Origin of the sequence: Parashewanella spongiae, from assembly GCF_004358345.1 — a bacterium.
GTDB classification, from domain to species: Bacteria; Pseudomonadota; Gammaproteobacteria; order Enterobacterales; family Shewanellaceae; genus Parashewanella; species Parashewanella spongiae.
The window spans coordinates 3,287,279-3,344,949 of the sequence record NZ_CP037952.1; the positions used below are offsets into that span (position 1 = coordinate 3,287,279).

Sequence of the window (57,671 nt, forward strand, 5' to 3'; positions counted from 1 at the left end):
ACTATTCTGACTAGATTTGATTTTTCCATGATTGCGTAATCAATGGATATTGAAGGTGATGATTCAAAAGAGCTTGGGTGCAAGCGAATAAAGTCTAAATCAACAGTTGAATGTAAAAGCGCATTTTCACAAGATTTTAATAAAGAAGGCTGGTAAAGCTTTAACTGATTAACCATGGTATTTGTTTTAAACATGAACATACCGCTGTTCCAGTGATAATCACCGGAGTCAAGATACTTCTGAGCCGTTAATGAATCTGGCTTTTCTACAAACTTCTCGACTTTATATGTCTTAGTATTACTTTCTTGTTGTAATTTGATATAACCATAACCAGTATGAGCACTTGTCGGTACTATACCGAAGGTTAAAATATTACCATCAACAACAGATTTTTTAGCATCCATAACTGCTTGATTGAATTTGTTTTCATCAAGGATTTCATGATCGGCAGCCAATAATAAAAGTATTGAGTCTTTTTGAGCATATAATGAAGCAATTGCAACTGCTGGAGCAGTATCTCTAGCTGCTGGTTCTAAAATTATCTGGCAATTTGCCATATTCATTTCATCAAGCTGATCAGCCACAGTAAAACGATGTTCTTCATTACAAATAATGATTGGGGCACTAACGTCACTCAAGCTTTTAACACGTAACAGTGTGTTTTGCAGCATGCTTCGCTGGTTCGTTAATTTTAGAAACTGTTTTGGGCGAAGTTTACGAGACAATGGCCACAATCTAGAGCCACTTCCTCCAGCCAAAATAACTGGAACAATATTCATTATCAATATCCTTATAAATAACAAATCACTTAATAAAATACATCTCACCTCAGTGCATAAACAGTTATGCAACCATGGCAACTAGAGTTTAAACAAAAACCTTATTAACCTATACAAACAAATAGTTAAGCGTTAAGTGCCGATCATCCTTAACTGGCCAAAACGCGATCTCAGAACTAATAAAGCCCAATATTCAAATAATTCAAAAGTGGGTACTGTACAATAAGCGCACAATTTAACTTGATCAGCTATATATCGTCAACAAGAACATACTTTATATTTTATAAAATATATTACTTTTATCTTGCGACCCAATAATTCCTTTTCACTAATAAAAAATATCTGTACGAAATCAAGTTTAAATTGTAAATAATCCACCTTCTAGATAAGGTGGGTTTGTAGCTAAAATAAAGCCCTGCCCAATGTTAATTTAATGTTATTATGCATTTTTCCTATTTTATTTCAAGATCTTGCATATCTATTCAATTAATTCCTTTTAAGTCAGAGAAATATTCTCTCTGACAGACATGATTTCTCCATAGATTATTCTTCCTCCAATATGGGAATTTTCTGAACAATTTTATAGCTGTTTTCCCTTTTATAGCCCATCAATTTTGAAATTTACATTTTCGGTGGAACTTGTACTACTGGGTGAACATGAGCTACTTGAGCACTAAGCTCGATTAGTTCACTAGGGCAATCGCACGAATCAGTGATATATACAACTCCATGTAGTAATTACGTCATTCCCACGAAAGTTGGAATTTAGCGCCTTATATTTGAGTACCCAAAGTCACTGAATTCCCGTTTTCACTGGAATGACGAGCTATAACTTCTACAGTTTTTGCTCGATAAACATTTATGCGTTTACCCTGCTTACTTCACAACCTTGCTGTATACATTAAACATGTACATAGCTGTCGGCCTCTTTACCCACAATATTTGTCAAAATCATAAACCTATATTTGGTGTCCATACTTTATAATATTGACAGCGCCAAAACACATGTGATTCTTGTTTATACATACTCATGTTTAATCTCTTTATGACTTCGTTAAAAATCAAAGAAGGCTTTAACATTAGGTGCATTTAAGGCAAAACCCTTAGGGTGATTAGCACCTGCTGAAATATGTATTTTAGGGCGCTGAAAATTTAAATCTAACTACAACAGATGAACATGAACTTTTAATTACTATTTTACTGTTTACGACAAAAATATTCGTTATGTACATAGATGAACACAGCAAATTTACTACTGAAAACATGCTGAGGTGCATTTGATCCGAAGGGTCGGATAAGCGACACCTGTTGCCAAGTGCCGCTCTCCTCAGAACCCACGTGCAACTTTCACTGCACTGGGCTCAAGCCTCCACTAAGGCATACTATGTAACCCGGTAACTACAAATAGTTACCTTTGCAATACACACTTGAAGCTTTAATATCTGCAACATTATGGATTCCATATTATTACAGTAAGGAGAGGCACTAACCTCATATGAAGTCATCATTTGCGTTTCTCCATTAACAAAGTTCTTCAAATTTTCTTGCAACGGGAGACCAGCTGGAAGTGGGCTCACTTTCGCGACCAGATATAAATCTGTATCTGCATCATTACAACGCAGCATTTGCTTTCTCCAGCCTCCTTTACCTGCATAACTATCGGCCACCCTCACAGATGGCTTTCCCAGAAGGAACTATACAGGCTTACCGTGTTCCGTATGTTGTGCAATATCAGGGTAGATGCCAACTCTAGTGCGGAGAGCTCTGTTGATCACGAAAGAGTACTGCCCAACCTCTTTCCAACTCTCGTTGCCTTTTGGCCACAGCGTAACAACCACTTCCGCTGCTTCACGTATAACGCACCTTTCATGGGTTCACATATGTTCATCATACTGATTCCCTAGCGCTTATCCGACTTGTGGTTATCAGGAGGAACGTCCTCTCACGATTCGTTTCCCGTCTAATAAATAGACTTTGCTACATTGTCAGGCTCGCTACTTTATTCAGAGCCTTAGGGTCATCTGGTGATACAGACGGTTCACGCTATAGTGGTGAACAGCACTTCATACGACTTCACGTCGCACGAGCATCAAGTATTAAGTTAATTCAGATGCTAAAAATCAAGCAAATGAATGAAATATAATTGTGAATATTAGAATTTCTTATAATAAAGGCTGTAAAATAAGCAAGTTGTTTTTGGCCTTGCCATTTGCTTTTTGAAGAATTGGCACCAGTGTGTGGCAAGCATTAAGATTGATTGCTTTTTATTTAATCTGCTTTACTAAAATGAACAACACAATACTTTAATATAAAAGTTTGTGGATAAAAACCAAGCAACTGTTCTTGTTTGAACTAGATTTTCTTGCACAAATTAATAACTGTTGTTAAAGTCCAACCCAGTTGATTTTCAAATAAATTAACGCGCTAATTTCGAATTTCGGTATGTAGCGCAGCCCGGTAGCGCACTGTCATGGGGTGTCAGGGGTCGGAGGTTCGAATCCTCTCATACCGACCAATTATCTAGTTGAAATGCAAAATGAAATTGCTTTTTACCGTACAGGTTAAAAATCTCACTCGCAAAACTCCCGCTAAATACTCGCAAAACCCACCTCTAAAATGAGTGTAAAATATTGAGCTAAGTGTTTTTGAACTTGGTGCATTTTACCTTGTAGTTTCAGTACCAAACACAGGTTATCAAGTTGTTGCAGTACCAAGGTTTAGCTTAAAAACCACGATAGCGCTCTAAATTCCTGTAATACACTTCAAAACCAGTAACTATAGTAACCGAGAAAAGTACAAGCTTTATTTAACTGATTTATAAAGGTTTTATTGTATATCAAAAAGTAACCGTTTTAGTAACCACTAAGTGACCGAGTTACACATAAAGTAGTTAATTTTAAAAATATATAATTGTTTATAAATCAATGAGGTCACATATTGGCTCACACAGGGTTACTAAAACATGTAACCGATAAATCTATTATAAATCAGATAATTAGTGTTCTATTTTGATGCTGGTTACTAAAGTTACTGGATATTTTACTGCGTAATTGTTTCGGGAATAGGTGAGGTGAACTACAGTGTGATTTTTTTCTTGCTGTTTAAGTTCTTAATGCCCGTGAAAATTAGTGACTATGATAGAGCGTTAGTCCATTTCTGGTTTAATCCTAAAATCATCAGTTGAACGCTAAGTATATGAGTAACTGCTTGAGCAATATGATGATTTTATCATCATAGCTTTCACCCAATGAGTGAAGTGCTCTACGCTCACAAGCTTGCTAAAATGACTGCTATCTGCGTTGTAACTTTTGCAAGTAGAATAACTATTTGCTGCAAGCTACGCCTTACTATCAGCCTATCAGCCTATCAGCCATTTTTTCTACGCTTGAGAACACAGTCAACTGATGTTTTTAGGTTAATTGGAGTAGCACATATGTGTTTTTGCACAAAGAGAATGGTCAAGGTACTATCTTACTGACTCAAGTTTCGGAGTTCATTTTTAGCTAAAATCATGGGTACTTTCCAGTAGAAATAGCCTCTTGGCGTAATGTAAAAGTATCCATTTGCATGACTTGATTAAAAAACGAGGTCACTTCTTCGTTGATTTTATTCAGTATGATTTCGCTTTCTGTTGTTGATAACGAAGAAATACTAGAAACTGCATCGCTGATCAAAGCCTTAAATAAGCCCCATAATTTACAAGCAAAATCTAAATTTTGTAGACTGTCGCAAAGTAGGTTCCTTGAGTCACAGACTTTGCTGTTTTCATCATTTTGCTTCGCATGCAGAAGCAAGCAAAATCTCAACCCTGTTAGATGAATTGAAGCAATATAAGCACTGTAATGACGACTTTGCTCACTCAAAAAGCCAAGATGTTGTTTGGCTTCCTTGAAGTACACTTCAATTCCCCAACGCAAAGCGTAAATTTCAAGAATTTTTTCATCGCTTAGCGAAGCGTCCGTACTTAAAAATAATGCCCAATCGTGTTTACCTGCTTTTTTCTTATCAGGATTAACACCTCGACAAAAGACGAGTTTAACCTTAATTCAATTCGGCTCAAGCTTTGCCGTTTCTGCTAGATTCAACTCAACGACAATGGACTTTGTTTGATAAGGCAACCCTGCTAGTTTTTGCCATCGGCCTTTTACTTGGGTTTTGAATAGTTCGGCGGCACTGCACTCTGATTTATCCGCTAAGCGGTACTTCATTTTGTTTTTTTTCATTCGGAGAATAGCCGTCAAATCATGCTCAAGCGTCATGCTGATAATAGGCTTGGTGGCAAACCAAGAGTCTGCAAGAAAATAATCAGTTTCAATACCTACTCCCAGCGCACATTTAACCATACCTGCAACCATAGCAGGCTTAGTTTGAGCCACAGATTGCTTGTAACGTTTAGCGACTATTGAGCGCTCATCTTTAAATTTACGGGTTAGAGGTTGTGCTTTGGTTTGACTGATGAAGAGTTCATTATCCAGTGGGACAAATTGACTATCAGAAGCGTAGCCAAAACTCAGTACTTGCTGTCCCATAACACAACGCCCTGTCAAATGGTCGAAGTGACTGGATACGCCGGGCATTTTCTTACCACGACGTTGCTTTACTGAATCATCGACAACAAAAGCTCTGACTTTACTCTTGCCTTCCTGTTTTATGAGTTTTTTAGCGGTGTAAAGTTGCAGTTTTCTCCAATTCAAGTCTTCTCGGTTGAGTAAATCATAAAGCACATCTTTCTTAGCAGAAGAAAAGCTGAGTAGTGACTCTTTAGCAAACATAGATATGGTATCAACCTTCAACCAAACCCAAAGCATTAGTAAGTAAACGACTTCGGTTGCTTCAATACCCGAACGTTTACTGAAGCCACAAGATGTCAACATTGAAACAAAACCAAGCTGTTTCCATGATGTGCTGAACGAATTATCAATTTGAATGCCTGAACGCTGTAAAAAATTAGAAGTAAGTGATGGTAGAGAAAGTGATTTCATGTCAATATTTGTCTGAGAGTTGGTGTGTTTTAGTTTTTGTCTAAGCAACAAGATTATAACACATCAACTCTCATCTTTTCTTTATATATCAGTAAAATACGCTCACTTCATTATTGAATTTGAACTCCGAAACTTGAGTTATGAAATACATCTCCGAGATGATTTCTGATTGCACCAAAAAATCAGTTTTTGTTTTCTTTTTGGAATAAAAACGACATGGTATTTACAATCCCATCTAGTATGAGACAAACTCTTATAATCTCGCATAGGTACAACCTTCTAGCTTTTGGTCGAGCTAAAAAATATCTATACCGTCGTAAAGGTGGAACCTATGCGAGTCTCTCCAGCAGAGCTGGGGGTTTACCTCAGATTAATTATTTCGAAACCGTCTGGGACGGAGCATCCTCAAATTCAGCAAGAAATAATCTTAATCTCTTGCTGAATTTAACAATTTTAATTTTGATTGGATGTACTTACTTTATAACCCGTTGGAGAATCCATATCAGCCTCTAGAACAAAGAATTGTTCTTTTGATTGCTCATCGAGTATCAATTCAAAATTTGAAAGCACTATATCGCTACTATTTTGCTTTGCTACAACAAAAACCTGATATGTATTATTGAGCAAGTAAATAGAGGTAGATTCAGTATACTGAACTGTTGATTTGTTTAACGCTGTTTCAACAGTTTCATCGCTCCTCACAAAGAAAAACTGCACGCTAGTAAAGTCTTCACTGTCTACAAGGTTAACCATTCTGATTGAATGGTCATAAATACTTGCTCGATTACTGTTTTCAACAACTAATGAATTAATCGTTATTTCAATCTCATCGACAATACCATCGCCATCTTCGTCAACATCACCGTCGCCATCATGATCAACATCATCTTCTTTCAAATAGAAAAATACTGTTTTATTTGAATTTTCAGGCAAGGTTAACAAATGACTACGTAAAATAGCCACGTCTGAATTAGCAACTGTCAGATTTATTCCGTAGTCTCCTTTTGGTAGAGTTAAGCTATCACTGTATTCACCAATTTGAACAGAGCTAATATCTGGTATTTCGGCATTGTTTCCAACAAACAAATCAAAAACTGACTTATAACTTTCTAACAACTCATGTTCAGTTATCCCATTATATACCTGAAATTTTGCTTCAGCATTAAAGTCTATATATTCAGTTGTATTAGAGCTAGTTACTAGATCTAATATATATGGTGACGAACCCGAACCAAAGTTTTTACGAATTACCATCACATACTGAGATGGATATGAGTAATTTATATCTTCTGATTGAAATAATACTTCATCACTTCCGGATTTTGTTATATAAAAAATATAATCATCTTGATCGAACTTTTTATTTTCTGATAACTCTTTATTAGAATAACCACCAAAAAGTTCTGCTTCATTAAACGTTTCATCCGACTTTGATATATAAATATCGGTTCCCTCAGAATCAGGATGTAAATTTAACACTCGTAAATTAAAAAGATCATCGTCTACATCATCCTCATCATCAATCACCTCTATGTCATAAATTTCAACTTCAGGTTGTTCAATGTCCTCACTTAAAACAATTAACTGTATAGCATCTTTCTTTACGTAAACTATACCCTCACTTATTATTTCTAAATCATCACGCTTTTTACTGTCTTCATCTTGCCAAGCTAGTTCATAGTAATAATTACCATCAGAAACTTCCTTGTCTGATGTAGCCTTCCCATATTCAACACTGCTATATGTTGTTTCGAAATCATCTTCGTCATCGTCACCAATATTTTCATCTATTGTTAAGAAAACTTCAGGTGCATTGACTGATGCATTATAAAACTTAACATATCCATTACCATCTGAATCAGAACCACACCCAGACAATCCTAAAATAGAAATAAAAACTATAATTTTTGATTTTTTTACACACGAAAAGATACTGTTATCCAGATTCATATTCCAATCCATATAATATTTTTAGATCCTGCTTAAAAATAAACAGTAGACAATTAAATACATACTGAATAGTACGTTTATATATTTTTCACACTATGTAGAGTAGCGCCTTGGTTATAAGTTCAAAAAATATTATATATTTATAAATCATATCTACTCATTGACAATTTAACAATTAACCAACTTAATTGTTAAATACGAATAACTCAGAGAAATATACTCTGAAGAATATGTAAAAAACTATAAACCACTGCCACCCCTATATTTAATAGAGCAATTACACTTTAATCTGCTCGATATTCTTTTTCGGCCTGATTGATTTCACCTATAAGCTGATTGAGATTTAAACTGACCACTTGTTGTACAGGTAATATGATTGACAAGTCCTCTGTAGATTCAAATAGTCTTTTTCTCTCTTTAGATAACTCACTTTGAACTTGGAAATTGGTCTTAATCGATGTTGGCCTATATAAACCTAACCATTTAATCACTTTTAAACGATTATCCATGGCGGCTAGTAAATTGCCTTTTGCCCCTCGAATTAGCCCTTCTAATTCATTCAGCTCACTAAGGTCAAATGCCATTGTTTTTAGCAGTAACTTCCCTAAAGGAAGATGATTTGATAAGTCAGCAGTTAAATATTTCAGCGCCTTTTGATACCCAGCTATTGACTTTGAAATAACACAAGAAACGCTTTTTAACTCAGAAAAATTATTAAATTGACTAGAAAAAAATAGTAGCTCATCCGTTTCAACTAATGGATTAACTTTTAACCACTCTTTGGAACTTTGGATATCTATTGCCTTTTGAGTTTGATCTGGAATTTCTTTAATGGCCTTCTCAAATACCCTCATCATTTCATCACTAAATTTATTACACTTCCTTCCTAAGTAACAAGCTCTTCGAATTATTTGTCTTGATGAATACATACCTGCACTGGTTACGTCAGTCCAAATCTGGGCTCTTTCTAGATCGGTAGTCGCTTGCTTGAGAGCACTATTTCTGTGCTTTTCTCCATTTTGAGTATCGCCTTTTCTATATAATAAAATAGCCTTATTCAATTCAACTTCCCAAGCGCTAAGAGCGTTTTCCTTACTTGATGCACTTGCACTTAGTAGAGACACTCCCGATTGTTCTGAAGTTAGCTCAGATGAACATGGCTCCGTTTCACGCTCCACTTCGTGGCAATTCTCAAGTTCAGTGAGTTTACCGTCACTCATAGCGCGCTGCTTTTCTAGCAATGCAAATCTTTCTTCTTGCTTCTTATCATGAGCCTTAATTTCACTCTCAATTTTTTGTTTTTTATTTGTAGCCTCTTTAACCACTTTTTTAGCCGTCAATGTAGAGTTTTCTATCGTTTTTTGCTGCTCCTCATTTACATTTATACCGCCTTGAGAGAAATCGCCAACTAACTCTAATAAAATAACTGCCGAGTTATAATGCTCTGGACTCCCTAAATAATCATGGTTTATAGCCGTTTGAAGTGTTCCTAAAAACAAGACAATTAGTTTTATTAAATTTTCTTGCGCTTCATTTTTATCATCAACATCAATGCACTTTTTCAAGTGTGGTAGCAAACTTACTACTGAACAACAAATTTCAAATTCTTGTGAATAAAGCCCTCTCTCAAGACAATTAACAAGAGCCATAATAATATTCTCAATGAGTTCAGGGCTGTGTTTTTCAGTCTTAAAAATTGATGTTGATAACATGGTGAAGTAAGTATGAACTAAAAGACGCCAAGACTCTGTGTTAGCTTGAGTTAACTCTGATTGACTTTCGATAGATAAAATATGAACCGAACTTGACACTAAGTGTAAAAGTGTCCTGAAACATTCAAGCCTACTTTTACAATCTATTGAGTAATACATATATTTCAATATTGAAGTTGAAATAATCTCACACGCATGTAACCTTTTCGTTTCATCTGAGCCTGTTTCTCCATTCACTTCTCGTAAAATGGTGTCAGCGATTAAATAGTTGTAGTTAGCTATGTTTTCATACCGATCAAGACCTACCTTAGTTATTGCTCTCTTTTCACCGTATTGTGGTTGACTTTTACTTGAGTTTCTCAAGGAGTATGAAAAACATAACTTCCCCATATATGGAATTTGATCAGCTTCCCCTTTACGTAAAAAACCTTGCTTTTCAAATAAAAATAACTCTCCGCACATTTCCGCTGCATCAGGACAAACACCTTCTACAAAAAGCATAACTTCTTGTTGATGCCTGCATAATTCTTCATCCTTTATAGAACCACCGAATTTCTCCTGAAATAACTCTTCAATTTTTTTATCTTCAAGTTTTGTGAGAGCGCCTCGTGTTAAAGACTTCTTTTGATATTCACGTGCTGCTGCCGAAATGTGTTGTGATTTTTTACTTTTCATTCCGCCTAATGAAATTCCATCTAACGTATAAAAAGCCTCTCGTACTTTCATTTGAATTTCGATTACTGTCGCGTTATTTCTAGATAAACTAGAAAACCTTAACAAAATATTCCGTTTTGTAATTAAGTGTTCAACCAAACTCTCAAATGAACAAGCGCTGCTTCTAACCCTTTTACTCCCTCTATGCTCATCTTTAGGTTGAATAACGTCAGATGCATTATTTAAAGGCAAGGCTTTAGCTCTGGAACATGACTCATGAAAAAGATTGATGAGCATGGTGAACTCCCAAGGATCGATAAGATGGTTATTACCATTTGATTCAATAAATTTCTGTATATCTTGTAATAGTGAAGGTTCACGGTACCCACTACTCAATAGTGAGATAAATCGACTTACATTTGACACGAAATAAATTGCAACCGACACAGGACTTCCCTTGGGTTTAAAACTGCAACCAATTCCCTTAGTTAAACGGTTAGTAGAATTTTGAGGACAGATGAATTTTATGTTTAAAAAAGGCTTATCATTCAAACAATATAAGATATTTGTTTTGCATTTCTCATTCTCTGATTTCAGCTTGCACGCCGATAATTTGGTTAATTGATTACTTTTTTTCTGCTCATACTTTATACACTGGAAGGCAACATATTCAGCAACTTCGAGTTTTTTTGGTGTCTCGACATACACGCACAATGAATCAGCATTACCTATGTCTATATCTTTAAGATACTTTATTCCATTATCAACACAGATCTGTGCCATAAGCATTTCTGCTATTTCACCGCCATATTGTGGAGAATTGGGGCTATTGATATTTTTTAAGGCAAGAAAACGAAAGAGATTATTTATTATACTGGATTTAAACACTACAGTTGAAATATCAACCTTTTTGGATAAGGTTAAATTTAATTCGCAAACAGATTTATCAAAGTTGGCCGTTTCATTCACACTATTGACAACAGAAGTTGATGGTTGAACATCATTAAGCAACTGTTGATTTTCTGCATCCAGCGATGAAAAACTGAAATGAGTACAATCAATGGAAGCTGAATCTGAAGCTGAAAGAGTCGAGTTACTGTGAAAACATTTCAGACAACAATAGATCTTTTTTGCTGCCATGGCGCCAATTTTCACTACATACCTTTCATCCCACTCAGTATCACTATTAACTGATACCGTAACAAGGTATTGCGAACTTTCTGGCTCGTCAAACAACTTGCAGACCGACATATCATGACTTGTAACAGCTTCCAATATTTCACAACCATAAAGTCAAATAAAACATATTAATTATCAAGTTGATAAGGTAAAGAAAAATATTAGTAACTAAATAAAAATTAATTTGGGATATACATTTTAATGCTCTGCATTTGTTATATAGAATCATTTAAACTCAAATCTACTCATAAAACCTAAATCTCATATTTAAACTCTGTGTATATTATACCAATTACAGTAATTTATTTCTCACTCTGTAAGAGATAAAGGTTTTCAGTACAAGGCGCATGTTCGAAGTACTATATTCCCTACGGCCGCCATACAAAGCTGGCGTTCAACGCACTTCGTGCTTTTGTCGGGGATAATTCAAGAACGTGCTACGCAGTAATGGAAACTTTTAGCCTTGCCCTTCGGGAGCTTGTATGCGCACACTTTGGTTTATAAAGAATACTCCACAAAATTATCTCAACGTAGATAACTATGTTTTCACCAATTTCGTTTGCACTTTGTGCGCATACATAGCTCTGAGTTGAGCATTTAATTACTGTAATTGGTATTAATTACAAATTCGGTAATCAACAGCAGACTTTTGGTTTGTAATGCAAATAGTTTTTCTTTTTTCAAAATTATCTATTGCAATTATCCTAATCATCTAGTTATTATGTCTGCATGAAAAGATTAATTACGCGCCTCACCAACATAAATAACTACTTTGCTCAACAAAGCTTGGTAGCGAGTTCGAGTGCGTATTATTGGTGGTTTAACTATGGCTATTTTAGTCAGGAGTCGGTTCGCCGATAGTTAAACTATCATGGCAGTCCCGGCGAAAGCCAGACTGCCACAGGGATTCCAGAACCCCGATTGGCAGTCAGCCAGTCGGGGTTTTTTATTGGCAATTATTTGTTGTAACAAGTAAGGAGCTGTAAGTGGAATCACTCAGCAAAAGTATTTTTTATCAACTCTCACGCCGCTCAAATGGGCGATTTAGTTGCGGTGGGCTAATTTCGTATTGGCCTGCTGCGAGCTGACTCAACCCCAACATTTAACAAAACATAAGAGAGAAATAAAAATGAAAAATGCTATCAGCCCAGTAAATGAGCCAGCTGAAATTAGTTGTTCTGCCGCAAACGATATTGTCACGCGCAGAATATTTAGCCCTAGCGATTTAAAAAAGCAGTTTAATTTAGATTCTGAACTTAAATTTCAAATTCAAACTCAACGCAATCAAATTAAAAATATTCTTAACGGTAACGATGACCGATTACTAATTGTTGTTGGTCCTTGCTCAATTCACGACGAAAAAGCAGCCATTGAATACGGAACCTTTTTAGCCGATTTTAGTAAAACCGTTTCTGATAAAATGCTGCTTGTAATGCGTGCCTATGTTGAAAAACCAAGAACAAACATAGGTTGGAAAGGTTTTGCTTACGATCCTGATCGTGATGGTATTGGCAATATTGAACAAGGAGTTCTCCGCTCTCGCCAACTCATGATAAAACTAGCAAAGCTTGGATTACCTTTGTCGACAGAAGCTTTAAACCCACTGGTAATAACTTATCTAGATGACTTAATAAGTTGGACAGCAATTGGAGCTCGCACTTCGGAATCGCAAATACATCGTGAAATGGTGAGCAACCTCAACATGCCGGTCGGAATTAAAAATAACACCAACGGTTCAATTGATACTGCAGTTAATGCCATGATTTCATCTAAACATAGCCACCACACGCTAGGTATAGACGATGATGGTCATATTGCGATGATAAACACCCCATGTAATCCACATACTCATCTGGTTTTACGTGGCGGAAAAAACGCATCCGGTGTGTCACTCACAAATTTTGATGCTTTAAGTATTTCTGAATCATCAAAATCATTGGAACAATCGGGAATGAATACGAAAGTAATGATTGACTGCAGCCACGATAATGCGCAAAAACAACACCATAGACAAATTGAAATAGCCAAAAATGTCGTCACACAACGATGTAATGGAAACATGAATGTCATGGGACTTATGCTTGAAAGCTTTCTAAAAGAAGGCAATCAAAGTATGAATGGAGAGTTGATTTATGGAAAATCAATTACCGATCCTTGTATTAGCTGGAACCAAACAAAAGGTCTATTGGCAGAGTTATCCCAACAAATGAACTGAAGTTTCATTATATAATAAGTCGTAACACAAATGTTTACCAGATTGCCTACAAAGCTTAGCTAAATTTGGCTGAGCTTAATGGGTAATCAGGAATACTTAATCAATTCGTAACTATTCATCATGACGCTTTGAATTGTACAAAAAGACCACACTTGAATCACTAAGTGGAGCGATCATTTGACCGATCTATTCAGTATGCCATCCTAGCTTCAACTTAACTCATCTACTGGTTTATTTTGAAAGTAAGTGGCATCGACATCGAAGCAACCATCGCTAGCGTAAAGCAACAGTTGGAAACGGATAAAACCGTTACGCCTGCATTAAAGCTGGCGATTAAGCCTTATTAATGGTTATCGTTTTACTTGCCAATCGCTTAGGTTTGAACAGTAAAAACAGTAGTAAGCCACCATCAACCGACCCTGACAATAATAAAGACAAAAAGCCTCGTAATAATAACAAGGCTGGCGGGCAAAAAGGTCATACCGGCACGACGTTAAGACAGGTCAAAAATCCTGATAGTATTGAACCCATCAAAATCGATAAACGTTTATGTAGAGTAGGCTACTGGCTTCGCTATCGCTTATCCAGCAGCCCCTCTTCGATTCCGTGCATGAGGTTTTCCCTCACACGGCTCTGTTGTTACACTTCTCTCAGCCCCTTCACTTTGCTTATCATCTTGTCGTGGGTAAATACTCAAGACCAGCTTGGCGTAATTTTTCGTAAGCACCTCGTGATAGATACTTGCTTCGACGTTGACTTAAGCGACGATGCCAGCGATAGAACCGGTTTACTACAAATCCATTTATTCTGAAAAATACACCTCTGGGATAACCTATCCCAGCAAAATAGTGTTTCCATCCCCTCAGAACTTGATTAACCTTATTTATCAGTACGCCAAGTGTATTTGAGGTTCGGTGTTTCACTATGTCTCTGATTTTATTTTTCAGCTTTGTTTGGCTCTTCTTAGACGCCTGTATCTTGATGTAACTGGTGCCTTTGATGAGGCCTGTGATCCGTTGAAAGTTAAAACCGAGGAAATCAAACTCATTCATCAGCTTTCCCATATCCACACAGTGGGTTTTACTTTGATTTAGCTTCAGACCTTCATCACTTAATTGCTGTGTTATCCAGTCCAGTTGCTCTTGTGTGTAGGTTTGCTTATGAAGTACAACAAAATCATCTGCATAGGTAACGATTTTACACGGTGTTTTTTCGTGTATTTTCAAACAGAAATCGTTGAGATAGATGTTAGCCAGTGGTGGAGAGATAACTCCGCCTTGCGGAGTGCCACATCGGCTTGCTTCTATTCGCCATTTCCCGTTGACCGTCTCTATGCTGATGGGCGCTTTGATAAAGCTTTTCAGTAAACTCAGAAAGCTGCTGTCGCTTATTCGCCTTTCTACTTTTGCCATCAACTTAGCGTGCGGGATGGTATCGAAATAGGCGCTCAAGTCAGCATCGAGTACGTGCTGATAGCCTTGTTTTAGGCTCATTTCAATGACTTTTACCGCTTGCTGGGCGCTTCGACATGGACGGTAGCCATAACTGTGTTCATGTAAATGAGGTTCGTAGACGGGTTGCATCACTATTGTCATCGCCATTTGCACAATTCTGTCACTGATTATCGGGATCCCAAGTTTCCGCGTTTTGCCGTTGTCTTTGAGTATTTCTACTCGTTTGACTGGGCTAGGTCGATAGTTTTTCTGTTGTAATTGAGTTTGAATTTCTTTTAACAGCGCAACGACTTTCTTTTGCTGCTCTAGATAACTGAATGTGATGCCATCAATTCCTGCTCCGCCTTTATTGGCTTTGCATCGTCGATAGGCTTCTTCGAGTATATCTAGGCGACTGAGTTTATCGTACAAGCTGTAAAATCGAAGCTCCGAGTTAAGCTTTGAGCGTAAGTAAAGTTTTCGCTGTAATATTCTGATATTTACTGGAGTGTTAGCCATATGGCAATTTCACCTCAAAAGTTACGTTAAAAAACGGGTGTAACACTGAGCCCCTTCCCTGATGTGAAGTTATGTTGTCTTCACGGTTAACGGTACTATGGGCTCATCCGACTGCCTGAGCGCCCTATCTGAAATTTCGGTTTACCTTATATTCGGATAGTGGAAGTCACTACCTTCCAACACTCAGGCTCTCCCACGTTCACTTTATTTCCTTCAATACATGCCACTTCATATTACGCCGGAAGATCAAACAGATGCATTTACCAGTTGCTTCTCTGTTTGTGTCAGGGTTCGTCAACTAGGAAAGACTCCCCATCTTCATTTTTTGATTTACGACGCTTAACTGAATTCGCTTGATGCTGCGGCCTACATTGCATCTCAACCTTTATTCAAGGCCTTTGTCACAGGGCTTCATGTCATAGCGGTTACCCATTATGCATGCCCGTCAGATTTCGGGATGAACTGGTAATTATCCCGTCAGGTACGTTTCAACCTGATGGACTTATTATAAATAATAACGTTGCTGTCTCTGGTTTATGGCCATGTAATCGCTTGGCTGCGTATACGTTGAGACAAATCCCGCAACAGAATAAAGCGCTTCGTGGCGCTCCCTAGTACCTCGACACAAAAGTTATGATTGATTGATATTTGCATAAGCTTTCGTGAATTTCTCACGTGCACCGTCGACATTAAACATCCAGTTTATACTTGCCTGCTCATCGTTTCTCCGCATCTCCCAAGCCGAAAGCTCTTTGTGCAGCATTTCCCAGCTTTCTATGCGACGATCTAAGCATTGTTGATTCATATTACCGATTTCTCTTTCAACCATATTGAGCCAACTGGCATGCTTAGGCGTGAAATGAAATTCAAGTTTGTTCAAAATCCTTAGCGCCTCTTCTGGCTTAAATGCTTTGTATAACGAGCCTGCCGTATGTGTCGTGTAATTATCCATTACCACATGAATTTTATGTGCATCCGGATAGTGTTCATCGACAAGTTCTTTCATGCACTGAGCGAAATCGACTGCGGTCTTACTCTGTGTTGCCTTAGCCTTTCTCCAGCCTCGATGGCGGTCAAAAAACATGAAAATATTAGCCACGCTAACCCGCTTATATTCATAATCGATTCTGGGTGATTGCCCTGATTTTACTGGGGATGGAGGGGCAACATCTGAAACCAATTGCTTCATCGCTTCGTCAAAATTAACCACTGGCTCAGCTGAGTTTTTAGGGCGAGCATAAACATCTAAAACATGTTCCATTTGTGCGATGTAATTTGCATTCATATTGCCAACACACCACATTTTTTTCTGCCAAGGTTTTAAGTCGTTTTCTTTAAAGCGTCTTCGCACGGTTTCTGTCGAAACTTCATCGAGTTCAGTTAATGCGATAAGTTTTTCCGTGATTAAACTCAATGTCCATCGACAAAGTCCTTCTGGTGGTTTGCTACAGGCTAAGGCAATAAGCAAGGCTTCTTGGTTACCATCCAAGCACCGAGGCATGCCGCTTCGGGCTCCTTCATTCAGAGCAGCTTCAAGACCTTCCTCAACAAACTGTTTCTTTGTTCTATAAATGGTTGCTGTACCAACATTAAACGCTAAAGATATTTCTTTATCTTGACTCATTCTATTGTTCGACATGAGCAAGGTGTTGGCTCGTTTCAATTTTCTAGCCGATGTTTTCCCCTTTGCAATCAAGTAGACTAGGAACGATTTTTCTTCGTTTGAAAGCTCTACTAAATATTTGATGTTCATGGCATTATGGAGGTAGTTAACAATTACCATAATTGATCACAAAATGAGAAACATGTCGATCCCTGAGCCAGAAAAAGCCCCATTTACAGAGAAACAAGGTCAGTATTTAACGTTCATAAAAATGTACACAAAGGTAAATAAAGTCCCGCCTGCACACACAGATTTTCAAGAATATTTTGACGTTCCCCCACCGACCGTCAATCAAATGATAAAGGCGCTAGAAAATAAAGGCTTAATTAGAAAAAAACCTAAAACGCCACGCAGTATTTACGTGCTTGCTCTGGATGAATTAATACCAACTTTAAAGTGAGTTCAATCGATCATCTTCACTGTGTTTGGGTACTAGAAAATTTCAGGTTGCTTCCGAAGCGAAGAGGGAGCGGAAATTTTCTGTGTGGTTCGCAGTCACATATCAAGCTGTCGCAAACAAAGTATCAGCGCATCAACTGCCCTACAACTACTGTTTACTGGGCATCTTCCCGATATTTTTGTTCAACAGGCTGAATAGTTACATCAATTCTTTATTTATTCAGTACTGCTTAGTAATACCAATTACAGTAATTAATCTCTCACTCAGCAAGAGATAAAGGTTTTCAGTACAAGGCACATGTTCGAAGTACTATCGGGATAATTCAAGAACGTGCAACGCAGTAATGGAAACCTTTAGCCTTGCCCTTCTGGAGCTTGTATGTACTCAAATTACTTCACAAAATTATCTCAACGTAGCAATGTAATAACGACAGTTTTGTATGTCGGTAATAACTATGTTTTCACCAATTTCGTTTGTACTTTGTGCGCATATATAGCTCTGAGTTGAGCATTTAGTTACTGTAATTGGTATAAAACCAATCACCAGTATGCTTCATCAGGGTAAACGCATGAATGTTTTTCAAGCGAAAAAACCGTAAACTTTATAAGCCGTCATTCCCGTGAAAACGGGAACCCAGTGACTTTGGCTATTGGAATATTAGGCGCTAGATTCCCTCTTTTATGGGGATAACGAAATTACCGCATTGAATTGTTTGTATTTCACTCACTTGTGCGATTACCCTGTATGCTTCATGAAAAATATATAATTTGCCACCAAAGCAATTCTTAGAATAAAATCCTTCAAACACTCAATAGGCAAGGATTATCTATGGCGATTACTCCCTCTGTTTCACCTGTTTTGTTATTACAAACAAATGAAAGCGATTTTGGAAGTTATCCAATGCCCTCTACTCCAAGTTCTGAACAAACTAACTTAGATGACGAAGAATATACTGTAAATTGTATTATCGCTGAAATAATTAAAACTTTAGGTTTCTCTGTTTCAGAAAAAAAATCAAAACTAATTTCAAAAATTGTCAAGACTGACAATTTTCATACATGCTTAGGGGCTATTAATCAACTTAACCACAGAATAGGAAAGTGGAACCCCATCAAATTTCACATGACCGAAAAAAGTAGAAAAAATGATACAGTTACCCATGTGCTTATAATGACTAATGGAACAGATCAAATCTCTGAAATTAAGGAAATAACTACAACAATAAGCTCTCAGTCTAGATCAATACACCCTGAAGCCGTTACCTGTTCGGGAGCCAGTTTACAACAAGATACTAGAAATGCTGCGCAAACCTTCCCTATTCCACATTCCCTAATGCCAATAAAAACTAAACCGAATGTATATTCTCAAGCGACTCCCCGCCTTGAACCAATTGAAGATAAAAAAAGAGTTACTCAAACATCAAAGTTTAAAAGAGGTACTGCTCAAATTCAACTAACCAGCAGAGCTTTTCCCCAAACTCAACATATAAATATAGTTGCAGAGAAATGCAAATTGAATAATCAAAAAGTTAAACTCTTACCACGGAAACAAGTTTCATTTAATCCGTTCTGTTTCCAGTCGTCCAACCAACATCTAGAACGAATACAAGGGTCAAAAACATTACCAAGGCCTGTCCCACCTACAAAAAAATACGAATCAAAGCCGTTAGCTAAAGTATTACCTCAGCCTCAAAAGTTCCCATCTAACCGTGGATTTAAACCTTTCGGCCATTTAACTGTTAGGCCTGAATTTTTAAGTAAAAGAAGTGCTGTAAGTATGAAAAATCAACCTAACAGAAGCCAACAAATGACTAAAAGTAGTGAAAGTATTCTCCCACCACTCGTCAGCCAAAGGTTGATACTTCACTCAAAAAAATAAGTTAAATCAAACGACTGTTATTTTCTTTTTAAACATTTTCAATGGTACTTGAGAAATTAACATGCCAAGTAGCATAAAACCGCACCCCATCATTTCTCTTTCAGACAGCATTTGATTTAATATCCACATACCGCCTATTGCAGCAAAAACAGCTTCTAAACTTAAGATTATTGCAGCATGGGAAGGGTGAGCTTTCTTTTGGGCTACGATTTGTATTGTATACGCAATCCCCACTGAAACGACTCCACCATAGAGAAGTGAACCACCAGCAGCGATAACATTAGCCATCGTTGTGGTTTCAATGACAAAAGATGTCATTAGGCTCAATATGCCACAAATCACAAACTGTATAAACGCCAATACTAATGGTGAATGTTTCACAGAGTAATGATCGATTACTAGAATGTGACAAGCCCAAAAAACCGCGCCGGCCAATTGCAAGCTATCCCCGTAACCAATGGATAAGTCATCTGAAACGCTAAGAAAATACAAGCCAACAACCGCTAATAAACAACCAAGCCATGTGTTTAAACCTGTACTGTGTTTCAGTGCCAGCCCAAAAATTGGCACGATTACAATATATAGACCTGTAATGAATCCTGCATTTGCAGCAGTAGTGTATAAAAGACCAACTTGCTGAAATGTCGCTGCAATAAAGAGAATGACTCCCATTGCAACAGCCCCTGTCATTAGAGATCGCTTGTCACCAATGACGAGTTTGTTTTTCTTTTTATAAAAATATAACAGTGGCAATAAACTGATCGCTCCCACAATAAAACGATAACCATTAAAAGCAAAAGGTTCTAAATGCTCCATCCCTAAGACTTGAGCAATAAAACCAAAACCCCATAACGCGGCAGTGAGAAGTAATAACAAATTCGCGATCAAGACTAGTCTCCACAATAAAACAAAAAGTTGATGTTACATTTCTGTATACAATTTTCAAGCAGTAAAATAGCGACTAATAAATATGTATAACTGACATTGCGCACACGGAATAGCTATGTGGTTAAGGTTGAATAAGAAATCACTTTTATTTATGTTTTACTTAAAATTAACCGATATGAACATTTTTACAACGCAAAAATAAGTAACCATTCATTTTAGATTTTTAATAGATGTGCTCAATGTCAGGTATAATAGTGATATAATACCAATTACAGTAATTAATCTCTCACTCAGCAAGAGCTAAAGGGTTTCAGTACAAGACACAAGCTCGAAGTACTATATTCCCTACGGCCGCCATACAAAGCTGGCGTTCAACGCACTTAGTGCTTTTGTCGGGATAATTCAAGTGCTTGTAACGCAGTAATGGAACCCTTTAGCCTTGTCCTTCGGGAGCTTGTATGTGCTCAATAAAGAATACTTATCAAAATTGTCTTGACGTAGCAATGTAATAACGACAGCAGTGTATGTCGGTAACAACTATGCCTTCATCAATTTCGATTGCACTTTGAGCACATACATAGCTCTGAGCTGAGCATTTAATTACTGTAATTGGTATAACCAACAAAAAGAAGAATTACGAACATGCTTGGAACTTTGCGTAAAATGGCAGCAACGATTGATGACAATAACGTCGTTCACTACCAAATGAGGGTTGGGGAGCAAACCCTAGACCTAAACCCATTAATCGGGCACACATTAACACTTTCCCATACTGGAAAAATACTTTGCTCTAATTGCGGTAAAAAAACAAAAAAAAGCTACTCTCAAGGGCATTGTTTTGTCTGTATGCAAAAGCTTGCAAGTTGTGATTTATGCATCATGAAGCCAGAAATTTGCCACTTCGACCAAGGCACTTGCCGAGAACCAGAATGGGCACATTCTCATTGCTTTGTTCCTCATTACGTCTATTTGTCAAATACGTCCGGAATAAAAGTTGGGATTACTCGCAATAACCAAATCCCAACTCGATGGATTGATCAAGGTGCGACCCAAGGCTTACCAATATTCAAAGTTTCAACGCGACAATTATCTGGTTTAATTGAAGTTGAATTAGCTAAATTAGTTAATGATAAAACCCACTGGCAAGCCATGTTAAAAGGTAATTCTGAAGATAAAGATTTATCTCAAATCTCCGCCGAACTTATCCCTCAAATAGAAACTCGACTCAATGAGTTATGCATGGAAAATGGCGATTATAAAATCGAACGCCTTAACGATAATATTCAAAGCATTAACTTTCCAATTGAAAATTTTCCGACCAAAATTAAATCTCACAATTTTGATAAAACCCCTGAGGTCACAGGTATTTTAAAAGGGATTAAAGGGCAGTATTTGATATTCGATACGGGAGTTATTAATGTTCGAAAATTTACCTCTTATGAAGTAAATGTATCAACAACACCAAATTCGTCAGCTGACGACGAACCACAAGTTGGTTTAATTTAACAATGAAAGAAGAAAACCAACTCCTTATTCAGCATACTGATAACTGGGTAAAAAGGGTAATAATGAAATACAACATTTGCCCTTTTGCACGCCAAGAAGTTGAAAATGAAAGCATCCGTTATGTTGTTTTCGAAGATAAAAAAATAAGTCGCATTGCTGATAAGCTCATTGAAGAATATCAATACATGGATACTCATCCAGAAGCTGAAACGTCATTGGTCATACTTCCAAACGGTTTTAATCACTTTAACCGCTATCTAGAAGCCGTATATCTAGCAGAAGATTTGATCAACGAATTAGACTATGAAGGTACTTATCAAATTGCCAGTTTTCATCCTGAATACTGCTTTGAAGGCGAGGATTTCGATTCACCAACCAACTTCACGAATCGTGCGCCCTACCCAACTTTACACATTATTCGTGAAGCCAGCATCGAAAAAGCACTTGAAACTTATAGTGAGCCAGAATCTATCCCTCAGAGAAACAAAGCATTTGCTGACAAAAAAGGTGCTCAGTTTTTTATCGAACTGTTAAAAAACTGCGCCAAGAGTGATTAAGAAATACACTACAAGTTTTTACTCATGAACCTAAAATCATCAGTTGAACGCTGAGTATATGAGTAACTGTTTGAGCAATACGATGATTTTATCATCATGGCTTTCACCCAATGAGTGAAGTGCTCTACGCTCACAAGCTTGCTAAAATGACTGCTATCTGCGTTGTAACTTTTGCAAGTAGAATAACTACTTGCTGCAAGCTACGCCTTACTATCAGCCATTTTTTCTACGCTTGAGAACGCAGTCAACTGATGTTTCTAGGATGAATCGGCTGTAGGGGTTTGCTTTATAATCGGAAAACGGTTTACAAAAATTAAATCCGTTTTTCAAATACAGTCGATGAGCAGGTTCAAAGAATGACATTGAACCTATTTCTAAATGCAAGCAGCTCAATCCATTCAAACTTGCATAGTTTTCAATATGTGTCAGTAGTTTTTCACCTAACCCTTTATTTCTATAACCCTTAGATGTTCTCATTGATTTTATTTCTGCACTCGTCTCATTTAATACCAATTACAGTTTTAATGCACCACAACCTACTAATAAATTATCTTCCCACAGTGTCCAAAAGTGACATTTTTAGCCTTTAAAGAGCCTAAGTCGAGTGCATGAACATATTCTGGCGGCGAAATCCTTTTCATATCATTAAGGTGTTCTTCTAAAAACAGAGCAATTTGCGGATCTGAAAGATCATCCACTTTAGGAAAGTTGCGGAAGAAAGTATACCGATGAGTTCTCGTCACTCCAGCGCAGGCAGGAAACGAAGTAACGACAGTTTTGTATGTCGGTAGTCTAGGGTCTGTTGATCTTTCAGGATTAAATTTTGTGCTATTTGAGCATTTATCTGTTCAAGGCGTGAGCCGTGATGCTTAGCCATCTAAGTGAGCTGGTCATAACACAGAACAGTGAATGCTCAAAAGCATCGAAAAAAGAGAGAGCGTAAATTGGTCGCTCTTTCTAAATAAAAGGTACTGCGTTATCGCTTGCTTATTTGGAAACGAAGTAACGACAGTTTTGTATGTCGATAATAACCAAACCGCACAAGCTCTGTCTTGCATAAAATAACCAATCTATCGCTGCAAAAACAATCACGAAAGATCAACAGACCCTACTGCCTTTGCTTTTTTCTATAAGAGTCACTGGATACCAGCCTTCGCTGGTATGACAAAGATTGGTACTTTCTAAATCGCTAGCTCCCTTAATAAAAACTTTCCCTGCGATTCAGCGTTTATTTTTATCGGTTCACCGATATATTGTAATTGCTCATTTTTAATCAAAATACCATCGTAATCGCTGCAAAAAAATACATCACAATCCCATGTATTTGGTAAAGCACCATCAATAATTAGTTTGTTTACATGAGGAATAAAACGTAAATTAACAAGGTGTAACCCTGTAAAATCTGTTAAATTTACTGTGTTTTTATCACCACAAAGAAATGCTGACTCAATACTCGGAGTTATTATCATTGCTCCAGCGCTCACGCCAATGACAATACCGCCAGATAAATTAAATTCACTGATCCTGTGCAATAAACCTCTAGTTTGAAGTCCTTTTAAAAATCTAAATGTATCTCCGCCACTTAAGTGTACTGCATCGCAGTTAAAAAGAGCCTCTACTGATTGTTCATTATATTCATCTTCCAATTCTAGGTAGACGTTCATCTCAAAACCGAGTTTTTCATAAACAGTTTTACACGCGTTGTAGAATATTCTATTGGTATCTGGTTCAGAAGCAATGTAACCAACTCGTTTTCCTTTCGAACCTTTCATGGCTTGTACGATTGAAGCATGTCCTATTTTATTATCATGCTGACTGAGCAATAAAACATTTCCTCGATTCAAATCATTATTCAGCATTGATCTACCTTATTTTTTTCTAGACTGAAAATATTTCAAATAATACACGGTCTAACATATCTCAGCTTATAAGCACTGTGAAGTAGTACCATGAACACATTGACAAAAATACTTATATTTATTGGAAGCCTTACGTTAAGTTTTATGTCTCATTCGGATTCTGATTTAAAACAAGCACCTAACTTTCAACTCAAAGACAGTAATGGCAAAATCCACCAACTTACCGACTATAAAGGGCAACCTCTTGTTCTGCACTTTTGGGCAACTTGGTGCCCGTATTGTAAAAAACTTCAGCCCGGACTGAATCGCATGTATAAAAAACACATCAACAATGGCATCCCTGAACTGAAAATGTTAGGGGTTAGTTTTCGAGAAGATGGCGGAGCAACACCAGGCGAAGCGCTCACAAAGAGGGGCATCAATTTTTTGACTTTAGTTGATGGTGACAAGGTAGCAAAAGCGTATAATGTCCGCGGAACACCGACCACTGTTTTCATTGATAGAAGTGGCAAAATTGTCTGGACAACCAATACATCAAACCCTGATGATCCAAGATTAGATAAAGCCGCTGACTTTGTATTAAAGCGCGCTCCCAATTAGTTATTTTCATTTGTTATAGCTAAAAAGTGATTTAAGATGAAAAACTGCACAGGATTGCTATGGCGATATCTGTGCTTTATCCTTAATGCCAAATATAAAACCAAATAAAAGGCATTATTATGAATCATTTTTACCCTATTGGAACACCAAATCAACCTTGGAAAGAGCAGGAAAAAAAAGCTTGGTTTAATAATGCTACAACTCAAAGAAGCTACAAGGAAACTGTGCTTAACACATTACCATCCTTAGTTAGTCACTTTAAAATAACCCAGTATGGTAGTTTACCTATCGATCCAAAACGCTTTCCACTTTTTGGCTTAACATCATTAAATTGGGATGAATCGAAACCAACTATTCTGATTACTGGCGGTGTTCATGGGTATGAAACCAGTGGTGTGCAAGGTGCATTATTATTCGCAAAACAGCATGTAGATGATTATTTAAATCACTTCAATTTTATCATCACCCCATGTATTAGCCCTTGGGGTTTCGAAACCATTAACCGCTGGAACCCTAATGCGGTAGATCCTAATCGTTCATTTTATGATAACAGCCCAGCTGAAGAGTCAGCGCAAGTAATGGCTTTCGTTCGCGCTTTAAATGTCCCAATTTATGCTCATTTTGACCTTCACGAAACGACTGATTCAGACGAGAACGAATTCAGACCAGCCCTGGCATCACGAGATGGCAAAAATTATTCTGCCGGCACTATCCCCGATGGTTTCTATTTAGTTGGTGATTCAGAAAATCCACAGGCCGACTTTCAACGCACTATTATTGAATCTGTACGCAAAATTACTCACATAGCTCCACCAGAAGCTGATGGCTTAATTTTAAGTAAACCAATCGAGCAAGATGGTGTGATTAACTATCCGACTAAGAAACTTGGGCTTTGTGCTGGATTTTCAAATGCTCAATACTGCACGACAACGGAAGTTTACCCTGATAGCCCTAAAGTCACTACGAGTGAATGTAATCACGCACAAGTAGCCGTAATAATCGGTGGTTTAGAATATTTAAAATCCCTCAAGAAGCCACTTTAGCCGTTATATTTTACAAAGATATACCAGATTACTCATTAAGCTCAACCAAAGTTACTGTTGATCTATTAACTCATTGAACAATATAGTTAATAGATCGTCATACCAGTGTAGACTGGTATCCAGTGGCTTTCTATAGGAAAAAGCAAAGGCACTAGGGTCTGTTGATCTTTCGTGATTGTTTTTGCAGCGATAAATTGGTTATTTTATGCAAGGCAGAGTTTGTGAGGTTTGATTATTATCGACATACAAAACTGTCGTTACTTCGTTTCCAAGTAAGAAAACGATAACGCAGCACCTTTTATTTAGAAAGAGCGACCAATTTACGCTCTCTCTTTTTTCGATGCTTTTGAGCATTCACTGTTCTGTGTTGTGACCAGCTCACTTAGAGGGCTAAGCATCACTGCTCACGCCTTGAACAGATAAATGCTCAAATAGCACAAAATTTAATCCTGAAAGATCAACAGACCCTAGGCTACCGACATCCAAAACTGTCGTTACTTCCTTATCCAGCTTTTGCTGGAGTAGCGACAAAGTTAGCTGAGCTTTGTAGGTAATCTGGAAGATATATAACCTACAACTTTCGTATAAACAAAAGTACCTTAACAGTCTTATAATCTAGTAAGGCTTCAAATGCTTAAACTACATCAAACGAGACTTAGTACCAATTACAGTAATTAATCTCTCACTCAGCAAGAACTAAAGGGTTTCAGTGCAAGGCACAAGCTCGAAGTACTATGTACCCTAACGGCCGCCATACAAAGTTGGCGTTCAACGCACTTCGTGCTTTTGTCGGGATAATTCAAGTGCTTGTAACGCAGTAATGGAACCCTTTAGCCTTGCCCTTCGGGAGCTTGTATGTGTTCACTTTGGTTTATAAAGAATACTTCTCAAAATTGTCTTGACATAGCAATGTAATAACGACAGCTTTGAATGTCGGTAACAGCTATTCCTTCATCAATTTCGATTGCACTTTGAACACATAAGTACCTGTCGATAAGTTCTTTGATAATTATTGTGTTCAGGTTTAGTGCTATACAAGACGCAATGTGGGGCGCATAGCCGTAGCTATGTAACCGAAATTGCAACACCGTAGAGTGCTGAAACTGGGCACTAGAAAACCTTAAGAAACTTATGGTCAGGTACTTACATAGCTCTGAGTTGAGCATTTAATTACTGTAATTGGTATAACACCTTTTATGTTCTGGAGTGTAAATTGTCAGCATTTATTCAACCTGCCATACCAAATATTCAACCTCAATTAGGCAGTTCATATAGTTCAGTAGCTATAGACTCTCCTACCGAGTTAATCACTATTGAAAAACATGGAGAACAATTGGTTTATAGGCTAAATGTAAGCCCACAAACGACTAACCCAACTCCAAACGAACAATATTTCAAAGAAAAAGATAAACCTTCATGTCTCACATGGGATAGATGCTGCTGGAGCACTATTTTGTCTGCTTTTCCTGGTGGCTTTGCAGGCATGCTTACAGGCGCCTTAACTGGAACTTTAACTTCTGGTGCGGGAAATTGTGTCGCTGGCCTTGTGGGCGGTGGATTTGCTGGCGCTTGTATCGGAGCTTGCGGTGGCCCAGCCCTTGTATCTGTCTCATTTGGTAGTTTAGTTGTCATTTACAAAATTTCTACCTACAACGGTAAAGGGCAAGCTCTTCGTCTTTCTCCTTCTAGAACAACAGCAAACCACCTTCTCGATGATGCATTCAAAAATATTCCAACTCGTAAGCACATAATGAAAGGACAAGATGGCTCAGTAGTTATTGAACACTGGCTCGAAGAACTTCCTGCTGATATTCCATCAGAATTAGTTTGTCCAAGTGGACTATTTACACTTAAAAACCCAGTATTTCTTAATAATTTCCATATCTTGTATTCTAAAGAATACATAGAACTATTATCTTTGCTAAATACTCCAATAGAGACTGGCAATCTCCCTGTTTCATTATCAGATATTTTAAAAAATGAACAACTTACAGAGCAGCAAAGGATTGAACTACAAGAAGTACGTGATCAGGTTAAAAGCTTTACCTCACCATCACGAACTTTCTCTCATATGTTATGAATATTCAATTAGTAAGCTTTAGTTTACTCTTATAATTAAGCCTAATTAATCACAAAATAAATTGAAACCATTTACAATTCCCATAAGTTCACTATTCGAGAATGTATATGGCAAGCCCAATGAATTATTTAGCTTCTGTAAACTGGAACCCAATTTCAGACAGTGACAGTCAATTTAACAATTTTATAGGTAAAATAAGTAAGAACTTACCGACTCAACTTACCATTAATAATCTAGGTACTCATAACAAATCTACTGAAGTTGTATATCTAAATTATTTACATAACGGTGTGGATAATGTTTGGCGAGTAGAGCCAGAAAAAAAAGTTACAGGAGATGGAATCACGAGCACTTTTATTCGCTTTATAATTGATTTACTCCCTAGGAGTGAACAATGTCGTGCATTTGAGTCTGAATTAAGACGTGGTAACTTTGAGCATTTTATTAGAGATTAATACCTGACTCTTCTACACAAATCTTAACTTAATTGAACTTATTTGAATATCGTTGATCTGATCTGGAAATACTCCAAGTCAAGCAGTAAAAACATGTCAATTTTTAACCCTGAAAAATGGTCAAAAAATCATTTTCAAAAAGCCAATACTGGCGATTCTAGAAGAACAAAACGTCTTGTAGAAACCGTAGCCGATATGGCTCGTTGTAGTGGCAAGTCAATCGCTCTATCATGCCAAGGGAATGAAGCAAAGCAAGAGGGAGCATATAGGTTGATGCATAATAATTCTGTTGCACCAGAAGTAATCCGCTGTTCTGGGTTTGATCACACTGCCGAGCAAGCTCAATCATACTTAGAAATCTTAGCGATAGATGACACCACTTCACTCAGCTATAAACACCAAGTCGCCTCCGAATTAGGGAAGTTAGGCCGTGTAAAAGATAAAGCCCGCGGATGGTGGGTTCACTCAACACTTTTATTAGATGGATTTACTACTAAAACGATTGGGATGATTCATCAAGACTGGTGGCGTCGTCCTGATAATCCTGAAGATGCAGATGAAAAGGAAAGTGGTAAATAGGCTGATGCTTCACACTTTTGCCGTCAACGTTTAGGTGACACCATGTCACGGGTGATTTCGGTTTGCGATAGAGAAGCGGATATTCAAAGCTACCTACAAGACAAACAAGCACATAATGAGCGATTTGTTGTGCGAGCCAAGCACAATAGAAAAATCCTTGAATCAGAGCTACCGCTGTTTGAATACCTAGAATCGCAACCAGAGCTAGGGTAATTACTCAATAAGTTGTGGTAAGCCGACAATTTGTAAGACTTTGTAACGATCGTGCGATCAATTTGACTGCTTATTTTAAGGCTTCATACTCTCATCAAGTTTAATTATTTCACTTGATTTTGAAGCTAAAAATTCCTGATTTATCTGATTCAGTTTGCCCTGAATGTCGTCCTACTGTCGAAACTCTACAACAAACTATTGTAGAGCTTTCTGAGCGTGTTCAAATTTTAGAAGATGAAATCAAAGAGCTTAAAAATCAGAAAAAGAAACCCAAGTTCAAACCCAGTGGTATGGACGATAATACTGACCCTGATAACGATGAAAACGGCTCTAACAAAGGGAAGTCTAGCAAGCGAAAAGGAAAGCGCAGTAAAACGGCTAACCTACAAATTAATAATGAAAAAGTCATAGAGCCTGAAGCTCATATGCCATCAAACAATACCATTATTGCCAAGTGACTCAGTCACTACTGCTTGAGCAACTCAGAGAATGGGGCGTTGATATTTCAGCAGGCCAACTTAACCGTTTGTTATCAGAAAAATATGATGACTTTCATCAAGAAAAGGATGATTTACTGAACAAAGGGCTAGGCAGTACCGGTTACATCACGACTGACGATACAGGTGGACGCCATCAAGGCAAAAATGGCTTTGTCACTCATATAGGTAATGAGCTTTTTGCTTGGTTTCAAAGTTCAAGAAGTAAAAGTCGAGTAAATTTCTTGTCCTTGCTGTGCGCAGACCAACTCGGATATCGCATTAATACGGCTGCGCTGAATTACATGAAACAAAAAAAATTACCCATTGCACAGCGGAAAAGTCTTGCCAATCATCCATGTCAATTTTTTAATAACGAAGCACAATGGCAAGAGCATTTACAACAGCTAGGCTTTTCCTCTGACCGTCATATGCGATGGGCGACCGAAGGGACGTTATTTGCTCAGGCTCTTGAAGTGCAACCTATCGAATCCTTGGTTGTTGTCAGTGATGGTGCAGGACAATTTAAAGTACTCATTCATGCGTTGTGCTAGGTTCATGCAGAAAGGCTCATTCACAACCTAATTCCACTTTGCCCTGAGCATCGGAGCGATATCAAAAAAGTGAGAAATGAGATTTGGGATTTTTACCGTGAGCTTAAATGTTATAAAGTTCAGCCTTGTGCCAAAAAAGCAGAACAACTCTCTAAAAGATTTGATGATATTTTTACGCAAAAGACCAGCTATCAAACCTTGAATCAACAACTAAAACGACTGCACAAACATAAATCGTCTCTACTTCGAGTGCTGGAACGGCCTGAAATTCCGGTACATACCGACGGCAGTGAAAACGATTTGCGAGAACATGTCAAAAGGCGAAAAGTAAGTGGTGGAACAAGAAGTGATTTAGGACGCCAATGTCGAGACACCTTTTCGAGTTTGCGCAAAACCTGCCAAAAACAAAACTTGTCATTTTGGGCGTTTTTAAATGACAGGCTTTCTCTTAAAAACACCATCCCTTTACTGGGAGACTTGGTGCTGAAAGGGGCTCGAACTACCACAACTTATTGAGTAGTTACGTAATATTTTATCAAGCAATTGAAAATATTACATTTAAATTAAATAGATTTTTTTGAGATTGCTCTGATCAATTTCTGTTTTATATACACCTGACGATCATGGAACTCTGAAAAGTGATTCAAACCTTAGACCGAGAGCAAGACAAAACGTCATATTCGAACATGGCTATCTTCTTGCTAAACTAGGAAGAAATAGAGTCACTCTGGTAGTTGATAATTCAGCTGGAGAAATTGAAACACCAAATGATATTAGCGGTATTGTTTATAACTCGAGAGATAGCTTTCAACTATCTTTGGTTAAGGAGTTAAAAGATGCTGGCTTTTCAGTGAGTGCGGATGCATTAATTTAGCAATAGCAATTTAATTTTTCAATCAACTAAAAAAGGGACATGTGTAACAAAATGAAGTTATTGTCCCTTCCCTTGAAAACCTCACATATTAAGAGATTGGCGCATAAAGGCGCTCTGCTGAATTCCACATGATCCAGAATGTGTGTAACAAACTGCACTTAGGGATCTAGCATTTAAAAATCTACCGCAATTGGAGTGATTGTAAGATCCCACTTTGGTAATTCACTATTTCTGACTATTTTACTTTCCAGCTCTTCTTTTTCTTTGTTATTGAGCTTGACTCCTTTTGAGTAAATTTTATCAATTAAATTGACTACTGGGCTCATCGCTTTCCATGTCATTGTTTTTGTCCATTCTATTACCGTTTTGGCTGTACTCAGTAATGTGCCATTCCAATGCCTCTCTAACGATGACCAGACTCGTTCTATCGGGTTGTACTTACTGTGGTATGGCGGGTAGTAGACGTTTCGAATCTTGAGTTTCGATTGTTCACTAAACGCTACTAATCTAAACAGGTATTGAGTACGACAGCCACTATTTTCAGGACCATTATCTGAAAAAATAATGAGTTCTTCCACTTCTAGATTTTCACTTTTAACTGAATCCCACCACCATTCAAGTGCGTCACAAATGAAGTCACTTGTTTTATTTGAGTTGCCATAAAAAACATGAAGTTGATCATTGTCGAGGTTAAGAATTCCGAACGGGATCATTTTCTTTTTTATTTCCATATCATGATCCAACGCTTGAACAGCATCAGCACTACGAGATTTACCGTAACGGGAATACTCACCAACATTAACTGTCGCTTTACAGTCGATACTAATACGGATGACTTTTTTATTACCGGTTGTTTCTTTATTGATTTTGTTTACGTTTTCAAAGATAGCGTCTGTTTGAGGAATTTTTTTTGGGGTTTAGTTTTTTGGACTCGTCGAAGTCTGTATCCCAGTCGATTTAATATGTCGTTAATGGTTCTTTCTTTAGGTAATTCTTCAGGTAGCCAGCCTTTTTCTTCAATTAACTTTTTTCTGACGCCTTTCGCTGTAATTCGGGTATACACAAACGTATTTTTAAACTTCGGGTCGGCTTGCGATTCAGGATCTACTAACGCTCTAATATCTATTTCTAATTGAGGCTGACTCACTTCACTTCGAGGTTTTCCGTCATAGTTTCCGAAACACTCGAAGCCCGTTTCTTGTTCATGAAGCCCAAGCGCAACAGCCTTTCGACACCAGCCAAATTCTGTTTCAGTTAAGCGTGGACTCCCACAGCAGAAGGTTTTGGATACTTCGGCCATAAAAACTCTTTTCTCCATCCCATGAAGTTTACTGGATGCAAGTTTAATTATCCTTTTGGACTCACTAGAAAGGTAAATTGAAGTAGACATTTGGCTGCAACCGTAAATTACTCTGTTTGGATTATACGTCGGTATAACCTAAGTCGCAGCATCCCTTATAGCAAACATACAACCCATCACAAAATTCTCCAAGTGGTTTTCCATTAAAGCTTAAACAGAATACAATCCAGTATCTTGTCTAACATGCTGCATTACTAACTGGGTTTGTATGGAACATTATATTGAACAATTTGTAACTTTATTAACTGATGACTCTTTTCCACCAATGGTTTTACTAGATGGTGTCTGGGGAAGCGGTAAAACTCATTTTGTTAGAGAGCAACTGACTCCTTCGCTTGAAACTAAGTTGTTCAATGACAACCAAAACCGTTCCGCTTACTTATCCGTATATGGACTATCGAGTATTAATGACTTTAGAGATAAAATTCTATCATTAAGGTATTTTAAGAAAGAAAAGACGTCTTGGTATTCTAAGCTAGGTGCGAATACCATTGATGCAGCTTTTAAAAATGAAGGTTATAAAGGTTCTATAAGTAGCATCGTTTCAGGTATAGCTGGAGTAGCTAAGCATAAGCTCTTTGAACATTTGTCAGACTTTATTCTCATTGTTGATGATTTAGAACGATTACAAGACAAAAAGCTAGTTGCTCAAATTCTTGGTGAGTGCTTTAACCTTGCAGACCGTAAGAACGTCAAAGTTATAGTTATTGCGAATTCAAAGCATATGGAAAAAGGTTCATATAAAGATTTTGAAAAAGTATTCTCTGATCAGATTAATTTCAAGCTTACTGATATAGAAGTTGTCAATATAATCAAAAATCAGTTCGAGGAAATACAGGTTGATGTAGCCCAATTAATGAACGCATTAAATAATTCAAAAGATGTCAAAAATCTCAGAATAATAAAACGAGCATTCACAAGATTTCATAAGTTATCAGCTGAACTGAGCAAAGTTAAAGATATTGATATTAAAGCATCCCAACGGTTCATTTTTAATCAAATATTACTTCTATGCAACGCTTCATTATCTCACGGTATAACAAAGTCTGAGATCAGTTCTTATGATCCATCTGCGTTTTTTGGAGAAAAAGATAGCGAAACTGAGGAAGGAAAAAAGCACCTAAGAATTGAAAGTTCAATTGAAAGCTATCCATATCAGCTAACAGATAACATGATCGATTTTTGTTATGAAGGGGTTTATAGATTCAAGGATTTAAAAAGTGAATTAAAGCTTCCTGAAACTAATAACCATAGTGAACTTGACGCTTTTATAATGATATCGCCTGTAAAACATGAACCACAAGAACTAAAGATAGCAATAATTAAATTACACAATACGATTATTTCTAGTGAAAAAATAAGCTTATTCAAGTGGATGACATTTTGTGACCAATACCTATACTTCATAGAGAATGGCTTTATTAACTCAGAAGAACTATCTTCAAAATCGGTTATTATTGAATTATCCAAAAACAAAGCAGTGGAATCATTTGATCTAACCCCTGACGAAGAGCGCTTCTATCACCACAACTTTATTTGTAAAGATCTAGAAAGTATTTACGATTGCCTCAAAAACGAACTGAAAGGTCTGCAAAAGAAATCAGAAATAGAAAAGTTCACTCACTCACTTGTTCAATCATGGGTGACTGTTCGTGAGCAATTTAGAGATAAATATCACCACAAAGCCATTCTTCATACACTAACAGAAAAAGATATTGACTCAATGTTAGCTAATTGGAGTGCGAGTGACTTTTGGGATTTCGGAGGATACCTTAAATACAGGTTCGAATTTAATAACATTGAAGAATATTTTTCTGATGAGTTATCCACACTTAAAGTATTTCTTAATAAGCTAACAACATATGAAAATCAGCTTAAGCCTTGTATAAAAAAAGGAGCCGTTAATCAGCTCCTTAAAAGTTTGATCGAAGTTATTACCAAATTAGAAATCCGAATAGAAACCAAGATACATAACTGATTTACATTGAAAGGACATGTGTAACAAAATGAAGTTATGTCCCTTACCCTGTAAGCCTTATTTACTATGCGATTGGAGCATAAAGGCGATCTGCGGGATTCCACATGATCCATGACGTCGCAATAAATTTATCACCTGATACCGGAATATGACCTTTATGAGTATGGGTAAATCCAGCTGGAGCTATGACCATACTACCTTTTTTAGGTTTAATTTTTCGCTGCTGATAATAAAATTCAGTTTCTCCACCTTCTTCCACATCATTAAGGTAAAACATATAAAGTACAACTCGATGAAGAGCTTCATTGTGCGGTATTTGAGGAAATTGCTCTGAATGCCAGTGATGATAGCCACCAGCATTCTTTATATATTTCTGTAAATTAATTGTACCGCTCCGATATAAATATTTTACTAAAGGCTCTGCACGTGGACGCCCTAGTTTTTCAAAATTATCAGGAACAAGAACAACAGGTTTTCCTTTTTCGTCAGCCACTGAAACGGAAACAGCTCCCATCAGTGCCATAGAATATTTTGTGAAATAATCCGTTGCTTTCTCTAATGTATAACCTAACAGTTCATTTTTAATGCTAGCAAGATCTTCAAAATTATCTAAAGTAAGATCTAGGCTGTTTTTTTTAGTTTCATCGATACCATGGACCCGTTTCACCAGCTCTAACTCCCTGATGCTTAGAAAACACATCGACTAATCGATCACAAAACTCATCAGGTAATGCATTCGGATAAACTTCTATAAAATCCATATTATACTTGGCTCACTAAGTAAAATTAATGGTGATGACTATCATTTGATGAATCAAAACCCACGTGCGTTGAAATTAAAACTGTAACTTTATAGCCATTGCTTTCTCTTAAAGAAAAGGTAAGTACCTACTGCACTCGCAAGCATCATACCTATAGCCATAGGATAACCATATTCCCACGCTAACTCTGGCATTTTTCCAAAGTTCATGCCGTAACTACTGGCGATCAACGTCGGAGGTAAGAAAACTACAGCGGCAACAGAGAAAATTTTAATAATTTTATTCTGTTGTAAGCCTGTAAAGCCCATTGCGGCATCCAATAAGAAATTTAACTTATCAAAAATAAACTGACTATGGGGCATAAGCGATTCAATATCAGACAACATTTCTCTAATATCTTTTAAATGCTCATCAGACATTTGCCCACGACAATAGCGCTGTAAATAACGAAGTGATCTTTGTGTATCGAGCAAGCTTAATCTTATCTTACCATTAGAGTCTTCTTGTAATGTAATGAGCTTAAATACATCGTCCAGCTCATCATTTTCAAATACTTGCACTCCTACATCTTCAAGAACCGTGTACACATCCTCAATAAGATCTGAAAGATAATCGACTTTGATTGTAAAAAACTCTAGGAACAACTCTTGAGGAGAAGATATTTCTAATCGTCCTAATCTTAAGTAATTACGTAAAAGACGAACCAGCCCAACATCTTCCTCTCGAATGGTCAGTAAAAAAGTACTTCTAAGGTTGAATGAAATATTCACGCCTTTAATATATTGCCCAACTCGCTGAGGAAATAAGGAATTAATGTGCAATCCATCTGCGTTCTGATAAAAACGGGCCGATGCTTCAATATCATTAATATCTTCTTCATCCGGTACTTCTTCAACTGAAAATTGATTCAACCAATCGCGTTCATCATCTTCAGGTTTGTACAAATCTAACCATAAAGTATCTTCTGGGATGTCATCCTTTACAGTTATTTCTTTAATTGTAAGGCGGCGATTTTTATATAGGTAAGCTGTAATCATCAATGCCCCTATTGCCGTCAATTCAATTCATTGACATGCTATGGTTAATTTTGTGGGCTAGTTTACCTGATAAAATAGTAAGATAAAGCGTTAAACCCATTTTAAGAATAATGGATGCTCGCTTTCCAAGCGGAATAATAATGAAACTGTAAGCCTATGTTAAACATTTAGAGTTATTATGAATCGGTGTTTTTCATATTATGGGTATCAATTATGGCTACAGCGAGCATTCAACCAAGCGTATCAAGACAGCTCTGGCTAAGCCCAAATGGTCAGGTTAATAGCAAAGCACAACAATTTACCTATACGCCTAATGGCACAAAATGGAATGTTAAAGCAACTGATTGTCACAGTAATAGTTGTTTTTCTTTCGGTTCTTTTTCTGCTAACCGACATGTTAGCAAAATACAAAAACAATTAAGCAGGAATGGTATTACTCCTCAAGTTCAAAACCATTCAAATCTACAAGCCTTATACTCTGGCAAAAATGGCACTAAGATTAAAGACACCATTAGAATGACATTTGATGTAGACAAACCTACAATCAAACTACAAAAAGCCCCTAAGTTTAAACTATTCATAGCAACTTCTGAAAATAAGACTGCTTATCATTTTTGTCCAACAATTTCCTGCCCTATCACTGGTAAACAATTACACACAAAAGATGCCATCCAGTTACGAGTATCAAAAGGTCAAAATGAGCAATGGATAACATGTTCCAGAGAAGGAGCAAGAAAATTAATCCTTAACTATTCACCTAGCGTTGCGGAAATAGCAATTCATTCAACTGATGACTTAAGCTCTGATTCTGTTCGACCCGTGACATCAGAAAATATTGGAGGGAGTTTGTGGTTTTTAGCATACAAAAACAGATTTCAAACAAAATGGTTTTTTTGTTAATAACGATAAACCTAAATAAATCGGTTGGGAGCGTTCATATACGCAGAAAAAATTACCGATAGCAAGGTATGAATAGCAGCAAGTAGTGGCTCTACTTGCAAAATTTATAACGCAGCTAGCGGTGGTTTTGGCAAGTATATGAACGTTCAGCACTTACCTGATGGGTGAATTAGGGTTGTTTAGTTTTGTATTTAACTTCAATAGATTAAAGCTAAACTGTGCGTTCAACCGATTTATTTAGGATAAAGGTCAGTAAAAGCTGACCTTTATTTATAATCAGTAAATAAAACTACTTACCAACCCGTTTTTTGGCGAAGTGCTTTGCCAATATCAGCCAGCGAGCGAACCGTAGTTACACCAGCCGCTTCTAATGCAGCAAACTTCTCATCTGCTGTACCTTTACCGCCAGCGATAATTGCACCAGCGTGACCCATACGCTTACCAGCAGGAGCAGTAACACCTGCAATGTAAGAAACTACAGGCTTAGTTACGTTAGCTTTAATGTATTCAGCCGCTTCTTCTTCAGCTGTACCACCAATTTCACCAATCATAACGATAGCTTCAGTACCTTCGTCGTTTTGGAACATTTCTAAAACGTCGATGAAGTTAGTGCCTGGGATTGGGTCGCCACCAATACCAACACAAGTAGATTGACCGAAACCTTCGTCAGTTGTTTGCTTAACGGCTTCATAAGTCAAGGTACCTGAACGTGAAACGATACCTACTTTACCTGGCTTATGAATGTGACCTGGCATAATACCAATCTTACATTCACCCGGAGTGATAACACCAGGGCAATTAGGACCAATCATACGAACGCCAGTTTCAGCTAACTTAACTTTAACTTCAAGCATATCGATAGTTGGGATACCTTCAGTAATACAAACGATAAGCTCAATGCCACCGTCGATTGCTTCAAGGATTGCATCTTTGCAGAAAGGCGCTGGTACATAGATAACTGACGCTGTAGCGCATGTTTCTGCAACGGCATCTTTAACTGTGTTGAACACAGGTAAACCTAGGTGAACTTGTCCACCTTTACCAGGAGATACACCGCCAACCATTTGAGTGCCATAAGCAATCGCTTGTTCAGAGTGGAAAGTACCTTGACCACCAGTGAAACCCTGACAGATTACTTTAGTATCTTTATTAATTAATACAGACATTATTTGCCCTCCGCAGCTGCAACAACTTTTTCAGCAGCGTCAGTCAATGATTCAGCTGCGATAATGTCAAGATCAGAGCTTGCTAGCACTTCACGACCAAGTTCAGCGTTAGTACCTTCAAGACGAACAACTACAGGAACTTGAACGCCAACTTCTTTAACCGCGCCAATGATGCCTTCTGCAATCATGTCACAGCGTACGATGCCACCAAAGATGTTCACTAGAACCGCTTTAACGTTATCATCAGAAAGAATGATCTTAAATGCTTCTGCAACGCGCTCTTTTGTTGCGCCACCACCTACGTCTAGGAAGTTAGCTGGCTTACCGCCATGTAGGTTTACGATGTCCATAGTACCCATTGCTAGGCCTGCACCATTAACCATACAACCAACGTTTCCGTCTAATGCAACATAGTTAAGCTCGAATTTTGCAGCGTGTGCTTCACGTGGATCATCTTGTGATGGATCATGCATTTCACGTATTTTAGGCTGACGGAATAATGCATTACCATCAACACCAATTTTACCGTCAAGACAGTGAATATTGCCTTGTTCAGTAATAACCAGCGGGTTGATTTCCAATAACGCAAAATCATAGTCGTTGAACATTTTAGCAAGACCCATGAATACCTTAGTGAACTGCTTCATTTGAGTTGGGTTTAAACCTAACTTGAAGCCAAGATCACGGGCTTGGTATGTTTGAGGACCGACTAATGGATCAATGACTGCTTTGTGAATCAACTCTGGTGTTTCTTCAGCAACGGTTTCAATTTCGACACCGCCTTCTGTAGAAGCCATAAATACGATACGCTGCGTACCACGGTCAATAACGGCACCTAGATATAGCTCATTTGCTATATCAGTGCAGCTTTCTACTAAAATCTTAGCTACAGGCTGTCCATCTTCATCAGTTTGGTAAGTAACAAGATTTTTACCAAGCCATTTTTCAGCAAATGTTCTGATTTCTTCTTTATCGCCAGTAACTTTTACGCCACCTGCTTTACCACGGCCGCCAGCGTGTACTTGACACTTAACAACCCACATATCACCGCCAATATGTCCGGCCGCTTCAACAGCTTCTTGGGCTGTATCGCAAGCAAAACCTTCAGACACTGGCAAACCATATTTGGCAAATAATCGCTTTGCCTGATACTCATGCAAATTCATGATGATCTATCCGTATACTACTTTATAAATAAAACTGGCCCGAAAGGGCCAGTCACTAGGGTAATGTCTGGCTACGACTAAATATCGAGCAACAGACGTGTTGGATCTTCTAAGAAGTCTTTAATTGCAACTAAGAAACCAACCGACTCACGTCCATCAACAATACGATGGTCATATGAGAGAGCTAGATACATCATTGGCAAGATTTCAACTTGTCCATTCACTGCCATAGGACGATCTTTAATGGCATGCATACCTAAAATCGCACTTTGAGGCAAATTCAGAATTGGCGTTGACATTAATGACCCGAAAACTCCACCGTTTGTTACAGTGAAATTACCGCCCGTCATGTCAGCGACAGTGAGTTTACCATCTCTGCCTTTAATTGCTAACTCTCTCACAGTTTTTTCTATTTCTGCGAGACTCATTTTATCTGTGTCACGTAACACAGGAGTAACTAGACCACGTGGCGTTGATACAGCAATGCTGACATCAAAATAATTGTGATAAACAATGTCATCACCATCGATAGAAGCATTTACTTCAGGGAAGCGTTTTAACGCTTCAGTTACCGCTTTAACATAGAAAGACATAAAGCCTAAACGAATACCATGTTTCTTTTCGAAAATTTCTTGATATTGTTTACGAATGCTCATGATTGGCTTCATGTTAACTTCGTTGAATGTTGTTAACATCGCCGTTGAGTTTTTCGCTTCTAATAAACGATTGGCAATCGTTTTTCTAAGGCGTGTCATTGGCACACGCTTTTCACTACGGTCTTCTGTAGAAACTGCAACCGGTGCAGCTACTGAAGCAGCTTTAGGCGCTGATGCAGAATTTTTAACAAATGCTTCTACGTCTTCTTTAGTGATACGACCGCCAACACCTGTCCCCTTAATGTGTTCAGGGCTTATATTGTGCTCAGCAATCAAACGACGTACAGATGGGCTTAATGCATCATTAGACTGTGAATCATCAGCATTATTAGATGAAACAGGTGCTGATTCAGCTTCAGCTTTAGTAACTTCTTTACCCGCTACAGCACCAGCCGAAAATTTGGCAATAACTTGCTCACCGAGAACTGTTTCACCATCTGAAAACAAAATTTCTTCTAACGAACCGTCTTCCGGTGCAACAACCTCTAGTACAACTTTGTCTGTTTCAATATCGACTAGATTTTGATCACGGGTTACAGCCTCTCCAGGCTGAACATGCCAAGTTGCGATGGTTGCATCTGCGACTGACTCTGGCAGTACGGGTACCTTGATTTCGATACTCATAAAAAACTATCCTTTATCCTAACTGTAACTAAAGTTTTAATGCACTATTAACTAGGGCTTCTTGTTGACGCATGTGTAAATCAGCATAACCACATGCAGGTGCAGCAGATGCTTCTCGACCAGCATAAGTCAATTTCGCTCCAGCGGGAATTGCTGAATGGAAATGATGCTGACTGCAATACCATGCACCTTGGTTTTGAGGTTCTTCTTGGCACCAAACAAAGTCTTTCACATGCTGATAATCAGCTAACGCGACTTCCATTTCCTTATGCGGGAATGGATATAATTGCTCAATTCGAACAATAGCAATGTTTGAAAGGTTCTTTTCGCTGCGCTTTTGAATAAGGTCGTAATAGACTTTTCCGCTACAAAGAACGACTCGATCTATCTTGCTTGACTCTAATGAATCGACTTCACCAATAATATTCTGGAACGAACCATTAGCAAGCTCATCAAAGCTTGAAACAGCCAATGGGTGTCTCAATAACGATTTTGGTGACATCACAACGAGCGGACGACGCATTGGACGAACCACTTGTCGGCGCAACATATGATAAACCTGAGCAGGTGTAGACGGTACACAAACTTGCATATTATGGTTTGCACACAATTGTAAGAACCGTTCTAGGCGTGCACTTGAATGCTCTGGCCCCTGCCCTTCATAACCATGTGGTAATAACATAGTAAGACCGCATAAACGCCCCCACTTTTGCTCACCAGATGATAAGAATTGATCAATAACCACTTGAGCACAGTTTACAAAGTCTCCAAACTGAGCTTCCCAAATGGTTAACCCACCAGGTTCTGCCGTAGCGTAGCCGTACTCAAATGCAAGCACAGATGCTTCTGACAATACTGAATCAGTAATGTCGATAGGAGCCTGATCTTCAGCTAAATTACGCAATGGTAGATAAGTCGTTGCGTCTTTTTGATTATGCAGTACAGCATGACGATGGAAGAAGGTTCCACGGCCTGAATCTTGACCTGTGATTCGAACACGCTTGTTACCGTTTAATATCGTCGCATAAGCTAAGTTTTCGGCAAAGCCCCAATCCAAAGGTTTTTCACCTATAGACATAGCAACCCGATCTTTATAAATCTTAGCAACGCGAGATTGAACAGGATGACTTTCTGGAATATGAGCAATTTTTTCTGATAAAGCCTTTAAATCATCCATTGGGACTGAATCATCGTAGCTTTCATCCCACTCGCGATTTAAATAAGGAGTCCAGTCAACAGAATGCAACGTCATTGGGCGCCATTCTTTAACAACGCACTCGCCTTCATCTAATGCATCACGATAAGCATTAACCATTGCTACAGCATCTTCAGAAGCAATCGAGTTTTCTGCAATCAATCTATCAGCATAAATTTTTCTTGGTGTGGGGTGTTTTTTAATCTTAGCGTACATCAATGGCTGAGTTGCACTAGGCTCATCGGCTTCATTGTGACCATGGCGGCGATAACAAACTAAATCAATAACCACATCACGTTTAAATTCGTTACGATAATCAACCGCTAACTGAGAGACAAAAGCAACGGCTTCAGGATCATCAGCATTTACATGGAAGATTGGAGCCTGAACCATTTTCGCAATATCAGTACAGTATTCCGTTGAGCGAACATCTTCAGTATTTGAAGTTGTAAAACCAACTTGGTTGTTAATCACTATGCGAATACTGCCACCAACTTTAAAACCGCGAGCTTGAGACATATTGAACGTCTCTTGCACGATGCCTTGGCCGGTAATCGCTGAATCTCCGTGGATAGTGATCGGCATCACTTGGCTGCCATCATTACAACCACGTCTGTCTTGACGTGCTCGAACAGAACCAATAACAACAGGATTAACAATCTCAAGATGAGAAGGGTTAAATGCTAATGCTAAATGTACATTGCCAGCAGGAGTTTCAAAGTCAGAGGAGAAACCTTGATGATATTTTACGTCGCCTGAGCCTGTTGTGTGATCATGCTTTCCTGCAAATTCATCGAATAATTCTGACGGCTGCTTACCAAGAACGTTCACTAATACATTCAAACGGCCTCTGTGTGCCATTCCAATAACAACTTCTTTTGTAGAAGATTCGCCAGCGCGATAAATAATTTCGCGAAGCATTGGAACAAGCGAGTCACCACCTTCAAGTGAGAATCGTTTTGCGCCTGGGAATTTTGCTCCTAGGTATTTTTCCATACCTTCGGCCGCATTTAACCCTTCTAAAATACGAGTTTTTGCTGCTTTATCGTAATTAGCTCGACCCTGTGACGGTTCAAGACGTTGTTGGATCCAACGCTTTTCATCCGTATCAGTGATGTGCATATACTCAGCACCAATTGAACCACAATAAGTGTTTTTAAGCGCACTTATTATTTCCCCAAGCTTCATAGTGTCGCCACCATAAGCGAATGAGCCAGTGTTAAACTCACTTTCCATATCTTGGCTATCAAGACCATGAAATTCAGGGCTCAATTCAGAGACAGGTTCACGCACCCATAAACCAAGTGGATCTAGGTTTGCGTTTTGATGACCTCTAAAACGATGCGCATTAATTAATTGCAGCACTTTAACTTGCTTAGCATCTAATTGAGGATCAGACGCTCTAACTGAGCTACCGCGATTTCCATCAAGCGCTAAACTACGGAAGTAATCTCGTACTTTAGAATGAGCAACTTCTTGAGGCTGGGCGCTTGAATCATTTATAGAAGGAAGGTTTTCAAAAACAGCTTTCCAATCATCGGAAACTGCTTGAGGATCTTCTTGATAGGCTTCGTACATCTCTTCAATGTAGGTAGCATTCGCACCGTACAAGTGAGATGACTCTAGCCAGGCTTTCATGATGCCTTGGTGCATTTCCATTCCTTTAAAACTAAATGTACACGTTTAGCATAGTCGATTATGTGCAGGGATAATTCCAATTATTGCACTCGTAGGCTATGACTAAAAGTTAAGAGTCTTTTTACACATAAAAAGAGCCACTCCTCATAAGAAGTGACCCTTTAAAATTTATACTGCCACCATCAACAATTGGCTCTGTTTCATTTATACAGCTCGCTTGAGTAGCATAGATTTAATATGACCAATCGCTTTTGTAGGGTTCAGCCCCTTAGGACAAACATCTACACAGTTCATAATGCCATGACAACGGAATACACTGTATGCGTCATCAATTTCTGATAAACGTTCTTCTGTTGCAGTGTCACGGCTATCAATTAAGAATCGATAAGCATGTAACAAACCACTTGGACCAACGAACTTATCAGGGTTCCACCAGAATGATGGACACGCTGTGGAACAACATGCACACATAATACATTCATACAGACCGTCTAAATGCGCTCTATCTTCCGGTGATTGTAAATGTTCACGTGAAGGTGTTTTTTCGTCATTCATTAAGTAAGGTTTGATTTTTTCATACTGCTTGTAGAATTGGGATAAATCTACGATCAAATCGCGTACAACAGGCATACCTGGTAGAGGACGCACTTCCAATTTTTTACCTTTAAAGGTAGACATTGGGGTAATACAGGCCAAACCATTTTTACCATTCATGTTCAAACCGTCTGAACCGCAAACACCTTCACGGCATGAACGGCGAAACGATAATGTTGGATCTTGTTCTTTTAGTAATAAAAGCGCATCCAACAACATCATGTCAGTGCCTTCTTGAACTTCTAAGCTGTAATCCTGCATATACGGCTTCGTATCTACATCAGGATTATAGCGATAAACTGCAAATTCCAATTTCATCTTACCACTCCTAGTAGGTACGTTTTACAGGCGGAAATGCTTCACGAGTTACAGGAGACATATTTACATCACGACGCCCCATTGACTCAGATACTGGATCAAACATGCTGTGACATAACCAATTTTCATCATCACGATCTAAGTAATCTTCGCGAGAATGAGCGCCACGGCTTTCAGTACGGAAGTTAGCTGCATAGGCCGTTGCAATTGCTGTCGCCATTAAGTTATCTAACTCTAAGCATTCAATTCTTTGTGTATTGAACTCTTGAGAATTATCAGACAATTTTGCATTCGCTAAACGCTCACGAATCGACTTAAGTTCTTTAAGACCTTCAGCCATTGAGTCGCCGCTACGGAAAACAGAGAAATTCAACTGCATACACAATTGCAGGTCCTTTTTAATTTGGACCGGATCTTCACCATCTTTATTACTTTCCCAGCGATTTAAACGAGCTAATGATGCAGAGATATGTTCATCTAAAGCAGCTTTCGGATCCGCTGTAGCATCAAGTGCTTTACCCAAATGCTGTCCGGCTGCACGACCAAATACCACTAAATCTAATAATGAGTTACCACCAAGGCGATTTGCACCATGTACTGATACACAAGCAATCTCTCCGACCGCGAATAAACCAATAATATCTTCTTCAGTTCCGTCTTCTTTTTGACGAATTACTTGACCACTCACTTTAGTAGGTAATCCGCCCATCATATAGTGACAAGTCGGTAATACAGGTATTGGACCATCAGCTGGATCAATATGCGCAAATGTCCGTGATAACTCACAAACACCAGGAAGACGAGCTTCAAGTGTTTCTTTGCCCAAATGATCCAATTTCAATAAACAATGTGGACCAAGAGGTCCGTCAAGGCCGCGACCTTCACGAATTTCAGTCATCATCGAACGAGCAACTACGTCCCGTGATGCGAGATCTTTTGCATTAGGCGCATAACGCTCCATGAAGCGTTCGCCATCTTTATTTAAAAGATAACCACCTTCACCACGACACCCTTCAGTTACAAGTACACCAGCGCCCGCAATACCTGTTGGGTGGAATTGCCACATTTCCATATCTTGCATTTGCACGCCTGCACGCATCGCCATACCAACACCGTCACCAGTATTGATGTGAGCATTAGTCGTAGAAGCAAATATACGTCCTGCGCCACCCGTCGCCAAAACTGTCGCCTTCGATTTAAAGTATACAATTTCGCCAGTTTCGATATCCAAAGCCGTACAACCAACAATTGCACCGTCTTCATTTTTCACAAGATCTAATGCATACCATTCAGAAAAGACTTGAGTCTTATTTTTTACATTCTGCTGGTATAAACAATGTAACAATGCGTGACCTGTACGATCCGCTGCTGCGGCTGTACGAGCCGCTTGCTCGCCACCGAAATTACGTGATTGCCCACCAAATGGTCTTTGGTAAATGGTTCCGTTTTCAAAACGTGAAAATGGTAAACCCATGTGTTCCAATTCAATAACTGCTTCTGGGCCAGTTTGACACATGTATTCAATAGCATCTTGGTCTCCAATAAAATCAGAGCCCTTCACGGTATCGTACATGTGTTCTTCCCAGTTATCTTCGTGAGCATTACCTAACGCAACGGTAATCCCACCTTGAGCAGAAACGGTATGTGAACGAGTTGGAAATACTTTAGATAATAAAGCACAGCTTTTGCCTTCTTTAGATATCTGCAAAGCAGCGCGCATACCTGCACCACCTGCACCAATAACTACAGCATCAAATTCGCGTACTGGAATACTCACTTACACACCCCACACTATAAATATGCCTGCCGCTAAATATGCAAAAACGGTCACGACAAAAACAAACTGTAAACCACCACGCAAAGCTGCGCACTTCACATAATCAGTCAAAACTTGCCATACACCAATCCAAACGTGTATCAATAAAGCAATCAAAGTGATTAAGGTAAACACCTTCATCGCTAAGGTACTATATAAGCCAGACCAAACTTCATAAGTCATTGGTGAATTGCAAGCAAAAAAGCCTGCTAAAAACAGTGTGTAACAAGCAAGAATTATTGCGCTTGCTCGCAGTAAAATATAATCATGGACGCCACTACGTCCAAAACTTGCTGCATTTGTTACCATACCCACATCCCCACAAAAATAGAAACAGCAATAGTTAACACGAAAGAAATTTTGGCTGACAATAAACCAGACTGTAATTCTTCCCATCGACCGCTATCCATAATTAAATGGCGAATACCAACAATAAGGTGGTAACTCAACGCGGTTAAAATTCCCCAAATCACGAATTTGGCAATTGGATTGTCAAAACAAGATTTTAGGTCGCTGAAACTTTCTGCAGATGTTAACGATGAGTTAAGCATCCATAAGAGGATACCCATGGCAAACAACATAATAACACCGGAAATTCGGTGAAGAATTGACGCAATCGCTGTAGCAGGAAAGCGGATTTTAGGTAGATCTAAATGGACAGGTCTTTGCTTTTTCACGTTCTGCTCACTCAGCTCCATTGAGCATCTTTTTATGTAAATGACAGTAATGTTAAATAACAATTTTGCACTATTCAGGTATAGTTCAAAATTGATACTCAAGCAAAAATACATATCATTTCAAATTATGGCTCATTCTGAAGCTATTAATTTCACGGATAGAAATCACACTCGAAGTATAACTATTTAATGGCTCTTTAAAGCCGTTGCAAAGTATACTCGTGGCAAAAGTCAAATACAAACATCACAGAACGCAAATTATATTTTTTTGCTTATTTTGCTGCCATTTGCAGCTTTGTCACGAATTATTGATACAAAAAACCTGAATTTGTAACTTTTAAACGGTTATTTAAGTTGGAACTTGCGTTACAATAACTGTAAAGTAGTGGCCTTTTTATATGTCACTCTCACACAAGAATGAAGTAAGGAGAACGGGGTATGGCTGATATTAAAGCCAATTTGAACTTACCGGGAAATGATTCGATTGAACTGCCTGTAAAACAGGGTTCTGAAGGTTTTGACGTAATAGATATCAGTAAATTAGGCTCTAAGGGCTATTTTACTTTTGACCCTGGTTTTTTGGCAACGGCGTCATGCGAATCAGCAATTACCTACATTGACGGCGGGAAAGGTATTCTTTTACATCGCGGTTATCCAATTGATCAGCTTGCAATAGACTCTGATTATTTAGATGTGTGTTACTTACTGTTAAATGGCGAACTACCTAATAAAGAACAACACGATAAGTTTGTTTCTATGGTAAAAAACCATACTATGGTAAATGAACAGCTTGCCTCTTTTTACAAAGGTTTCCGCCGTGATGCACACCCTATGGCAATGCTTTGTGGTGTAACTGGCGCACTTGCTGCTTTCTATCAAGATTCTCTTGATGTAAACGATGAAAGACATCGTGAAATCGCAGCTTATCGCTTAATTTCTAAAATGCCTACTATGGCAGCTATGTGTTACAAATATTCAATGGGCCAACCATTTGTTTATCCTCGTAACGATTTAAGCTACGCTGGTAACTTCTTAAGCATGATGTTTTCTGTTCCATGTGAAGAGTATAAAGTTAACCCAATCGTCGAGCGTGCAATTGATCGTATTTTTGTACTTCATGCCGATCATGAACAAAATGCATCTACATCTACCGTTCGTTTAGCAGGTTCTTCTGGTGCAAACCCGTTTGCATGTATAGCTGCTGGTATTGCATCACTTTGGGGGCCTGCTCATGGTGGTGCTAACGAAGCTTGTTTGAACATGCTCGAAGAAATCGGCAGCGTTGACCGAATTCCTGAGTTCATTGCTAAAGCCAAAGACAAAGCAGATCCATTCCGCCTAATGGGCTTTGGCCATCGTGTATATAAAAACTTTGATCCTCGTGCCAAAGTAATGCGCGAAACCTGTCATGAAGTGCTGAATGAATTAAATGTACAAGACCCACTACTTGATGTAGCTATGGAACTTGAACGCATTGCTCTTGAAGACGAGTATTTTGTATCGAAGAAGCTATACCCGAATGTTGACTTCTACTCTGGTATTATCATGAAAGCTATTGGTATCCCAACTAGCATGTTTACAGTGATGTTTGCCCTTGCTCGTACCGTTGGTTGGATTGCTCACTGGAAAGAAATGCTAGACATGCCTGGCCATAAGATCAGTCGCCCTCGTCAGCTTTATACAGGTGAAAAGCGTCGTGAGTTTGTGAGCTTAGAAAAGCGTTAATTATTTTTATATTCAGGTGTTTAAAACCCTATTCCATTGAATAGGGTTTTTTTGTATAAAACCTCACCACACAAATCAATTGTTACTTATATGATATAAAAAAGTTCAAATTTTGTGATATTGTCGATCCGTAATTTTCAATTAAAACAAAAAAAAGGATTTATAATGAATTCAGTGCTGCGAACAAAAAGACACTTACTCGCTGTTCTACTGTCTGTTGGAAGTTTTTCATTTTCATCATTGGCTGCGACAGAAGTAACAAACGTTGAAGGCATCAGTGAGTATAAACTCGATAATGGATTAAAAGTTTTACTTTTCCCGGATCAAACAAAAGAAACGGTTACTGTAAACATTACCTATCAAGTCGGTTCTAAACATGAAAATTATGGTGAAACTGGGATGGCTCACCTTCTAGAGCATCTCGTATTTAAAGGCACACCTAAACATCCTGATATCCCTGCTGAATTAAGTAGCCATGGTGCTCGCCCTAACGGTACCACTTGGACAGATCGCACTAATTACTATGAAACATTCGCAGCAACTGAAGAAAACATAAACTGGGCTTTAGACATGGAAGCTGACCGTATGGTTAATTCTTTCATAGCTAAAAAAGACTTAGACAGCGAAATGACTGTTGTTCGTAATGAATTTGAGCGCGGTGAAAATAGCCCATTCCGAATTACGCTTCAGCAAATGTTAGCAGGCTCATACACATGGCATAATTATGGTAAATCCACTATTGGTGCGAAATCAGACCTAGAAAATGTCTCTATTGATCGCTTAAAAGGCTTTTATAAAAAATATTACCAACCCGATAATGCGACATTAACAGTTGCAGGGAAGTTTGAACCAAAAACAATGCTAGCCAAAATCGAAAAAAACTTTGCCAGCATCCAAAAACCAACTCGTATTATTGAACCGCTTTATACTCAAGATCCTGCTCAAGATGGCGAACGCACTGTGACAGTTCGACGTGTAGGTGACGTTCAATTAATCGGAAGTCTATATCATATTCCTGCAGGTTCTCATGAAGATTTTGCCGCCATTAATGTATTAAGCGAGATCCTGTCATCTACTCCAAACGGCCGTCTGTATAAAAAACTTGTTGAAAATAAACTGGCAACAAGTGCATTTGGTTTTAATTTTCAATGGCAGGAGCCCGGTGTAGCTATCTTTATGGCTGAAGTTGATAAGTCAGCTGATTTAAATGCCGCTAAGAAGGCACTCTTATTAACATTAGAGAATGTGACCCAAAAACCAATTACTGCTGAAGAAGTTGAAGATGCCAAACGTGCAATCCTCAAAAACTTTAAACTCTCATTTAACTCCTCTGAAGATATAGCACTTGAATTGAGTGAGTGGATAGGTATGGGCGACTGGCGTTTGCTTTTCTTAAATAGAGATCGCACTGAAAAAGTTACTGCAGCAGATGTTCAACGCGTAGCGAATAAATACCTAACTCGTAATAACCGTACCTTAGGCCAATTCATCCCTGCAGATAAACCTGAACGAGTTGAAATTCCACAGGTTACAGCTAATGACGTTGCTTTGATGGTTAAAGGCTATAAAGGTCGTGCTCAAATATCTCAAGGTGAAGCTTTTGACCCATCTCAAGACAACATCAATAGTAGAACGGAAACGATTACATTAAAATCAGGTGTTGAAGTTTCGCTTTTACAGAAAAAGACTCGTGGCGAATCTGTTGTAGTTGCGATTAATAGCCAAATGGGTGATTTAGACAGCTTATTTAATAAAAACACTATTGGTGATGCTGTTGGCAGCATGTTAATGCGTGGAACTGAACGCTTAACTCGTGAAGAACTGAAACAAGCATTTGATAAACTCGAAGCTTCAGTTCGTATTGGCGCTGGTAGTGAATCATCTTACGCAAGAGTAGAAACAACTAAAGCTAACTTAAATGCAACCTTGCAACTTGTGGCCGAAGTTTTCAAGACACCAGCCTTTTCAGCAAAAGAGTTCGATCTTTATAAAGGTCAACTAAAAGTAGCGATTGAGCAAAACTTGCAAGATCCACAAAGCCTTGCTTTTAACGCATACAGTCGTCTTCAAAGCCCATACAAGAAAGGACACCCAAATTACGTTGCTACTTTTGAAGAACAACTTGCGGCTATAGATAAGCTGACTCTAAAGCAACTTAAACAATTTCACGAAAAGTTCTATGGTGCCAACAACATGCAAATTGCGGTTATTGGTGACTTCGATAAGAAATCAATAGTTAATGAGCTAGAGTCATTCACTACTGATTGGTACAATAAGCAAAGCTATAGCCGTATTGGCAATCCTTATCAAAAACTAACCGCCGAAAACCTATCTTTTAACACCCCTGATAAAGAAAACGCTACTTTCGTCGCTTCGCTAAGTATCCCTGTAGGCAGTCAAGACAAAGATGCCCCAGCGATGACAGTTGGTAATTACATTTTAGGTGGTGGATTCCTAAACAGTCGATTAGCTACTCGTTTACGTCAAAAAGATGGCTTAAGTTATGGAGCTGGTTCATTTATCAACATGAGTTCTTTCGATAAACGTGCTGCACTCGGTGCATATGCAATTTGTGCACCTCAAAACCTTGCAAAAGTAGAAATAGGATTCAAAGAAGTCATTGCTAAGGTATTGAAGGATGGCTTTACACAAGCCGAGCTTGATGCCGCTAAGTCAGGCTTATTACAAAGCTATAAAGTAAGTCGTTCACAAGATAATGAACTTGTTGGTACGCTAGCGAGTAACTTGCGCTTAAATCGAAACATGAGTTTCAGCAAAGAGTATGAAAAAGCCATGTCTGAGCTAACCGTTGAACAGCTTAACAATACCTTTAGGAAATACGTAAAACTAGAAGACTTTAGCTTAATTCAAGCCGGTGATATGTCTAAAGTTGAAAAATAATACCTTAGAGATTTAACCCTTATAAAAAAAAGTCTGAGATAACACTCAGGCTTTTTTTTATCTGCGGTAGCTCAGAGCTCGTACAATATAAGTTGTAGTAATACCTGTCCAACTAGTCTCATAAAAATCGAGTTCGAAATCGCATAGTTTGAAATATTTGACCCTGAATAAATCAATTGGGAGCATTCATCCTAAATAAATCGATTAGGAGCGTTCATATACGCAGAAAAAATTACTGATAGCAAGGCATGAATAGCTGCAAGTAGTGGTTACCGACATACAAAACTGTCGTTATTTCGTTTCTACTTGCAAAATTTATAACGCAGCTAGCGGCGATTTTGGCAAGTATATGAATGTTCAGCACTCACCTGATGAGTAAATTCCGATTATTTAACTTTGTATTTAACTTCAATAAGTTAAAGTTAAATAGTGCGTTTAACCGATTTATTTAGGTTTATGTAACAAGTTTCATTTTTGACTTAGAGGTTGAAAATCCTTTAAAACTGCAAATGCTTTTCCTAAGCTTCCTTGAAGATTGTCACATGATACTCTGTAAGCATATTTATGTTCAAAAACAACATGCTCATAGAAATTACAAACAGATTGAAAACAATTAAAAGCATCCTTGATATTGGCATCTAATTCCTTTTTAGAGAACGGCTTACCATTGAGTCGTTTCGCTGTATTTTTAACTTTAATCCCTTCACGCTCAATTCTGACAACAAGATCCTCACTCGGCATTCCCTTCTGACTTTTTTTTGAGATTGCCGAAAATTCTGACGTTGATATTGGTTTAGAGCTAGGTGAAGTATCTACTTGGCATTCCTCGGATGCCGTATCACACGTTTTTTCTAATTCATTAGGAGAAGGTATATCACGCCAGTGAAAAAATGTTTCAGGAAGTTCAGCAGTATTGTCAGTTCGATAATACACAGCGCACCAATCTAAAAATGCAGTTAAATATTGAACTCTATTAGAAGACTCCAAATTTATCTTTTCTTCTTCCTTTAATTTATGTAACCAAACACAAAAGTCTGAATCAGTCTTGTAAAGAAATCGAAAAAGCTCCTCACTGTTCAGATTTTCAATTTGCTGGCTGTTCGACTTAATAAACTCTCTATAAAAACCAAGTTTTACAAACTCATTTCTATCAGAAACGCGAACACTAATAACTTTGACGTACCTTACGTTTAAAAATAAATGATCCACGTTAAACAAACAAGCTCTAGATACTGCATCTTCTAAGGTAAGACGTTGTTTCGGTATTGCAGCTAATTCTTTACTTAGATTAATAGCTTCTGAGCGCGTAACTCTTCTAGCTCCGACATTATCAACCTTTTTAAGTCGAGGAGGTTCATAGTTATAATCCTTATAAGGATTTATAGGGATATTTGTAGCGCTCATAAAAGCCTCATAGTGAAAGATTAATCACCAAAAGAATTTAACTTAATTAATAAGTTAAATTTATTAATGTTACATTAAACCTCATTAATTACTGAAATACAGTTTTGTATGTCGGTAGCCACTCCTTGCTGCTATTCATGCCTTGCTATCAGTAATTTTTTCTGCGTATATCTGACATTGCGCACACGGAATAGTTATGTGGTTAAGGCTGAATAAGAAATCACTTTTTATCTATATTTTACTTAGAATTAACCGATATGAACATTTTCACAACGCAAAAGCGAGTAACCATTCATTAATTTTGGGTTTTTAATAGATGTGCTCAATATCAGGTATATGAACGCTCCCAACCGATTTATTTAGGTTGAAACAAAAGTTGTAGTCGAGTAAAAAATTATAAATAGAAAAAGGTTTTAAAAAATGCAAGATAATCAATTACATATCTATAATAACATAAAAGCTATCTAAAGCTACTGAACTAACACTTGGTGTTGTCTCTTTTGGCTCTGATTTTTTTGGCTCTGATTTTTTTGGCTCTGATTTTTTTGACTCTGATTTTTTTGACTCTGATTTTTTTGACTCTGGCTTTTTTGGTTTTGTCTCTTTTGTCTCTTTTGTGGTCGCTTCTAGTTCAACATGAACAGCAACCAGATCTGTTGATTTACCATGTGTTTGTTTTGGTGGTTTAGCACTAAGTTTATCTTTGCTGAAGATATATTTATGTTTTTTTAGAAGAGCACAGCATTTCTTCACTTCATTCCGTTTCACATACATTATTATCCCTGTTGGCGTTGCAACCAAAACAACCACTGAAAGCGGGACTAATACTCCAACGGCAATTTTACCACTTTCAGGAAAAGAAACTGGAACTACTGGGGCTGAGACTGGTACCGGTACTGGCATACATTTTGAGTCAAGATTTGCTCCCTTATCAATAAGCGACTGAATTAACGTGCCATCTTCGACATTATCTCTATTCAATAATCGACCATTCCTATCCAAAAGACGGCCATTGTTACAAATGATTACCTTAGCGCCCTTTAAAGCCGTCGTTGAGTTTAACTTAATCGTACCACCAGAAGCTGTAACAGTACATTTATTACAGCTATCATCAAGAGCAGTAAATTCAGCCTGTTTTTGCACTGTAACAGAAGCACGATTTAGTGAATTATCATTTGCAATTAAGTGTCCGTTTTCACCAATATTGACCTCAGCCTTAAACCCTGAACGCCCATACGTCGTCATTGTACTTGGTTGGCTTGTTTCGTTCGCTGAGCTCGTTGAGTTCGTTAAGTCCGTTGAATTCGTTGAGTCCGCAGTTGTGTTTGATGTTAGATTAATTTTTGCTTTTCTCCCTCCATTACCTCGAAGATCAATAACGTTATTGCGGCCATCTAGATTGATTTGACTCTCATCGCCTGCGCTATCACGTATATCAACAAGATTATTATCACCTTCTAGTGTCAAGTGAGCCTCTTCAGCTGCGTTTTGAAGCATTCGAACACCATTAGCTTCACCTTCTACCTCAAACCGAGCCTCATTACCTGCGTTAGTACCCATTTCAAGAAGATTAAAATCACCTTCTAGTGCCAAATGAGCATCTTCACCTACCGAGTCATACAATCGAACTTCATTGTAATCACCTTCTATCTCAAGCTGCTCTCCTTCACCTGCGTTATCATACAAGAAAATGTCATTGTTAATACCTTCTACTTCAATCTGTCCACCTTCATTTCCATTCTCATATATTTTCACATCATTCTGATCGCCTTCTATCTCAAGTTGCGCTCCTTCACCTGCGTTATCATTCATATAAACATCATTATAATCGCCTTCTACCTCAAGTTGAGCCCCTTGGCCTGCGCCATTATTAATGTCAACATCATTAAAATTGCCATCTATGTCGAACTGACTATCCCTTCCTGCATTACCATTTAGCTCAACGTAATTAAAGTCACCATTTTCATTTGATTGAACTTCCTCTCCAGCATCATCATTAAGCACAACCTGATTATTTGAATCCTTAACACGTACCGTTCCTTTTTTTAAGGATTTATCATTCGCATTCACAGAAGAGCCATTCCCAATATCAATTTTTGCTCCTTCGCCAGCCGTATCATGTAAATTCAAAATTCCGCCACCACTGCCGCTTCCCAAATTACTCGGAGGATTGGCGCCAACCCTATAATGACCACACCTTCCATTAGTGCCGTTTACATCCAAAGTATCATTATGATTCACTACTGTCGGTTCGTCAGGGCGACTGGCGCAGTCCTGAGATGGCGGGTTAGATGCCTGCCTTGTTGCTCTTGCATGACGAGGATGGTTTGGATGATTGGGTGTGTTTGGATATTTTTCTGTTTCTGGCTTGGTCGAAAATCGGTCGAAAGCCTGCCCTGCAATATGCCCTGTTAAACAACCTATAGCCGCACATGTGGCATCTGTTGCAGCTTTTAAAACAGGGTGAGTTTCTTCTGGTTTAGCGACTTTATCTGAAACTTTCTTACCCGCAAAGCCTAAACCAACGGATAAGGTTGAACGTACAACTGAACCTGTTGCTGCATAAGTTGAGCCTGTAGCTGATAAGAATACCGTTGAATCTGCGACTAACTCAGCTGTTTTATCTGAAAGAAACGGTGAAAGCATTAACTTAACACCACTTTTTAATGCTATATGTCCAGCTGCTATAGTCCCACCAGCGACGGCTCCTGCTGCTGCACCACCCGGACCACCAACTGAACCAACTAATAAACCTGTCGTGGCACCAACAGAAACTTTATATGCAGTCTCATTAGTCGAGTCGGCAAAAAATTTAATCATTTTTTTTGATTGTTTGGCAGCCAAAAAGTAGGTCTCATTGCAAGCTGTGAGCAACCTTTTTTTAGTTGATGATGATAACCAGCTTTGCTCTTGTTTTGCTACAACTCCACTTGCAGGTTGAAAAACAGACATTGCGAGATCCCTTGTTGGAAACATTCAACTTTAAATCATTAAAAAAGCTTACCCTAAAAATTTCAACGCAGTATATGAGTATTGTGACTAGGCTATAACCAATTTTTTAGAAACAAAGGCAGCTGATAGCCGTGCTACCTGATGATGCATGATTTCAATGAGAGTTAATTGCCGTTTAGACAAGAAGATTATTTGAGGTAATAGTTATTCTATATACGAGGATAAACAACGCAGGATAAAGGTAATACTTGTCATTAAGAGGAATCGCACTACGTGGGCATTTCAACGCTTATTTTTCTACATTGTGAAAGTTTGAATTAGCCCACTAGGGTCTGTTGATCTTTCGTGATTGTTTTTGCGGCTATAAATTGGTTATTTTATGTAAGGCAGAGTTTGTGAGATTTGGTTATTCCAAATAAGAAAACGATAACGCAGCAGAAATGACCAATTTACGCTGTCTTCGATGCTTTTGAGCATTCACTGTTCTGTTCTGTTCTGTTCTGTGTTGTGACCAGCTCACTTAGATGGATAAGCATCACTGCTCACGCCTTGAACAGATAAATGCTCAAATAGCACAAAATTTAACCCTGAAAGATCAATAGATCCTAGTCCTCCAGCATTTTCACGCCTATAAAAATGAACCTTTGAGAATACCCTGAAAGTTGCATCTTCAAGGATCATAGGTATATAAGGCTTTCAAGAATATGCGATAATTTTATACTTTAGGCCAAAAACTATTTTAGCTGCACCATCTACATCACGAAAAATTTTAATTTGTACGAGGTGTGATACCCATAAGGTTAAGCTTGTACTTATTTTTTGGTTAATAAAATTTCATAAACTCAGTTGATGAGAGGCTTATAATTGATTTCTTAATCTATATATTTCGGAAATACTTATGGCTACCCATCCTACTACTTCAGACATGACAACAACTCAATTTAACTACCCACTTTTTTCGTTGGAAAGTGTAAAACGTACAGCACCTGCAGCTATTTTGGGTTTCGCTGTTACTGGGGGAAACCCTTGGGGTTTACTAACTGGAGCAAGCGCTTATAATTTAATTTCTAGTTATTTCGGTTCAAATCCAAAAATGATTTCTGTATGCGAACTAAGCAAGTATGTGGCAACTTCAGTTGTTGGGGTTGCAATTCATGCTTATTTATCAAAAAGTCACACATCTTTCAAAACTATCTAAAAATCATTAAGATTAGTGCGATAACAATTAAATATTATATTGGGAATAACTTAAATGGACATAAAGTTAATTCGTAAGACTTGGATAACCATCACGATTTCAATTGCACTAATCATCATCATATTTCTCACATGGCAAAATAAAAACGCTTTAGTTTCAAAAATCCAAAGTGAAAATAAAAGTGTTGAGCAGACCAAATCTACCGCTTCCAATGCTGATAAAGTTGCTGCGAACAAACCAATTCCAAATATTAAAAAAAGCCTCCTTAATACAACGAGTGATGATAAGAACAGCGCACAAAGCAGCCACTACATTGCTGAATGTACTGATTTGGATAAGCTTGCTATCAATGAATCGTTAAATGAAATCGATAACGAATTGCTAATAGATTCTGATAAGTTTGTCGAAGCACTTAAACAGTCCACAAAGTTAGAAAGTGAAATTGCACATGCGTTAATTAATAACTCCGTTACGGAATTACAGTCATTACAAGAACAGAACCCCAACAATAAATTCATTTCATATAATCTTATTTCTGCTTGTTTAACAGCAAAAGC

The 57,671-nt window shown here is 38.1% G+C and carries 41 protein-coding genes, 1 tRNA gene and 7 pseudogenes (2 of these 49 running past the window's edge); 23 read left to right on the forward strand and 26 right to left on the reverse strand.

The window, feature by feature from the left end; all coding sequences use genetic code 11:
- A protein-coding gene (locus E2I05_RS12905; RefSeq protein WP_279387037.1) for a mannose-1-phosphate guanylyltransferase/mannose-6-phosphate isomerase crosses the window boundary here: on the reverse strand, positions 1-773 show its 5' portion. 670 nt of this gene lie to the left of the window's left edge; the window shows 773 of its 1,443 coding nt (coding positions 1-773); it begins with the start codon at positions 771-773; the stop codon falls past the left edge of the window.
- Positions 774-1,264: 491 nt separating this feature from the next.
- Positions 1,265-1,466: pseudogene (locus tag E2I05_RS22570) on the reverse strand (transposase); the annotation flags it as partial.
- 1,751 nt (positions 1,467-3,217) lie between these two features.
- On the opposite strand from E2I05_RS22570, the gene E2I05_RS12920 reads away from it, so the two are divergent.
- Positions 3,218-3,294, forward strand: a tRNA-Pro gene (locus E2I05_RS12920).
- 994 nt (positions 3,295-4,288) lie between these two features.
- On the opposite strand, the gene E2I05_RS22580 is transcribed toward E2I05_RS12920, so the two are convergent.
- The 5 genes and pseudogenes from E2I05_RS22580 to E2I05_RS12940 all read right to left on the reverse strand — a co-directional run bounded on the left by E2I05_RS22580 (position 4,289) and on the right by E2I05_RS12940 (position 11,352).
- Positions 4,289-4,825 carry a transposase gene (locus tag E2I05_RS22580; protein ID WP_280525326.1) on the reverse strand — a complete coding sequence of 179 codons (537 nt, stop codon included), beginning with the start codon at positions 4,823-4,825 and terminating at the stop codon, positions 4,289-4,291.
- Positions 4,826-5,761, reverse strand: a complete 936-nt coding sequence (locus tag E2I05_RS22585; protein WP_244935387.1) for a transposase — start codon at positions 5,759-5,761, stop codon at positions 4,826-4,828.
- 140 nt (positions 5,762-5,901) lie between these two features.
- A pseudogene (locus E2I05_RS12930) lies at positions 5,902-6,028 on the reverse strand (IS200/IS605 family transposase); the annotation flags it as partial.
- A 186-nt stretch (positions 6,029-6,214) separates the two neighbouring features.
- Positions 6,215-7,711: a hypothetical protein gene (locus tag E2I05_RS12935; protein WP_121855003.1), complete on the reverse strand. Its 1,497-nt coding sequence runs from the start codon at positions 7,709-7,711 to the stop codon at positions 6,215-6,217.
- Positions 7,712-7,995: 284 nt separating this feature from the next.
- On the reverse strand, positions 7,996-11,352 hold the full coding sequence (locus tag E2I05_RS12940; protein WP_121855002.1) for a hypothetical protein: 3,357 nt from the start codon (positions 11,350-11,352) through the stop codon (positions 7,996-7,998).
- Positions 11,353-12,385: 1,033 nt separating this feature from the next.
- Between E2I05_RS12940 and E2I05_RS12945 the strand changes: the two genes are divergently transcribed.
- A complete protein-coding gene (locus E2I05_RS12945; RefSeq protein WP_121855001.1) occupies positions 12,386-13,471 on the forward strand; it encodes a 3-deoxy-7-phosphoheptulonate synthase in 1,086 nt (361 codons plus the stop codon).
- Between the two features lie 346 nt (positions 13,472-13,817).
- Positions 13,818-13,952: pseudogene (locus E2I05_RS22590) on the forward strand (DUF6444 domain-containing protein); the annotation flags it as partial.
- A 190-nt stretch (positions 13,953-14,142) separates the two neighbouring features.
- On the opposite strand, the gene ltrA reads toward E2I05_RS22590, so the two are convergent.
- Positions 14,143-15,423, reverse strand: a complete 1,281-nt coding sequence (gene ltrA / locus E2I05_RS12950; protein ID WP_133309687.1) for a group II intron reverse transcriptase/maturase — start codon at positions 15,421-15,423, stop codon at positions 14,143-14,145.
- 631 nt (positions 15,424-16,054) lie between these two features.
- Positions 16,055-17,176: an IS630 family transposase gene (locus E2I05_RS12955; RefSeq protein WP_133309688.1), complete on the reverse strand. Its 1,122-nt coding sequence runs from the start codon at positions 17,174-17,176 to the stop codon at positions 16,055-16,057.
- A 52-nt stretch (positions 17,177-17,228) separates the two neighbouring features.
- On the opposite strand from E2I05_RS12955, the gene E2I05_RS12960 reads away from it, so the two are divergent.
- The 3 genes and pseudogenes from E2I05_RS12960 (at position 17,229) to E2I05_RS12965 (ending at position 19,364) form a co-directional block, all read left to right on the forward strand.
- Positions 17,229-17,486 carry a LexA family protein gene (locus tag E2I05_RS12960; RefSeq protein WP_121854757.1) on the forward strand — a complete coding sequence of 86 codons (258 nt, stop codon included), beginning with the start codon at positions 17,229-17,231 and terminating at the stop codon, positions 17,484-17,486.
- Between the two features lie 36 nt (positions 17,487-17,522).
- Positions 17,523-17,684: pseudogene (locus E2I05_RS22595) on the forward strand (IS66 family transposase); the annotation flags it as partial.
- Positions 17,685-18,314: 630 nt separating this feature from the next.
- Positions 18,315-19,364, forward strand: coding sequence for a hypothetical protein (locus tag E2I05_RS12965; protein WP_121854756.1), 1,050 nt, complete (start codon positions 18,315-18,317; stop codon positions 19,362-19,364).
- Between the two features lie 6 nt (positions 19,365-19,370).
- On the opposite strand, the gene E2I05_RS12970 is transcribed toward E2I05_RS12965, so the two are convergent.
- Entirely contained in the window at positions 19,371-20,252 is an 882-nt protein-coding gene (locus E2I05_RS12970) for a DMT family transporter (RefSeq protein WP_121854755.1), read from the reverse strand.
- A gap of 642 nt (positions 20,253-20,894) precedes the next feature.
- Here E2I05_RS12970 and E2I05_RS12975 point away from each other — a divergent pair.
- The gene (locus tag E2I05_RS12975; protein ID WP_121854754.1) at positions 20,895-21,758 is read left to right on the forward strand and encodes a DUF2797 domain-containing protein; all 864 of its coding nucleotides are present in this window, start codon (positions 20,895-20,897) and stop codon (positions 21,756-21,758) included.
- A 2-nt stretch (positions 21,759-21,760) separates the two neighbouring features.
- Complete coding sequence (locus E2I05_RS12980; protein ID WP_121854753.1) at positions 21,761-22,315, forward strand: DUF1415 domain-containing protein; 555 nt, start codon at positions 21,761-21,763, stop codon at positions 22,313-22,315.
- A 213-nt stretch (positions 22,316-22,528) separates the two neighbouring features.
- Here the strand turns inward: E2I05_RS12980 and E2I05_RS22850 are convergent, their stop codons facing one another.
- From E2I05_RS22850 to E2I05_RS12990, 3 genes are all read right to left on the reverse strand, one after another.
- Positions 22,529-22,792 (reverse strand): GNAT family N-acetyltransferase, encoded by a 264-nt coding sequence (locus tag E2I05_RS22850; RefSeq protein WP_312018416.1) that lies wholly within the window; start codon positions 22,790-22,792, stop codon positions 22,529-22,531.
- A gap of 62 nt (positions 22,793-22,854) precedes the next feature.
- The gene (locus E2I05_RS22855; RefSeq protein ID WP_312018415.1) at positions 22,855-23,058 is read right to left on the reverse strand and encodes a hypothetical protein; all 204 of its coding nucleotides are present in this window, start codon (positions 23,056-23,058) and stop codon (positions 22,855-22,857) included.
- 438 nt (positions 23,059-23,496) lie between these two features.
- The gene (locus E2I05_RS12990) at positions 23,497-24,174 is read right to left on the reverse strand and encodes a Type 1 glutamine amidotransferase-like domain-containing protein (protein WP_121854752.1); all 678 of its coding nucleotides are present in this window, start codon (positions 24,172-24,174) and stop codon (positions 23,497-23,499) included.
- A 90-nt stretch (positions 24,175-24,264) separates the two neighbouring features.
- Here E2I05_RS12990 and E2I05_RS12995 point away from each other — a divergent pair, with 90 nt between their 5' ends.
- The 9 genes and pseudogenes from E2I05_RS12995 (at position 24,265) to E2I05_RS13025 (ending at position 31,048) form a co-directional block, all read left to right on the forward strand.
- Positions 24,265-24,774, forward strand: coding sequence for a peroxiredoxin family protein (locus E2I05_RS12995; RefSeq protein WP_165905547.1), 510 nt, complete (start codon positions 24,265-24,267; stop codon positions 24,772-24,774).
- Between the two features lie 119 nt (positions 24,775-24,893).
- Positions 24,894-25,817 (forward strand): M14 family metallopeptidase, encoded by a 924-nt coding sequence (locus tag E2I05_RS13000; RefSeq protein WP_207805317.1) that lies wholly within the window; start codon positions 24,894-24,896, stop codon positions 25,815-25,817.
- Between the two features lie 1,213 nt (positions 25,818-27,030).
- Positions 27,031-27,897, forward strand: coding sequence for a hypothetical protein (locus E2I05_RS13005; RefSeq protein WP_121854749.1), 867 nt, complete (start codon positions 27,031-27,033; stop codon positions 27,895-27,897).
- A gap of 107 nt (positions 27,898-28,004) precedes the next feature.
- Complete coding sequence (locus E2I05_RS13010; protein WP_133309689.1) at positions 28,005-28,352, forward strand: hypothetical protein; 348 nt, start codon at positions 28,005-28,007, stop codon at positions 28,350-28,352.
- Positions 28,353-28,445: 93 nt separating this feature from the next.
- Positions 28,446-29,141 (forward strand): annotated as a pseudogene (locus tag E2I05_RS13015) (IS4 family transposase); the annotation flags it as partial.
- Positions 29,142-29,263: 122 nt separating this feature from the next.
- Positions 29,264-29,602 (forward strand): hypothetical protein, encoded by a 339-nt coding sequence (locus E2I05_RS22345; protein ID WP_218939889.1) that lies wholly within the window; start codon positions 29,264-29,266, stop codon positions 29,600-29,602.
- The gene (locus E2I05_RS22350; protein ID WP_218939890.1) at positions 29,599-30,174 is read left to right on the forward strand and encodes a hypothetical protein; all 576 of its coding nucleotides are present in this window, start codon (positions 29,599-29,601) and stop codon (positions 30,172-30,174) included. Before E2I05_RS22345 ends, E2I05_RS22350 begins: the two co-directional genes overlap by 4 nt.
- 69 nt (positions 30,175-30,243) lie before the next feature.
- On the forward strand, positions 30,244-30,690 hold the full coding sequence (locus E2I05_RS22355) for an IS66 family transposase (protein ID WP_218939891.1): 447 nt from the start codon (positions 30,244-30,246) through the stop codon (positions 30,688-30,690).
- Positions 30,691-30,769: 79 nt separating this feature from the next.
- Positions 30,770-31,048: a TIR domain-containing protein gene (locus E2I05_RS13025; protein WP_121855327.1), complete on the forward strand. Its 279-nt coding sequence runs from the start codon at positions 30,770-30,772 to the stop codon at positions 31,046-31,048.
- Positions 31,049-31,221: 173 nt separating this feature from the next.
- Here E2I05_RS13025 and E2I05_RS23060 read toward each other — a convergent pair.
- Positions 31,222-32,438, reverse strand: a pseudogene (locus tag E2I05_RS23060) (ISAzo13 family transposase).
- A gap of 178 nt (positions 32,439-32,616) precedes the next feature.
- On the opposite strand from E2I05_RS23060, the gene E2I05_RS13040 reads away from it, so the two are divergent.
- Positions 32,617-34,386 carry a P-loop NTPase fold protein gene (locus E2I05_RS13040; RefSeq protein ID WP_121852420.1) on the forward strand — a complete coding sequence of 590 codons (1,770 nt, stop codon included), beginning with the start codon at positions 32,617-32,619 and terminating at the stop codon, positions 34,384-34,386.
- 64 nt (positions 34,387-34,450) lie between these two features.
- Here E2I05_RS13040 and E2I05_RS13045 read toward each other — a convergent pair.
- Both E2I05_RS13045 and corA read right to left on the reverse strand, forming a co-directional pair.
- Positions 34,451-35,147 (reverse strand): annotated as a pseudogene (locus E2I05_RS13045) (2OG-Fe(II) oxygenase).
- A gap of 89 nt (positions 35,148-35,236) precedes the next feature.
- Complete coding sequence (corA, locus tag E2I05_RS13050) at positions 35,237-36,184, reverse strand: magnesium/cobalt transporter CorA (protein ID WP_121852421.1); 948 nt, start codon at positions 36,182-36,184, stop codon at positions 35,237-35,239.
- Between the two features lie 213 nt (positions 36,185-36,397).
- On the opposite strand from corA, the gene E2I05_RS13055 reads away from it, so the two are divergent.
- Positions 36,398-37,084, forward strand: coding sequence for a hypothetical protein (locus E2I05_RS13055; protein ID WP_121852422.1), 687 nt, complete (start codon positions 36,398-36,400; stop codon positions 37,082-37,084).
- A 293-nt stretch (positions 37,085-37,377) separates the two neighbouring features.
- On the opposite strand, the gene sucD is transcribed toward E2I05_RS13055, so the two are convergent.
- From sucD to sdhC, 8 genes are all read right to left on the reverse strand, one after another.
- Entirely contained in the window at positions 37,378-38,250 is an 873-nt protein-coding gene (gene sucD, locus E2I05_RS13060) for a succinate--CoA ligase subunit alpha (RefSeq protein ID WP_121852423.1), read from the reverse strand.
- On the reverse strand, positions 38,250-39,416 hold the full coding sequence (gene sucC, locus E2I05_RS13065) for an ADP-forming succinate--CoA ligase subunit beta (protein WP_121852424.1): 1,167 nt from the start codon (positions 39,414-39,416) through the stop codon (positions 38,250-38,252). The genes sucD and sucC overlap by 1 nt, the downstream gene beginning before the upstream one ends.
- 77 nt (positions 39,417-39,493) lie before the next feature.
- Positions 39,494-40,696 carry a 2-oxoglutarate dehydrogenase complex dihydrolipoyllysine-residue succinyltransferase gene (odhB, locus tag E2I05_RS13070; RefSeq protein WP_121852425.1) on the reverse strand — a complete coding sequence of 401 codons (1,203 nt, stop codon included), beginning with the start codon at positions 40,694-40,696 and terminating at the stop codon, positions 39,494-39,496.
- Between the two features lie 28 nt (positions 40,697-40,724).
- Positions 40,725-43,544, reverse strand: a complete 2,820-nt coding sequence (gene sucA, locus E2I05_RS13075) for a 2-oxoglutarate dehydrogenase E1 component (protein WP_121852426.1) — start codon at positions 43,542-43,544, stop codon at positions 40,725-40,727.
- Between the two features lie 189 nt (positions 43,545-43,733).
- Entirely contained in the window at positions 43,734-44,441 is a 708-nt protein-coding gene (locus tag E2I05_RS13080; RefSeq protein WP_121852427.1) for a succinate dehydrogenase iron-sulfur subunit, read from the reverse strand.
- 10 nt (positions 44,442-44,451) lie between these two features.
- Positions 44,452-46,218 (reverse strand): succinate dehydrogenase flavoprotein subunit, encoded by a 1,767-nt coding sequence (gene sdhA, locus E2I05_RS13085; RefSeq protein ID WP_121852428.1) that lies wholly within the window; start codon positions 46,216-46,218, stop codon positions 44,452-44,454.
- Positions 46,219-46,566, reverse strand: a complete 348-nt coding sequence (gene sdhD / locus E2I05_RS13090; RefSeq protein WP_121852429.1) for a succinate dehydrogenase, hydrophobic membrane anchor protein — start codon at positions 46,564-46,566, stop codon at positions 46,219-46,221.
- A complete protein-coding gene (gene sdhC, locus E2I05_RS13095) occupies positions 46,560-46,955 on the reverse strand; it encodes a succinate dehydrogenase, cytochrome b556 subunit (protein WP_121852430.1) in 396 nt (131 codons plus the stop codon). Before sdhC ends, sdhD begins: the two co-directional genes overlap by 7 nt.
- A gap of 417 nt (positions 46,956-47,372) precedes the next feature.
- Here sdhC and E2I05_RS13100 point away from each other — a divergent pair, with 417 nt between their 5' ends.
- Complete coding sequence (locus tag E2I05_RS13100) at positions 47,373-48,659, forward strand: citrate synthase (RefSeq protein WP_121852431.1); 1,287 nt, start codon at positions 47,373-47,375, stop codon at positions 48,657-48,659.
- A 165-nt stretch (positions 48,660-48,824) separates the two neighbouring features.
- Positions 48,825-51,560, forward strand: coding sequence for a M16 family metallopeptidase (locus tag E2I05_RS13105; protein WP_121852432.1), 2,736 nt, complete (start codon positions 48,825-48,827; stop codon positions 51,558-51,560).
- Positions 51,561-52,028: 468 nt separating this feature from the next.
- Here E2I05_RS13105 and E2I05_RS13110 read toward each other — a convergent pair whose 3' ends face one another.
- Together E2I05_RS13110 and E2I05_RS13115 are read right to left on the reverse strand one after the other, a co-directional pair.
- Positions 52,029-52,964, reverse strand: a complete 936-nt coding sequence (locus E2I05_RS13110; RefSeq protein ID WP_121852433.1) for a hypothetical protein — start codon at positions 52,962-52,964, stop codon at positions 52,029-52,031.
- A 435-nt stretch (positions 52,965-53,399) separates the two neighbouring features.
- Positions 53,400-55,916, reverse strand: a complete 2,517-nt coding sequence (locus E2I05_RS13115) for a hypothetical protein (protein WP_121852434.1) — start codon at positions 55,914-55,916, stop codon at positions 53,400-53,402.
- An 898-nt stretch (positions 55,917-56,814) separates the two neighbouring features.
- On the opposite strand from E2I05_RS13115, the gene E2I05_RS13120 reads away from it, so the two are divergent.
- Entirely contained in the window at positions 56,815-57,114 is a 300-nt protein-coding gene (locus E2I05_RS13120; RefSeq protein WP_121852435.1) for a hypothetical protein, read from the forward strand.
- Between the two features lie 54 nt (positions 57,115-57,168).
- Positions 57,169-57,671 carry the 5' end (the start) of a hypothetical protein gene (locus tag E2I05_RS13125; RefSeq protein ID WP_121852436.1) on the forward strand. 664 nt of this gene lie beyond the right edge of the window, so 503 of the gene's 1,167 nt are visible here — the first part of the coding sequence; the start codon lies at positions 57,169-57,171; its stop codon lies beyond the right edge, outside the window.

Bases quoted from the DNA above. Each gene is read 5' to 3' on its own strand.
- E2I05_RS22585 (WP_244935387.1), bottom strand. From the start codon at position 5,761: ATGAAATCACTTTCTCTACCATCACTTACTTCTAATTTTTTACAGCGT.
- E2I05_RS12935 (WP_121855003.1), bottom strand. From the start codon at position 7,711: ATGAATCTGGATAACAGTATCTTTTCGTGTGTAAAAAAATCAAAAATT.
- E2I05_RS12945 (WP_121855001.1), top strand. From the start codon at position 12,386: ATGAAAAATGCTATCAGCCCAGTAAATGAGCCAGCTGAAATTAGTTGT.
- ltrA (WP_133309687.1), bottom strand. From the start codon at position 15,423: ATGGCTAACACTCCAGTAAATATCAGAATATTACAGCGAAAACTTTAC.
- E2I05_RS12955 (WP_133309688.1), bottom strand. From the start codon at position 17,176: ATGAACATCAAATATTTAGTAGAGCTTTCAAACGAAGAAAAATCGTTC.
- E2I05_RS12960 (WP_121854757.1), top strand. From the start codon at position 17,229: ATGTCGATCCCTGAGCCAGAAAAAGCCCCATTTACAGAGAAACAAGGT.
- E2I05_RS12965 (WP_121854756.1), top strand. From the start codon at position 18,315: ATGGCGATTACTCCCTCTGTTTCACCTGTTTTGTTATTACAAACAAAT.
- E2I05_RS12975 (WP_121854754.1), top strand. From the start codon at position 20,895: ATGCTTGGAACTTTGCGTAAAATGGCAGCAACGATTGATGACAATAAC.
- E2I05_RS12980 (WP_121854753.1), top strand. From the start codon at position 21,761: ATGAAAGAAGAAAACCAACTCCTTATTCAGCATACTGATAACTGGGTA.
- E2I05_RS22850 (WP_312018416.1), bottom strand. From the start codon at position 22,792: ATGAGAACATCTAAGGGTTATAGAAATAAAGGGTTAGGTGAAAAACTA.
- E2I05_RS12990 (WP_121854752.1), bottom strand. From the start codon at position 24,174: ATGCTGAATAATGATTTGAATCGAGGAAATGTTTTATTGCTCAGTCAG.
- E2I05_RS12995 (WP_165905547.1), top strand. From the start codon at position 24,265: ATGAACACATTGACAAAAATACTTATATTTATTGGAAGCCTTACGTTA.
- E2I05_RS13000 (WP_207805317.1), top strand. From the start codon at position 24,894: ATGAATCATTTTTACCCTATTGGAACACCAAATCAACCTTGGAAAGAG.
- E2I05_RS13010 (WP_133309689.1), top strand. From the start codon at position 28,005: ATGGCAAGCCCAATGAATTATTTAGCTTCTGTAAACTGGAACCCAATT.
- E2I05_RS13040 (WP_121852420.1), top strand. From the start codon at position 32,617: ATGGAACATTATATTGAACAATTTGTAACTTTATTAACTGATGACTCT.
- corA (WP_121852421.1), bottom strand. From the start codon at position 36,184: ATGATTACAGCTTACCTATATAAAAATCGCCGCCTTACAATTAAAGAA.
- E2I05_RS13055 (WP_121852422.1), top strand. From the start codon at position 36,398: ATGGCTACAGCGAGCATTCAACCAAGCGTATCAAGACAGCTCTGGCTA.
- sucD (WP_121852423.1), bottom strand. From the start codon at position 38,250: ATGTCTGTATTAATTAATAAAGATACTAAAGTAATCTGTCAGGGTTTC.
- sucC (WP_121852424.1), bottom strand. From the start codon at position 39,416: ATGAATTTGCATGAGTATCAGGCAAAGCGATTATTTGCCAAATATGGT.
- odhB (WP_121852425.1), bottom strand. From the start codon at position 40,696: ATGAGTATCGAAATCAAGGTACCCGTACTGCCAGAGTCAGTCGCAGAT.
- sucA (WP_121852426.1), bottom strand. From the start codon at position 43,544: ATGCACCAAGGCATCATGAAAGCCTGGCTAGAGTCATCTCACTTGTAC.
- E2I05_RS13080 (WP_121852427.1), bottom strand. From the start codon at position 44,441: ATGAAATTGGAATTTGCAGTTTATCGCTATAATCCTGATGTAGATACG.
- sdhD (WP_121852429.1), bottom strand. From the start codon at position 46,566: ATGGTAACAAATGCAGCAAGTTTTGGACGTAGTGGCGTCCATGATTAT.
- sdhC (WP_121852430.1), bottom strand. From the start codon at position 46,955: ATGGAGCTGAGTGAGCAGAACGTGAAAAAGCAAAGACCTGTCCATTTA.
- E2I05_RS13100 (WP_121852431.1), top strand. From the start codon at position 47,373: ATGGCTGATATTAAAGCCAATTTGAACTTACCGGGAAATGATTCGATT.
- E2I05_RS13105 (WP_121852432.1), top strand. From the start codon at position 48,825: ATGAATTCAGTGCTGCGAACAAAAAGACACTTACTCGCTGTTCTACTG.
- E2I05_RS13110 (WP_121852433.1), bottom strand. From the start codon at position 52,964: ATGAGCGCTACAAATATCCCTATAAATCCTTATAAGGATTATAACTAT.
- E2I05_RS13115 (WP_121852434.1), bottom strand. From the start codon at position 55,916: ATGTCTGTTTTTCAACCTGCAAGTGGAGTTGTAGCAAAACAAGAGCAA.
- E2I05_RS13120 (WP_121852435.1), top strand. From the start codon at position 56,815: ATGGCTACCCATCCTACTACTTCAGACATGACAACAACTCAATTTAAC.